The organism is Allobacillus salarius (assembly GCF_007559425.1).
In the GTDB taxonomy this organism is placed as follows: Bacteria; Bacillota; Bacilli; order Bacillales; family Alkalibacillaceae; genus Allobacillus; species Allobacillus salarius.
Window position 1 is genome coordinate 1 of sequence record NZ_VMHE01000012.1, and the last position, 57,671, is coordinate 57,671.

The 57,671-nt window shown below is 39.4% G+C and carries 59 protein-coding genes and 1 pseudogene (1 of these 60 running past the window's edge); 37 read left to right on the top strand and 23 right to left on the bottom strand.

The features are described 5' to 3' along the window. Window positions 1–181, bottom strand: a 181-nt coding sequence (locus FPQ13_RS13650) for a hypothetical protein (protein WP_222103149.1), incomplete at its 3' end; no start/stop codon positions are given. 129 nt (window positions 182–310) lie between these two features. On the opposite strand from FPQ13_RS13650, the gene FPQ13_RS07910 reads away from it, so the two are divergent. The 7 genes from FPQ13_RS07910 to FPQ13_RS07940 all read left to right on the top strand — a co-directional run bounded on the left by FPQ13_RS07910 (window position 311) and on the right by FPQ13_RS07940 (window position 5,825). Beyond that, window positions 311–1,006 carry a GntR family transcriptional regulator gene (locus FPQ13_RS07910; protein ID WP_144088807.1) on the top strand — a complete coding sequence of 232 codons (696 nt, stop codon included), beginning with the start codon at window positions 311–313 and terminating at the stop codon, window positions 1,004–1,006. Window position 1,007: 1 nt separating this feature from the next. Further along, complete coding sequence (locus FPQ13_RS07915) at window positions 1,008–1,691, top strand: DUF2848 family protein (RefSeq protein WP_144088808.1); 684 nt, start codon at window positions 1,008–1,010, stop codon at window positions 1,689–1,691. 6 nt (window positions 1,692–1,697) lie between these two features. Further along, window positions 1,698–2,483 (top strand): carbon-nitrogen family hydrolase, encoded by a 786-nt coding sequence (locus FPQ13_RS07920; RefSeq protein WP_144088809.1) that lies wholly within the window; start codon window positions 1,698–1,700, stop codon window positions 2,481–2,483. 33 nt (window positions 2,484–2,516) lie between these two features. Next, window positions 2,517–2,861 (top strand): cupin domain-containing protein, encoded by a 345-nt coding sequence (locus FPQ13_RS07925; protein ID WP_144088810.1) that lies wholly within the window; start codon window positions 2,517–2,519, stop codon window positions 2,859–2,861. Window positions 2,862–3,022: 161 nt separating this feature from the next. After that, window positions 3,023–4,027 carry a TRAP transporter substrate-binding protein gene (locus FPQ13_RS07930; protein WP_144088811.1) on the top strand — a complete coding sequence of 335 codons (1,005 nt, stop codon included), beginning with the start codon at window positions 3,023–3,025 and terminating at the stop codon, window positions 4,025–4,027. 62 nt (window positions 4,028–4,089) lie between these two features. Further along, complete coding sequence (locus FPQ13_RS07935; protein ID WP_144088812.1) at window positions 4,090–4,551, top strand: TRAP transporter small permease; 462 nt, start codon at window positions 4,090–4,092, stop codon at window positions 4,549–4,551. Further along, on the top strand, window positions 4,548–5,825 hold the full coding sequence (locus FPQ13_RS07940; RefSeq protein WP_144088813.1) for a TRAP transporter large permease: 1,278 nt from the start codon (window positions 4,548–4,550) through the stop codon (window positions 5,823–5,825). The genes FPQ13_RS07935 and FPQ13_RS07940 overlap by 4 nt, the downstream gene beginning before the upstream one ends. 57 nt (window positions 5,826–5,882) lie before the next feature. On the opposite strand, the gene FPQ13_RS07945 is transcribed toward FPQ13_RS07940, so the two are convergent. Beyond that, window positions 5,883–6,125 (bottom strand): hypothetical protein, encoded by a 243-nt coding sequence (locus FPQ13_RS07945; RefSeq protein ID WP_144088814.1) that lies wholly within the window; start codon window positions 6,123–6,125, stop codon window positions 5,883–5,885. Window positions 6,126–6,235: 110 nt separating this feature from the next. On the opposite strand from FPQ13_RS07945, the gene FPQ13_RS07950 reads away from it, so the two are divergent. The 5 genes from FPQ13_RS07950 (at window position 6,236) to FPQ13_RS07970 (ending at window position 11,845) form a co-directional block, all read left to right on the top strand. Next, window positions 6,236–7,834, top strand: a complete 1,599-nt coding sequence (locus FPQ13_RS07950) for an ATP-binding protein (RefSeq protein ID WP_144088815.1) — start codon at window positions 6,236–6,238, stop codon at window positions 7,832–7,834. 1 nt (window position 7,835) lies between these two features. Then, on the top strand, window positions 7,836–8,507 hold the full coding sequence (locus FPQ13_RS07955) for a response regulator (RefSeq protein WP_144088816.1): 672 nt from the start codon (window positions 7,836–7,838) through the stop codon (window positions 8,505–8,507). Between the two features lie 201 nt (window positions 8,508–8,708). Then, a complete protein-coding gene (locus tag FPQ13_RS07960) occupies window positions 8,709–9,770 on the top strand; it encodes a tripartite tricarboxylate transporter substrate binding protein (RefSeq protein WP_144088817.1) in 1,062 nt (353 codons plus the stop codon). A gap of 110 nt (window positions 9,771–9,880) precedes the next feature. Then, window positions 9,881–10,339 (top strand): tripartite tricarboxylate transporter TctB family protein, encoded by a 459-nt coding sequence (locus tag FPQ13_RS07965; protein WP_144088818.1) that lies wholly within the window; start codon window positions 9,881–9,883, stop codon window positions 10,337–10,339. Window positions 10,340–10,351: 12 nt separating this feature from the next. Next, entirely contained in the window at window positions 10,352–11,845 is a 1,494-nt protein-coding gene (locus tag FPQ13_RS07970) for a tripartite tricarboxylate transporter permease (protein WP_144088819.1), read from the top strand. 303 nt (window positions 11,846–12,148) lie between these two features. Here FPQ13_RS07970 and FPQ13_RS07975 read toward each other — a convergent pair whose 3' ends face one another. Further along, window positions 12,149–12,631 (bottom strand): GNAT family N-acetyltransferase, encoded by a 483-nt coding sequence (locus FPQ13_RS07975; RefSeq protein ID WP_144088820.1) that lies wholly within the window; start codon window positions 12,629–12,631, stop codon window positions 12,149–12,151. Between the two features lie 133 nt (window positions 12,632–12,764). Between FPQ13_RS07975 and FPQ13_RS07980 the strand changes: the two genes are divergently transcribed. The 3 genes from FPQ13_RS07980 to FPQ13_RS13455 all read left to right on the top strand — a co-directional run bounded on the left by FPQ13_RS07980 (window position 12,765) and on the right by FPQ13_RS13455 (window position 15,963). Then, on the top strand, window positions 12,765–14,426 hold the full coding sequence (locus FPQ13_RS07980; protein ID WP_144088821.1) for a M20/M25/M40 family metallo-hydrolase: 1,662 nt from the start codon (window positions 12,765–12,767) through the stop codon (window positions 14,424–14,426). Window positions 14,427–14,517: 91 nt separating this feature from the next. Beyond that, window positions 14,518–15,765: a hypothetical protein gene (locus FPQ13_RS07985; protein WP_144088822.1), complete on the top strand. Its 1,248-nt coding sequence runs from the start codon at window positions 14,518–14,520 to the stop codon at window positions 15,763–15,765. Window positions 15,766–15,807: 42 nt separating this feature from the next. Further along, the gene (locus FPQ13_RS13455) at window positions 15,808–15,963 is read left to right on the top strand and encodes a hypothetical protein (RefSeq protein ID WP_186279599.1); all 156 of its coding nucleotides are present in this window, start codon (window positions 15,808–15,810) and stop codon (window positions 15,961–15,963) included. A gap of 373 nt (window positions 15,964–16,336) precedes the next feature. On the opposite strand, the gene FPQ13_RS07990 is transcribed toward FPQ13_RS13455, so the two are convergent. The 3 genes from FPQ13_RS07990 to cshA form a co-directional block, all read right to left on the bottom strand. Further along, the gene (locus FPQ13_RS07990) at window positions 16,337–17,260 is read right to left on the bottom strand and encodes a hypothetical protein (RefSeq protein WP_144088823.1); all 924 of its coding nucleotides are present in this window, start codon (window positions 17,258–17,260) and stop codon (window positions 16,337–16,339) included. Next, window positions 17,250–17,801, bottom strand: coding sequence for an RNA polymerase sigma factor (locus FPQ13_RS07995; RefSeq protein ID WP_144088824.1), 552 nt, complete (start codon window positions 17,799–17,801; stop codon window positions 17,250–17,252). Before FPQ13_RS07995 ends, FPQ13_RS07990 begins: the two co-directional genes overlap by 11 nt. A 122-nt stretch (window positions 17,802–17,923) precedes the next feature. Next, on the bottom strand, window positions 17,924–19,420 hold the full coding sequence (gene cshA, locus FPQ13_RS08000; RefSeq protein ID WP_144088825.1) for a degradosome RNA helicase CshA: 1,497 nt from the start codon (window positions 19,418–19,420) through the stop codon (window positions 17,924–17,926). 417 nt (window positions 19,421–19,837) lie between these two features. Here cshA and FPQ13_RS08005 point away from each other — a divergent pair, with 417 nt between their 5' ends. From FPQ13_RS08005 to rlmN, 6 genes and pseudogenes are all read left to right on the top strand, one after another. Further along, entirely contained in the window at window positions 19,838–20,194 is a 357-nt protein-coding gene (locus tag FPQ13_RS08005) for a YuzC family spore coat inner layer protein (protein ID WP_144088826.1), read from the top strand. A 113-nt stretch (window positions 20,195–20,307) separates the two neighbouring features. Beyond that, a pseudogene (locus tag FPQ13_RS08010) lies at window positions 20,308–21,491 on the top strand (acetyl-CoA C-acetyltransferase). A 30-nt stretch (window positions 21,492–21,521) separates the two neighbouring features. After that, window positions 21,522–22,748 carry a TraB/GumN family protein gene (locus tag FPQ13_RS08015; protein WP_186279600.1) on the top strand — a complete coding sequence of 409 codons (1,227 nt, stop codon included), beginning with the start codon at window positions 21,522–21,524 and terminating at the stop codon, window positions 22,746–22,748. Between the two features lie 239 nt (window positions 22,749–22,987). Then, window positions 22,988–24,265 carry a glucose-6-phosphate isomerase gene (locus tag FPQ13_RS08020; protein ID WP_144088828.1) on the top strand — a complete coding sequence of 426 codons (1,278 nt, stop codon included), beginning with the start codon at window positions 22,988–22,990 and terminating at the stop codon, window positions 24,263–24,265. A 114-nt stretch (window positions 24,266–24,379) separates the two neighbouring features. Continuing rightward, complete coding sequence (locus FPQ13_RS08025) at window positions 24,380–25,552, top strand: TraB/GumN family protein (protein WP_144088829.1); 1,173 nt, start codon at window positions 24,380–24,382, stop codon at window positions 25,550–25,552. A 123-nt stretch (window positions 25,553–25,675) separates the two neighbouring features. Next, on the top strand, window positions 25,676–26,761 hold the full coding sequence (gene rlmN, locus FPQ13_RS08030) for a dual-specificity RNA methyltransferase RlmN (protein ID WP_144088830.1): 1,086 nt from the start codon (window positions 25,676–25,678) through the stop codon (window positions 26,759–26,761). 377 nt (window positions 26,762–27,138) lie between these two features. On the opposite strand, the gene FPQ13_RS08035 is transcribed toward rlmN, so the two are convergent. After that, window positions 27,139–27,324, bottom strand: coding sequence for an H-type small acid-soluble spore protein (locus FPQ13_RS08035; RefSeq protein WP_144088831.1), 186 nt, complete (start codon window positions 27,322–27,324; stop codon window positions 27,139–27,141). A gap of 267 nt (window positions 27,325–27,591) precedes the next feature. On the opposite strand from FPQ13_RS08035, the gene FPQ13_RS13460 reads away from it, so the two are divergent. Continuing rightward, complete coding sequence (locus FPQ13_RS13460) at window positions 27,592–27,762, top strand: hypothetical protein (protein WP_186279601.1); 171 nt, start codon at window positions 27,592–27,594, stop codon at window positions 27,760–27,762. 117 nt (window positions 27,763–27,879) lie between these two features. Here the strand turns inward: FPQ13_RS13460 and FPQ13_RS08040 are convergent, their stop codons facing one another. The 5 genes from FPQ13_RS08040 to nadE all read right to left on the bottom strand — a co-directional run bounded on the left by FPQ13_RS08040 (window position 27,880) and on the right by nadE (window position 32,232). Then, on the bottom strand, window positions 27,880–28,329 hold the full coding sequence (locus FPQ13_RS08040; protein WP_144088832.1) for an SRPBCC family protein: 450 nt from the start codon (window positions 28,327–28,329) through the stop codon (window positions 27,880–27,882). A 184-nt stretch (window positions 28,330–28,513) separates the two neighbouring features. Continuing rightward, window positions 28,514–29,767: an ABC transporter permease gene (locus FPQ13_RS08045; protein WP_144088833.1), complete on the bottom strand. Its 1,254-nt coding sequence runs from the start codon at window positions 29,765–29,767 to the stop codon at window positions 28,514–28,516. Further along, complete coding sequence (locus tag FPQ13_RS08050; RefSeq protein WP_144088834.1) at window positions 29,757–30,692, bottom strand: ABC transporter ATP-binding protein; 936 nt, start codon at window positions 30,690–30,692, stop codon at window positions 29,757–29,759. Before FPQ13_RS08050 ends, FPQ13_RS08045 begins: the two co-directional genes overlap by 11 nt. A 208-nt stretch (window positions 30,693–30,900) precedes the next feature. Further along, on the bottom strand, window positions 30,901–31,467 hold the full coding sequence (locus FPQ13_RS08055) for a cysteine hydrolase family protein (RefSeq protein WP_144088835.1): 567 nt from the start codon (window positions 31,465–31,467) through the stop codon (window positions 30,901–30,903). Between the two features lie 18 nt (window positions 31,468–31,485). Next, a complete protein-coding gene (gene nadE, locus FPQ13_RS08060; protein ID WP_144088836.1) occupies window positions 31,486–32,232 on the bottom strand; it encodes an NAD(+) synthase in 747 nt (248 codons plus the stop codon). A 260-nt stretch (window positions 32,233–32,492) separates the two neighbouring features. On the opposite strand from nadE, the gene FPQ13_RS08065 reads away from it, so the two are divergent. Continuing rightward, window positions 32,493–33,197 (top strand): DsbA family oxidoreductase, encoded by a 705-nt coding sequence (locus FPQ13_RS08065; protein WP_144088837.1) that lies wholly within the window; start codon window positions 32,493–32,495, stop codon window positions 33,195–33,197. A gap of 44 nt (window positions 33,198–33,241) precedes the next feature. On the opposite strand, the gene FPQ13_RS08070 is transcribed toward FPQ13_RS08065, so the two are convergent. Then, complete coding sequence (locus FPQ13_RS08070; RefSeq protein ID WP_144088838.1) at window positions 33,242–33,817, bottom strand: hypothetical protein; 576 nt, start codon at window positions 33,815–33,817, stop codon at window positions 33,242–33,244. Window positions 33,818–34,015: 198 nt separating this feature from the next. Here FPQ13_RS08070 and FPQ13_RS08075 point away from each other — a divergent pair, with 198 nt between their 5' ends. The 7 genes from FPQ13_RS08075 (at window position 34,016) to FPQ13_RS08100 (ending at window position 40,384) form a co-directional block, all read left to right on the top strand. After that, the gene (locus tag FPQ13_RS08075; RefSeq protein WP_144088839.1) at window positions 34,016–34,978 is read left to right on the top strand and encodes an MBL fold metallo-hydrolase; all 963 of its coding nucleotides are present in this window, start codon (window positions 34,016–34,018) and stop codon (window positions 34,976–34,978) included. Between the two features lie 148 nt (window positions 34,979–35,126). Then, the gene (locus FPQ13_RS08080; protein ID WP_144088840.1) at window positions 35,127–36,380 is read left to right on the top strand and encodes a YeeE/YedE family protein; all 1,254 of its coding nucleotides are present in this window, start codon (window positions 35,127–35,129) and stop codon (window positions 36,378–36,380) included. A 303-nt stretch (window positions 36,381–36,683) separates the two neighbouring features. After that, window positions 36,684–37,469, top strand: a complete 786-nt coding sequence (locus tag FPQ13_RS08085; RefSeq protein ID WP_144088841.1) for an ABC transporter ATP-binding protein — start codon at window positions 36,684–36,686, stop codon at window positions 37,467–37,469. Continuing rightward, window positions 37,453–38,211 (top strand): ABC transporter permease, encoded by a 759-nt coding sequence (locus FPQ13_RS08090; RefSeq protein WP_144088842.1) that lies wholly within the window; start codon window positions 37,453–37,455, stop codon window positions 38,209–38,211. The genes FPQ13_RS08085 and FPQ13_RS08090 overlap by 17 nt, the downstream gene beginning before the upstream one ends. Window positions 38,212–38,227: 16 nt before the next feature. Beyond that, on the top strand, window positions 38,228–39,223 hold the full coding sequence (locus tag FPQ13_RS08095; protein ID WP_144088843.1) for an ABC transporter substrate-binding protein: 996 nt from the start codon (window positions 38,228–38,230) through the stop codon (window positions 39,221–39,223). A 296-nt stretch (window positions 39,224–39,519) separates the two neighbouring features. Next, the gene (locus FPQ13_RS13465) at window positions 39,520–39,690 is read left to right on the top strand and encodes a hypothetical protein (RefSeq protein WP_186279602.1); all 171 of its coding nucleotides are present in this window, start codon (window positions 39,520–39,522) and stop codon (window positions 39,688–39,690) included. Between the two features lie 208 nt (window positions 39,691–39,898). Further along, window positions 39,899–40,384: a PaaI family thioesterase gene (locus FPQ13_RS08100; RefSeq protein WP_144088844.1), complete on the top strand. Its 486-nt coding sequence runs from the start codon at window positions 39,899–39,901 to the stop codon at window positions 40,382–40,384. 127 nt (window positions 40,385–40,511) lie between these two features. Here the strand turns inward: FPQ13_RS08100 and FPQ13_RS08105 are convergent, their stop codons facing one another. Further along, window positions 40,512–41,408: a helix-turn-helix domain-containing protein gene (locus FPQ13_RS08105; RefSeq protein WP_144088845.1), complete on the bottom strand. Its 897-nt coding sequence runs from the start codon at window positions 41,406–41,408 to the stop codon at window positions 40,512–40,514. A 183-nt stretch (window positions 41,409–41,591) separates the two neighbouring features. Between FPQ13_RS08105 and FPQ13_RS13470 the strand changes: the two genes are divergently transcribed. The 6 genes from FPQ13_RS13470 (at window position 41,592) to FPQ13_RS08130 (ending at window position 46,477) form a co-directional block, all read left to right on the top strand. Further along, window positions 41,592–41,741, top strand: coding sequence for a hypothetical protein (locus FPQ13_RS13470; protein ID WP_186279603.1), 150 nt, complete (start codon window positions 41,592–41,594; stop codon window positions 41,739–41,741). A gap of 179 nt (window positions 41,742–41,920) precedes the next feature. After that, on the top strand, window positions 41,921–43,297 hold the full coding sequence (locus FPQ13_RS08110; protein ID WP_144088846.1) for a sensor domain-containing phosphodiesterase: 1,377 nt from the start codon (window positions 41,921–41,923) through the stop codon (window positions 43,295–43,297). A 167-nt stretch (window positions 43,298–43,464) separates the two neighbouring features. Further along, a complete protein-coding gene (locus tag FPQ13_RS08115; protein ID WP_144088847.1) occupies window positions 43,465–43,902 on the top strand; it encodes an SRPBCC family protein in 438 nt (145 codons plus the stop codon). 78 nt (window positions 43,903–43,980) lie between these two features. Further along, a complete protein-coding gene (locus FPQ13_RS08120) occupies window positions 43,981–44,277 on the top strand; it encodes a 4a-hydroxytetrahydrobiopterin dehydratase (protein ID WP_144088848.1) in 297 nt (98 codons plus the stop codon). Window positions 44,278–44,373: 96 nt separating this feature from the next. Continuing rightward, window positions 44,374–44,709: a thioredoxin family protein gene (locus tag FPQ13_RS08125; protein ID WP_144088849.1), complete on the top strand. Its 336-nt coding sequence runs from the start codon at window positions 44,374–44,376 to the stop codon at window positions 44,707–44,709. Between the two features lie 313 nt (window positions 44,710–45,022). Further along, the gene (locus FPQ13_RS08130; RefSeq protein ID WP_144088850.1) at window positions 45,023–46,477 is read left to right on the top strand and encodes a UDP-N-acetylmuramoyl-L-alanyl-D-glutamate--2,6-diaminopimelate ligase; all 1,455 of its coding nucleotides are present in this window, start codon (window positions 45,023–45,025) and stop codon (window positions 46,475–46,477) included. Between the two features lie 52 nt (window positions 46,478–46,529). Here FPQ13_RS08130 and FPQ13_RS08135 read toward each other — a convergent pair whose 3' ends face one another. Continuing rightward, window positions 46,530–47,723: an MDR family MFS transporter gene (locus FPQ13_RS08135; protein ID WP_144088851.1), complete on the bottom strand. Its 1,194-nt coding sequence runs from the start codon at window positions 47,721–47,723 to the stop codon at window positions 46,530–46,532. Between the two features lie 271 nt (window positions 47,724–47,994). Between FPQ13_RS08135 and FPQ13_RS08140 the strand changes: the two genes are divergently transcribed. Next, complete coding sequence (locus FPQ13_RS08140) at window positions 47,995–48,795, top strand: ion transporter (RefSeq protein ID WP_342778582.1); 801 nt, start codon at window positions 47,995–47,997, stop codon at window positions 48,793–48,795. A 274-nt stretch (window positions 48,796–49,069) separates the two neighbouring features. On the opposite strand, the gene FPQ13_RS08145 is transcribed toward FPQ13_RS08140, so the two are convergent. The 8 genes from FPQ13_RS08145 to cysK all read right to left on the bottom strand — a co-directional run. Further along, complete coding sequence (locus FPQ13_RS08145) at window positions 49,070–49,687, bottom strand: spore coat protein (protein WP_144088853.1); 618 nt, start codon at window positions 49,685–49,687, stop codon at window positions 49,070–49,072. A gap of 110 nt (window positions 49,688–49,797) precedes the next feature. Next, window positions 49,798–50,592, bottom strand: a complete 795-nt coding sequence (gene thiD / locus FPQ13_RS08150) for a bifunctional hydroxymethylpyrimidine kinase/phosphomethylpyrimidine kinase (protein WP_144088854.1) — start codon at window positions 50,590–50,592, stop codon at window positions 49,798–49,800. A gap of 257 nt (window positions 50,593–50,849) precedes the next feature. Beyond that, on the bottom strand, window positions 50,850–51,680 hold the full coding sequence (pstB, locus tag FPQ13_RS08155; RefSeq protein ID WP_144088855.1) for a phosphate ABC transporter ATP-binding protein PstB: 831 nt from the start codon (window positions 51,678–51,680) through the stop codon (window positions 50,850–50,852). A 15-nt stretch (window positions 51,681–51,695) separates the two neighbouring features. After that, window positions 51,696–52,580, bottom strand: coding sequence for a phosphate ABC transporter permease PstA (pstA, locus tag FPQ13_RS08160; RefSeq protein WP_186279604.1), 885 nt, complete (start codon window positions 52,578–52,580; stop codon window positions 51,696–51,698). A 1-nt stretch (window position 52,581) separates the two neighbouring features. Further along, window positions 52,582–53,484 carry a phosphate ABC transporter permease subunit PstC gene (pstC, locus tag FPQ13_RS08165; RefSeq protein WP_377863176.1) on the bottom strand — a complete coding sequence of 301 codons (903 nt, stop codon included), beginning with the start codon at window positions 53,482–53,484 and terminating at the stop codon, window positions 52,582–52,584. Between the two features lie 164 nt (window positions 53,485–53,648). Next, window positions 53,649–54,650 carry a PstS family phosphate ABC transporter substrate-binding protein gene (locus FPQ13_RS08170; RefSeq protein WP_144088858.1) on the bottom strand — a complete coding sequence of 334 codons (1,002 nt, stop codon included), beginning with the start codon at window positions 54,648–54,650 and terminating at the stop codon, window positions 53,649–53,651. Between the two features lie 713 nt (window positions 54,651–55,363). Further along, a complete protein-coding gene (locus FPQ13_RS08175; RefSeq protein ID WP_281281200.1) occupies window positions 55,364–56,617 on the bottom strand; it encodes an MFS transporter in 1,254 nt (417 codons plus the stop codon). Window positions 56,618–56,784: 167 nt separating this feature from the next. Next, window positions 56,785–57,671, bottom strand: the 3' portion of a protein-coding gene (cysK, locus tag FPQ13_RS08180) for a cysteine synthase A (protein WP_144088859.1). The gene runs 43 nt beyond the window's last position; 887 of the gene's 930 nt are visible here — the last part of the coding sequence; its start codon lies beyond the right edge, outside the window — the gene reads right to left on this strand; the stop codon is at window positions 56,785–56,787.

Sequence of the window (57,671 nt, forward strand, 5' to 3'; positions counted from 1 at the left end):
AAGCGCTCTCAACAACGGAAGCATGAGAAAAAGAATCTCTTCCGTATTCGACAAGCCCTCTCAACGACGGAAGCACGAGAAATGGACCGTCTTCCGTACTCGATAGAGGTCCCCCCAACAAAATCACTAAAAATAATCCAAAATCCATCCCTAAAAAATTTTGACCAAATAAGTTTGACAATTTAGAAGTCTCTCACTTATACTGTATACATAATACAGTGCACACAAAAAGTTATTTTTAGTCTCATCATGAAAGCGTTTTAACAACAAGAAGTTATTCTTATTTAACTATTAACTCGGAGTGAAACTATTGGAACCCATCGCCAGAAGGAAAACGACAAAAGAAATTGTATATGACCAGCTCAAACGATCTATTCTCAGTGGGGAGTTAGAGCCAAATGAAACGATGACAGAAACTTCTTTGGCTGAATCATTACATATCTCCCGTACACCTGTTAGGGAAGCGGTAGGTGATTTGACGAAAGAAGGGCTACTCATCCAAATCCCAAGAAAAGGTTTTAAAGTTCGACGGATCGATGAGGATGATATGGAACAAATTCTTTATTTGAGAATATCGATCGAAATGAGAAGCGTGAAAATGCTGGTCGACCATATTACCGATGAAGAATTAGAGAAGCTAGATGCATTGGTTGATGAACAAAAAGTAGCGATTCAAAATAATGATCGAATTCGTTATATCGAACTGGACCAAATGCTACATCGCCATTTGCTTAAACTTTCGAATCAAAATATATTGGAGCAAATTTTGCAGGAGCTCTATAATCTAACCCGGCTTATTGGACATGCGGCCATTTCTAAAGAAGGACGGATGGAAGAGGTCATCCAAGAGCATCGAGACATAATTAATGCATTGCGTGAAAGAGATGAAGAAAAAGCTGCAGATTTAATGAGACATCACTTATTGACAACAGCATCTTCTGTCAAAAAACAACGCGAACAATTGAAAAACAACAATGGAAATAGCGATTCAATAGGAGGTCTTTAAGATGTCTAAAGCAATTTACCAACTCGAGGTAGCAGGAGAAACGAAACAGTTAGCCATTCATAAAGCTTTCTGTATCGGTTACACAGGACGAAGCAAAGAAAACACTTATGCTCATATTAAAGAGCTTGCTGAAATTGGTATTCCTGAACCGAAGGAAGTACCAATGCTTTACCCAGTTAGCGGCAATACTATTTTTCAAAATGAAACAATGGAAGTCGTTGGTAAGGAAACAAGCGGAGAAGCAGAAGTCGTTCTTATTTTCGGTGATTCTTCGGATGAAGTTTACGTAACCGTTGGAAGTGACCACACTGACCGAGGGTTAGAAACAGTTGATATCAATAAATCAAAGCAAGTCTGTGGGAAACCATTTGCAACAAAAGCATGGAAGCTTCAAGATGTTCTCGATCATTGGGATGAACTGGAATTGACTTCACAAGTATACTTGGATGGCGAATGGGTTGATTACCAAAAAGATTCCTTGAAAGCCATTATGCCTTATGAAGAGATCGTTCAATATATTGATAAAGTAGAAGCGCCAAAGAAAAACAGTATCTTCTTTTCAGGAACTGTGCAATTAAAAGATGGCTTTAAATACGGAACAGCTTTCCGGATGACATTTAGAGACCCTGTCAAAAATGACGAAATCTCATCAGAATACGACATCATCAATATTGAAAGGGAGTAAATAACAATGAAATTCGCGATTTATCAAATGGAAGTTGTTGCGGGTAACCCGGAGAAAAATAGAGAAAAGGTCCAGCAGTGGGTGAAAGAGTTAGCGCTAGGCGAAAAGCCTGATACAATCGTTCTACCGGAATTGTGGACGACCTCTTACACGTTGGAACAGCTTCAAGATGTTGCCGACGATGCAGGAGAGCCAACTCGTTCCTTCTTAAGTGAACTGGCAAAAGAGTATGACGTCAATATTGTCGGAGGCTCTGTAGCCAATAAAGTTGATGGAAAAGTGTACAACACAAGCTTCGTTTTCAACCGTGAAGGTAAGCTTGTGCACGAATATAGCAAAATTCACTTAGTGCCAATGTTAAACGAACCACTTTATCTAAGTGGGGGCCAAGAAAAGGTCAAAACCTTTGAGCTAGAAGGAGTCAAAATGGGCGTCATCATTTGTTACGATCTTCGCTTTCCTGAATTAGCTCGCCAACTAGCTTTGGACGGTGCCCAAGTGTTGTTCGTCGTCGCAGAGTGGCCGACACCAAGAAGAAGACATTGGACGAGCTTGCAAGTTGCAAGAGCCATTGAAAATCAGATGTATGTTGTTTCATCTAATAATATCGGATCATTGAATGGTGTTGAATACGCCGGAGCATCAATGATTATTGATCCATGGGGAGATGTATTGGCACAAGGATCTGATAATGAGGAAGAAATACTTACAGGATCGTTGAATCCAGATAGAGTATTGGAAGTCAGAAAAGAAGTACCGATTTTCGATAGTCGAGTGCCACATCTTTACTGAGTTAAAAGAAATAATTTTTGGGGAGGTGATGGAATGAGCCGGCCATCAGTGGAGTTCACAGATTACCACCAATTTAAAAGAGAAAAAATTGATGGCAAGGTCGATGGACTATACCAACGAATGATTGCTCAAGATGACCAAGGTAGAGATTTAGTGAGAATCATGGAATTTGAACCTGGTACGGATACTACGCCAAATGGAGTACAGTCGCACGATTACTGGGAGGAAGTCTTCATTATAGACGGTTCATTCATTGATTTGACATTGAACAAAGAATTCACCGCAGGGATGGTAGCATCAAGGCCTCCAGGGATGAAACACGGACCTTGGAAATCACCGAGCGGCTGTACAATGTATGAAGTCAGATACTATAAATAATTTCTAGAAGATTTTTAACAAAATAGTAAGAAAAATGAGTTTATTTAAAAAGATAGTGTTAAATAATGCCCTAAATAAAATAGATAGCGCCTCGGAAAGATATCAAAATCCTTGAAGGACAGGGTGGTTGTAAATTAAATATAGAGAAAAGGAGTTTTAAAATGAAGAAGAAATTTTTATTCAGTGCATCACTCATTTTATTAATGGTAACGCTTGCAGCATGTGGAGGTTCTGACTCAGAAGGATCTGGTGATTCAGGAGATTCACAAAGTTTAAAATTAGCACATACAGGATCTGAATCTCACCAATATCATTTAGCTGCAGAAAAGTTCAAGGAGTTAGTTGAAGAAAAAACAGATGGTGAAATTACAGTTGAAATTCACCCGAACGCGACGTTAGGTAGTGAAGGGGAAGCAGTCGAGCAAGTTATGGATGGTTCCATCGATATGACTACGGTTGCGCCAGATAGTAACTTTTCAAACACGGTACCTGAAATGAACGTTTTCGGTATTCCGTACTTATTCGAAGATCGTGACCATGCATACAGCACATTAGATGGCGAAATCGGTGACGAATTACTCGCTTTATCTGAAGAACACAACATGAAAGGTCTTGGCTGGTGGGAAATCGGCTTTAGACATTTGACGAACAATAAAAATGAAGTCGTAACACCAGAAGATGCTGAAGGATTACAAATTCGTGTACAGCCTTCTCCAGTTTGGGAAGAGCACATGAAAGCAATCGGTGCGAGCCCAACTCCAGTTGATTTTAATGAATTATACTCTGCACTTGACCAAGGAGTTGTTGATGGACAAGAAAACCCATTGCCAACTATTGATTCAATGAAGTTTTATGAAGTGCAAAAATATGTTTCTTTGACAGGACATACGTATAACCCAGCAATTACTGTAATGAACTTGGATCTATGGAATGAATTAAGTGAAGAACATCAGCAAGCGATTCAAGAAGCAACAGATGAAACAACGGATTATCACAGAGACTTGCTAGCTAGCAAAGAAGAAGAGATTCTTCAAATGCTTGAAGACGAAGGTGTAACGATTACTGAGCCAGACCGTGAAGCGTTCAAAGAAGCAACAAGTGATGTGAAAAATACGGTTGAAGAAGTTCCTCAAGACTTAATCGAAAAGATTGAAAACAATAAGTAATTGGATTACCCGGGAGCGATACTCTCTCCTGGGTATTCTACTTTGAAGTGAAGGTGATACGTATGACTGCTTTAAAAAGCCTAGATAACTTTATCGGAAAATTACTTGAGGTAGTGATTACACTTTGCTTAGGGTCAGTGGTCATCATTACCTTCTTACAAGTAATCTTTCGATATGTTTTAGGTCAACCTTTAACATGGTCGCAGGAAGCTTTAATGATTGCGTTCGTCTACAGCATTCTTTTTGGAGCGGCTTTGGCCATTCGCAATGGAGAACATTTAAAGGTTGATTTATTCGAGAAAGTTCCGAAAAGCATCAATATTGTTTTGAAAAGCATTGAATTTATCATTGTCGGGGTATTAATTGTCGTTCTGTTTCTTTATGGTACTGAATTGGTGCAAAATAATTTGAAATCAGGGCAGACGATGAGCATGCTGCCAGTGAAAATGGCGTATGTCTATATGGCACTGCCGATCAGCTCAGTATTCATGGCATACTATCATGTTAGGAAGGTGTTCACATGATATGGTTAATTGGAGTACTATTCGTACTCATACTACTTGGAACACCAATTGCCTTTGCGCTAGGTTCGGTCACCATTCTTGGTATCGTATTATCTGACGCAGATCTATTAATTAATGTTCCAAGACAAATATTCGGAGGCATTAATAATTTCACTTTAGTTGCTGTACCGCTCTTTATTTTAGCGGGAGAGCTGATGACACAAGGTGGGATTTCGAAACGTCTCATTAATTTTTCGAAAACATTGGTCGGTCCACTACCAGGTGGTTTGGCGATGGTCGTTATCTTGGCGAGTATGTTCTTTTCGGCCTTAACAGGTACAGCGATTGCTGCAGCAGCGGCAATTGGTGGTATGATGATTCCTGCGATGGACAGAGAAGGCTATGACAAACGATTTTCTGCCAGTATTGTTGCGACATCTTCAACAATTGGTCCAATTATTCCGCCGAGTATCGTATTGATTCTGTACGGAGTCATTGCCAGTGTATCCATTGGTGACCTATTTATTGCTGGGGTACTTCCTGGTATTTTAATGGGACTTGGATTAATGATTTACAGCTATTTCGTCGGTAAAAAAGAAGGGTATCGTGCGAGTGATCGTCGTGCGACATTTAAAGAAATCATCGTCGGCGCGAAAGATGCTGTTTTGGCATTAGTTATGCCAATCATCATTATTGGTGGTATCGTTAGTGGAGTCTTTACAGCAACTGAATCAGGTGTAATTGCCGTTGTCTATGCCATCCTGATTGGTATGTTTGTTTATAAAGAAATCACAATCAAAGACTTTTGGCCAATTTTACTCCAAACGGCTAAAACGACAGCGACGATTATTTTCTTAATCGGAACAGCTTCTTTATTTATCTGGTTCTTATCATTTAATTCGATTCCGAACCAGTTGTTGGATATGCTCGGACCGGTAGCAGATAATCCGATTCTGTTGCTCTTATTGATTAACGTTATTCTGTTGATTGCGGGTACATTTATCGATACGATTAGTGCCGTTTCTATTTTTACGCCATTATTTTTGCCATTGGCATTAGCGGCGGGCGTTGATCCAATCCATTTCGGAATTATTTTATCCGTGAACTTAACGATTGGAATGGTGACACCACCACTTGGCGTTTGCTTGTTTGTTACATCTTCCATTGCGAAAATTACAGTACCGAAGATGTTCAAATATTTATTCCCTCAAGTCGGTGTACTCATTTTAGTATTGATTATTGTCACGTATATCCCAGAATTGATTTTATTCCCTGTTGAATTGTTTGTAGATTAAGAGAAGACCCTTGAATGATATACGGATGTCCGTGTGTTGTTCGAGGGTTTTTTGAATCTAATTAACGACTTGAATACTCTCAAAAGCTGCAACGAATCCTGTCATTATAGCTATAATCAAAACTAATAGACTTAACCCGACTCGTTGATCTTTCCAATAAGTAAAGGAAACGATCAACAGGAAGAACATACCTACTATGTAATAAAGGAAAGAAGGGATCTGTAACTGGTCATTAAACAAACGAATTAAAAATAACACTAAAAGAATACCCGCGAAAAGTTTCGTTAAGTTTTGTGTCATTTGTCGTCACCTCTTCCGAAAAAATCAATTTCAAAATATTAAAAGCTTACTAACATTTGCAGGCTCACCATGTTAATCTATTGATAATAGATTAAGGAAGGAACAAGACTATGGCAAGTAAATTTTCATTGCAAACAAAAATTATGACGATGCTCATTACCCTTTTGTTTATCGTTACTTTTTCATTAACGGCTATCAATTCATACATAGAATACAATCAGATTAAAGATCATATGGGGCAACGGGCGCTTGATGTAGCTACTTCCATCTCATTAATGCCGGAAGTAATCAAAGCTTTTGATGATCAAAATCCGACAGAAACAATCCAACCAATTGTGGAAGATATCCGGAAGCGAATTGGCTCTGAGTTTATTGTTGTCGGTGATGCTGAAAGTACTCGAATTGCTCACCCTGAAACACATAAAATCGGTAAAAAGATGGTCGGTGGGGATAACGACAAAGCGCTAGTTCATGGTGAATACTATAAATCAGAAGCAGTCGGTTCACTAGGTCCTTCTTTAAGAGGAAAAGCGCCAATCATCAATCAAGACGGACAAATTATCGGAATCGTCTCAGTCGGTTTTATGATCGAAGATATTAAAGGAAAGATTTTCGACCGATTGAATGACTTGTTTTTATTTTCCTTGCTCGTACTATTAATCGGAGCAATTGGCGGGATATTCCTTGCTAGGAGCATTCGAAAAGATATATTAGGGCTTGAGCCGCGTGAAATCGTCAGTCTATATCGAGACCGAAAAGCCGTTTTACGCTCGGTGAAAGAAGGGATTATCGCAGTTGATCAAAATGGAATGATTACGCTTTTGAATCATTCAGCGAGAAAGATGCTCGGCCTCGATGAACGTGCCAAATATAAACATATTGAAGAAGTCTTACCGAATACAAAAATGCAAGAAGTCTTACGAAGTGGAGAACCACACATTGATGAAGAAATTATTTTGAGAGACCGGCATGTAATCGTCAACCGGATTCCGTTACATGATAATGGCGAGACGGTAGGTGTTGTAGCTAGTTTCCGAGATAAAACGGAGATGCAGCAAATGATCAATGCACTATCTGAAGTGAAAAGTTACTCGGAAGATCTACGTGCACAAACACATGAATTTACGAATAAACTGTATGTTTTGTCGGGGTTATTACAACTCGGTCATTATCAAGAAGCAATTGATTTAATTCAAGAGGAATCTTATTTCTACCAACAACAAACAAAAAGCTTATTTGAACACATTAAAGATGAACCTGTACAAGCGATTTTACTCGGGAAACTTGGAAAAGCTTCAGAGAAAAAGATTGAATTCACTGTGGACGAGAATAGTCAGCTTGATCAATTGCCCGAGCATTTGACGACATCGAAGCTAACGACCATTTTAGGTAACTTATTTGATAATGCGATGGATGCTGTTCAAGCGCAAGAAGATCGTCAGGTTACGTTTTTTGCGACAGACCTTGGGAAGGATATCATTTTCGAAGTCAGTGACAACGGTCCAGGTATTCCAGAAGATAAGCAAACGGATATCTTTTCAAGAGGATTCTCGACAAAAGAGAAAAACAGAGGTTTTGGGTTGCCAATTGTCGAAGAAGTAGTCGCGGATTTACAAGGTACGATTAGTTTTGATACCGATTCACACGGAACTGTGTTTACTGTTTATTTACCGAAAATTTTAAGTGATCAACAAAGCGAGGTGGGTTAATGTGTTACGGATTGGAATAGCTGAAGATGATTTCCGGGTCGCTTCGATTCATGAAGGATTTTTATCTAAAATGAACGACGTGAAGATCATATTCAAAGAATTAAATGCAGAAGATACGATGAAGAAAATCAAATCCGTAGAGATTGACTTATTGTTATTGGATATTTATATGCCTGATCGCCTCGGGACGGAATTGATTAATGACATTCGGAAGATTAAACCAGAGCTTGGCATTATCATGATTAGTGCAGCCACTGAAAAAGAAGTCGTGAAGCAAGCACTTCAATTAGGTGTGTTTGATTATATTATAAAGCCTGTTACAATGGATCGGTTTATTGAAACGATTGAAAAGTATCGAAAGTTTCAATTGGAATTAGGGAAAAAGGAAGAAGTCGATCAAACGTTTCTCGATCAGTATTTTGGCTTCCAATCAAAAAGCGAACTGAAAGAAGATACACCAAAAGGAATCGATCCCTTGAGCCTGCAAAAGGTGAACAAAATTCTAAAAGAAGAAAAAGGGATTACAGCAGAAGAAATGGGGAAGCGAATGGGAGCGTCGAGAACGACTGCAAGAAGATATTTGGAGTATTTGATTTCGATTGGTGAATGCTACGCAGAATTGGAATACGGAATTGTCGGTCGACCAGAAAGACGTTATTACTCAAATAACTAATTATTAGATATATGAAACTTACCTCAACCAGTTGTTCGGGTTGGGGATTTTTTATGTCTTCCGTGAACAAAATGAACAAAAACAACTTAATAGATTTAATTTTACTTATAATGAAAACGGTTACAACCAGAAAACTCAGTGCTAATATAACCAATAGTGAACATTTTGTGAATTTAACAAAAATTATTAGGGGGTAAAAGCATGAAGAAGTTTTTAGCAATTTTATTATTTGTATTCTTGCTTGGTTTTCTAGCTGCTTGTGGCGGCGAGGATAATGAAGAATCTCAAAATGATTCAGATAGTAATGAGGAAAATACGGAAGAAAGCTCGGAAGGTAGTGCAGAAGGTGGCGAATGGACACCTGAGCAAAACATTGAAATGGTTGCACCAGCAGGAGCAGGCGGTGGATGGGATACGACTGCACGTATGGCTGCAAAGGTATTGAATGAAGAAGGAATTATTGAAGAAAGCATTGGGGTTGTGAACAAAGAAGGTGCTGGAGGAGCTATTGGTTGGTCATACATTGCAAACCAAGAAGGAAATCCACATAGCTTATTCGTATCATCGTCTCCAATCTTATTAGTACCATTAAGCGGTCAATCCGATCATGGGCACGAAGACTTCACACCAATTGCAAACGTCATTGCTGACTATGGTGCATTCGCTGTACGTGAAGATGCTGAATGGGAAAATTTAAGTGAGTTATTTGAACAAATGAAAGAAGATCCTTCTAGCGTAACGGTTGTAGGAACGTCATCACCAGGAAGTATGGACCATATCCAGTTTGTTCGCTTTGCAAAAGCAGCGGGTGTTGATATTACGAAAATTAAGTACGTATCTGCTCCAGACGCGGGAGGAATCACTCAAGTTCTTAACGGAAGTGCTGACGTCTTCTCAACGGGTGTCGGGGAAGTAGTTGAACAAGCGAGAGCTGGCGAAATTCGCGTACTTGCCGTAACTTCTGAAGAGAGACTTGAAGGAGAAACTCTATCTGAGTTCCCGACGGCGAAAGAGCAAGGAATTGATGAGAAGTTCATTAACTGGCGTGGCTTCTTTGGACCTGCAGGTATGACGGAAGAGCAAGTAGCATACTATGAGCAGAAGTTCAAAGAGTTAAGTGAATCCGACGCATTCGCTGAAATTCGTACGAACTACGGCTGGAATGAAATGTTCATGGGCAGCGAAGAATACAAAAACTTCTTAGATGAAGAAAAAGAGAACTTAAAAGGATTATTGGAAGAGCTAGATTTATTGAATGAATAATAGATTTCAATAACAATTATTTATGATCCTATGAAGTCAGCAGGGGGTTCCCTGTTGACTTCTGATTGTTTATTTATGTGAAGTTTAATGTGTGAGGGGAGGCGAATCCTATGTTGAAAAACGTGAACCAACGGGTAGCGATCGTATTGGCAGTCCTATCAGCTTTTTATCTCGTCTTGAGTTATCAATTACCGACGTATCCATATATTCCTGTGGATGCCGATGGTGTCCCAAAAGCACTTGGCTGGTTATTGCTAGCTTTATCTGTAGGTTTATTTTTCTCTAAAGATCGGGATTCCGAAGAACAAAAAGCAAAAAGACACATTCCGAAAAAAGATGTGATTAGTTTGTTGGTCGTTTTCTTATTGGTCTTTTTGTATATTACGTTTTTTGAATCACTCGGATTTATTTTAGCGACGGTATTATTTGTATTTAGTAGTACATGGTATTTAGGCTATAAAAAACATATGGTAAATGCGATTGTTTCTATATTATTTCCAATTATTTTATATAGTATTTTCGTTTATATGCTTCAAATCCGATTGCCAGCAGGAATCTTACCATTTTAAAGGAGGGATATAATGGGAGCGCTTGAGGGAATTGCGACTGGTTTTCAAGTCGCATTGAGTTTAGAAGGAATTATGTTTGTTTTAATTGGTGTGTTTGTCGGTACGTTCATTGGAATGTTGCCAGGCTTAGGGCCAATTAGTGCGATAGCCATTATGATCCCGATTACTTATGGGATGGATCCGACGATGGCATTAGTCATGATGGCAGGTGTCTACTATGGTGCTGTTTTTGGTGGTTCAACATCATCTATTCTATTAAATGCACCAGGTATTTCCGGGACAGTGGCATCAGCATTTGATGGTTATCCGATGGCCCAACAAGGAAAAGCAGGGAAGGCATTAGCCATTGCTGCGTTATCTTCTTTCGTTGGTGGAACGATCAGTGTTGTTTTATTAATGATCTTTGCACCAATGCTTGCAAGTGTGGCGATTTCATTTGGTCCTCCGGCTTATTTTGCTTTGATGCTATTAGGTTTATCAGCGATCGCAAGTTTATCAGAAGGTTCAACGATTAAAGCGATGATTTCAGCTGTTGTCGGGTTTATGATTGCAACGATTGGAATCGACCCACAAACAGGAACAGCGCGATTTAATTTTGGTAGTGCAAATTTATTGGATGGAATCGACTTTCTCGTCATCGCATTAGGTTTATTTGCGATCGCCGAAGTTTGTTACTTGATTATGAATCGAGCTAAGAAATCTGTTGGTACAGCAAAAGAAATTGGAAGCCTTCGTTTGAGTAAAAATGATATGAAAGAGATGAGTGGTCCAGTAGGCAGACAATCCTTTTTAGGGTTCATCCTAGGTATTTTACCAGGTGCTGGAGCAACGATTGCATCATTCATCAGTTATATCACTGAGAAGAAAATTGCGAAAAACCCAGATGAATTCGGAAAAGGCTCTGTTAAAGGACTGGCTGCACCTGAAGCATCAAATAACGCAGCGACGAGCGGGGCATTCGTTCCATTACTTAGTTTAGGTATTCCAGGCTCAGGAACGACGGCAGTCATGCTCGGTGCTTTTCTCGTGCTTGGTCTACAACCAGGACCGATGATGATGACGGATCGCCCGGAAGTATTTTGGGGCATTATCGCGAGTATGTATATCGGTAATATTTTTCTATTAATCTTAAACTTACCGTTAATTCCGTATATCGCAAGGCTGTTGACGATCCCACGACCGATGTTGATTTCATTGGTTATCATGTTTAGCTTTATCGGTGTCTATGCAATCAGCTTTAGTGTCTTCGACTTGTATCTATTATTAGCTTTCGGTGTACTTGGGCTGTTAATGCGGATGTTTGCATTCCCTGCACCACCATTTATTCTTGCATTTATCCTTGGTGGCATGATGGAACAATCATTCAGACAGTCGATGACTATTTCTGGTGGAAATATTTCCATCTTTTTTGAGAATAACATCTCACTCGTATTGATTATCCTGTCCGTACTATCTTTCATATTCCCAATCATTAAAACGATTCGGACGAAGAAGAAAGAAGCTTAAACGGATTCGACGAGTGGGAGTGATTAATCGACGGCTCGCGTTCAAAATTCGATGTCTAGCAGTGTTAATTCGACGGCTTCTGCACAAAAATCGATGTCTCGCACGCAAAATCCAATGGCTAGTCTCGAGTAATCAGTGTCTATTGATGAGGAATCCGGTAAGTTCGGAACATCATAACTAAACATATGAGAAAAATGAATACGTACAATAATGATCCCGGTAATATATAGAATTTCGCGCCGAAATTAGAGTATATTACCGGGGTTATTTATATGCATTATAATGCCAACGAACGAATTTTACCTATAAATACTTCCTCATCCGAATCGTGTGCAAGTCATAGTCGAAAAATTGTTCAACATACCTTTCGACTTCAATAAATTCTTTTCTTTTATAAAATCGTTTTGCAGCTTCATTTTCTTCTTCGACTTCAAGCGTAATCGTTCGTATCCCATCGAGTTGTTTTATCCCCTTTTCCAATAGCTTACTTCCTACTCCTTTATTTTGAACAGTAGGGAGAAGGTAGATTGCTGCCAGTAATGAATCCCCGTTTTCATCTACAGGGGTAAAGTGAGCGTATCCAATGACATTCTCCTCGTCAGTAGCAACGAAAATGATACTATTCTCTAACTTTTTCTTTAGCATCGGTTTGCTGTAAGCCTTTTCTAAAAAAACATTCCGAACCTTTTTTGGAATGATTCCTTCATATGTATCATGCCAACTCATATGTGCAACATGCTGGACATCTTGTATATCCTTTTTTTCCATTAAACGAATTGTAGTCATCACGGTCCCTCCAGGTTAAATCATGGTTAATCGTTAGTATACAAAAATACAACCAAAAAAGAAACGAACTGTTCTTTCTTTTCAGAACAATCTTTCATATACTAAAGAAAATCAATGATTGTGGGGGATTTACATGCTAAATACACGGGAGGACGTTTTGTCGTTGACAAAGCGGTTAGTACAGATGGATAGCATCGTCAATACACCAGGTGAAAGGGCGATTGCTCGCTCCCTTTATGAGCTGATTTCTACTTTTGACTACTTTACGAAAAATCCTGACCAGGTCATGTTGGAACAAACGGTGAATGACGATCAAGAAAGATATAATGTACTTTGTTTTGTTAGAGGGACGAAAAAGAAGAGTAATCGGACAGTTATTTTGTTTGGTCATATGGATACTGTCGGTGTCGACGATTTTAATCAACTGAAGGAGCTTGCGTTTTCTCCCGATGAATTAATGGAAGCATTCGGTGATCAAGAGTTACCGTCGCCAGCCCAAGAACATCTGGCGTCCGGTGAATGGTTGTTCGGTCGAGGAGCACTTGATATGAAAAGTGGATTAGCCAGTCACATTTATCTATTGCATTATTATTCGATGCACCCAGATCAATTGGAAGGGAATTTAGTTTTTGTATCGGAATGTGATGAGGAAGATGGTTCAAACGGAATTTTATCAAGTTTGAAAACGTTAAAGCGTTGGAAAGAGGAGCAAGAATTTGAATACGTCGCTGCCATAAATGCTGATTTTGTCTCTCCGTTATATGAAGGAGATGAAAATCGTTATATATATAAAGGAACTGTCGGAAAGCTACTGCCTTCATTTTTTATTACGGGGCATGAAAGTCATGTTGGTGCTGCTTTTGAAGGGTTGGACCCGAATTTCCTGGCAGCTGAATTGACGAGACAAATCCATTATAATCCAAAGCTTAGCAACGAAGCGCTAGGGGAGATGACAATACCACCGGTCTCCCTAAAACAGACCGATTTAAAGCCAAGTTACACAGTTCAGACGGCTCTGTCTGCTTATGTTTATTACAATTTCTTCATTCATTCATGGTCACCGAAAGACGTTTTAGAGAAATTAAACGATCATGCAACGATTGCTTTCGAAAATGCACTCGAATTATATGAACAACGGTACCAACTTTTCTGTGAGATCAGTGGCCATCCTTATCGAGAGCTACCTTGGAAAACGCGTGTGATGACTTTTGAAGAAATGGAACATGAGCTAATTAAGTCACATGGGGATGAGTTTACCGACCATATGAATAATTTCCATAAAGAGCTTGTAAATGATTCAGACTTGGATACGCGCATGTATGCAGCTCGTATTGTTGAAGAAGCATGGAAGTGGATGGATGATAAATCGCCAGCCATGATTTTATTCTATTCGTCTCTTTATTCACCGCGCATTGAATTGAGCGGGAAAACGGAAGAAGAGCGAGTCCTTTTGTCTGCTTTAGATGAAGCCGTTGAAAAAATTCAGCCGCATTATAAACATCCAATCGTCACAAAAAACTTCTTTCCATATATTTCGGATATGAGTTTTTTGGCAATGAGTGATGATTTGGCAGGGATTGAAGCGGTTCAAAACAATAATCCAAGTTGGGGTAAAAAGCATTTTGTCGACTATCAAGATATTCGTGATTTGAATGTCCCGGTCATCAATATCGGGCCTTACGGAATGGATGCGCATGCTAAGTTGGAACGACTCGAAATAAAATATTCTTTAGAGATTGTTCCAAATTTAACGAATGAAGTAATCTTGAATGTATTAAATCGGTCTAAAGAGTGATCTATAACGGTTACAATTGACGCAAGTTTGGTTTGAATTGTCGCCACAAGTGATAGACATAATAGTAATACGTAATAAAGGTGGGACAATCATGACAGCCGAAGTATCGATTATGAATAAGCATGGAATGTCCATGGCTGCTGACAGTGCCATTACAAGTGGCTTTGACGGTGTGCCAAAGGTATATAATTCTGCAAATAAGTTATTCCCGTTATCAAAGGAGCATCCGATTGGCTTTATGGTATACGGTTCTGCCTCTTTTATGGAAATTCCATGGGAGGTCATTATTAAATCGTATCGGGACTATTTAGGCAATAAACGATTTAATAATGTACAAGACTACTTCGATGATTTCATGGATTTTTTACGCCAAGATCCACGGTTTAAAAATGAAGAACTTGAAGATATTATTGTATATCGAACCTTTTCGGATTTACTGAAGCAAATGATTCGACGCGTCGAGACAGAGATTGAAGAAAAAAACGATGAAACAGACGATGAACGCGAAGTGAGAAAGCTGCTCGAACAAGAAGTTGAACGGCAGACAAAAGACTTCTTAACAGAAGAAGCATTTCTCGATATTGAATATAAGGCATTTGAAGCTACCTTTTTTGATACGATTCAAGAGATTAAAGACGAATATATTGAATTTGAAACGTCCAAAACATTTTCCAAAAAACTATGTCGGCTTGCATTTGAAAGTGTAAAAAACGATTTTTTCAGCCGAGGTAGTACAGGATTTGTGATCGCTGGCTACGGTGAAGAAGAAATTTTTCCTCATTTATTGAATTATCGACTGGAAGGATTTGTTTTAGGCAAGTTGAAATATAAATTACTGAAAGAACGAAAAATCGATTACCGACAAAATAAGAATGATGGTACCGCAGTCATAGAGGCGTTTGCACAACGCGAAATGGTCGATTCTTTCATGGTAGGCATTGAACCACATATGGAAGAGACGATGTTTGGAATTATTGACCGCGTATTATCAGAATACCCTGAACAGATTCAACGTCATATAGGCATTGATTTGGATGAAAAACAGGTTAGCAATTTGAAAGAAATGGGTAATGAACTATATCAGTCGATCAAAGACACGCTAGATGATTACCAAAGGAGAAACTACTTACAACCACTTTTAGGGATTGTACGATCTTTGCCAAAAGATGAACTCGCCAATATGGCAGAAACGTTGATGAATTTGACGTCATTCAAGCGGAAACTAACGCGTGCAACGGAGTCAGTTGGGCCGCCGATTGATGTTGCGGTCATATCTAAAGGTGACGGATTCGTTTGGGTGAAAAGGAAAAGCTATTTTAATAAGGAGCTGAATGAGTAGTCGTGTAGGGGTGAGTAAATTCTTCAGAGAGGAAGAAGACAAATGCCAAACGAGCAACAGAGCAATGAGAAAAAGTTCTTTTCACTTTCACCAGAAGAACGACAAGAGTTAGAAGCGGAAGCGGTGAAAAGTAAAGAGAAAAAAGACGTGGCGAATCAAGTGTTCGATAACTTAGATAAGAAAATGACGAAAAAATAAATGTTGTATCAATGAAAAATAGGCTGAGACAATCAAAGTTATAAACTCAGAATCACAATTTACAATCTAGCTGAGCGTAGGAAATATACGGAGACTTCTGCGGTCAACTAAATGCGGCCACGTCCTGTGGCCAACGTTGACACTAGCCCGTCCTGGGCGTCGGGAGCTGAAGCCTAGGTGAGACCCCGCAGTGCAAAGCACGAGGAGGCTCAACAGCTGCCCGCGATAAAGAAGACACTGCGATTTATCGCAGATGTCGCCTTATGCCCTGTGGGTAAAAGCGCAGTATATTTCCGAAGCGAGTATTTCTGTCACGCTAAATTAGAATGTTCGTTTCTGTGTCAACTTTGAAATTTTGTCTCAGCCTGCTTAATTATTCACTGAACTGCATTTGCTGAACAAACTGATCAATAATCCACGGGAAAGAACCATCACCCATGGCGCCAAAAAGCTGGGAGTCAATTGCATATAGATTGTTTCCGTCTTCAACAATCGTTACATATCTCGTTAAATCTTCGTTTATATACATCGCGTGATAAGAAGACATGCCGATTTGTTCGTGTATATTTTGTTCTTCGAATCCATGATTCAAAATGATCTGTTCGCGCTCTTCAACTACTTGATCAACCGTCATACCTTCAAACTTTTCTACACGGATAAACGCATTTTCAAATTGGATTTCCCCTGTTTCTGCAAAATCAGGGTAGAAGTAATCAATCGATTTTGCGTCTTCTTCTTTATTTTGATGAATCATCGGTTGATGAACATAAGAAGAATAACCTAACTCTTCATTGACAATCAATCGCATAGTAATTTGCTCTTCCATACCTTCTGGATATACCGTTTCTGTAATCGTATTTTCTCTTTCTTGGTAAGGCTGAATCTCGCCAGTTTCTTCTGCGTTATCTTCGGTATTTTGTTCTTCTTTTGCAGTATCCGTTTCTTCAGATTCATTTGGTGTATCATCGTTTGATTGCTCTTCTTCATTCGGTTTAGACGTTTCGTTATCGCCTTCATTTGCGGTTTCCTTATCTTCGTCCTGATCACCTGGCGTACTTGTTTGTTGAGGTTCATTGTCACTCGCTTCATCGGAGAAAAACAAAGAGCTAAAAAAGATGCCTCCAGCAAGTAAAGCGACAATTGAAGCGGCGATGACAGGAAGAAGTGTTCGGTTTTTTCGGCGGTCGTTTTCTTGCATAACCGCTTGGAAAATCTCGTTTGTAGAAGTTTTACTTTCTGCTTGTTTATATTTATCGTCCAACCGCTCCATACGTTTTTCAAAGAAATCATCCTTCATAAATGAAACCTCCTTCCTTTAACGCATTTTTGAGCCTTTCCTTACCTCTTTTTAAGTGCGTTTTGATTGTTGCTTCCTTTGTTTTTGTTATCGCTGCTATTTCGGTAATCGACTGATCGTGAAAATAAAACAAGACGATTGGAATACGGTATTTATCTTCCATTTGTAAAATTGTGCTGTGTAAAATTCGTTCATCCTCAGTGAGGCTATGGTTTTCTAAATATGATTCAGTCAATGGTTCATGCGTTAATTTTTTGTGTTTCTCCAATTCGCGCTTTTGTTTTTTAAAGAGGTCTTTCGAGACATTCAGTGTGATGCTATATAGCCACGTCGTAAACTTTCCGCGAGAGTATTTGTTTAAAAATCGATATACTTTAATGAAAACATCTTGAGTAACATCCGCCAGGTCGTTCTCTTGCACGCCAATTTGCCTAGCGAATCGTTCTACTGTTTTGTAATAAGCTTCGATTAACTCGCGGAATGCTAGTTCGTTTCCTTCTAATGCCTGGCGAATCAATCTTTTCTCCTGAGTCTCAGTCACGTTCTGTCCCCCTCTCGCTTATAAGACTGTCATCATGAATCATAAGTTTCACTTTCAATTCAGAATGGTCATTTACCTAACAATAAAAAAAAGTGCCGACAGCTGTCAGCACTTTAAGATGTTTAGCGAGTGAATTTTCGTTGATTTTTAGAAGTTCTGCCGCGACCTTGTCCGCCGCCACTGCCGCCACGGTTACTACCACCGCGTCGGTCATTGCGCCCTTGGTTTCCTTTACCACGGCCGCCACTACGATTACCTCGGTAGCTATTTTTGCGATTACCACCGTAAGACTTCTTCGCACGGATTGGTTCTACTGCGGTTAATTTAACCGGTGCTTGATTTGGTTCTTTCGTTAGTAGTTTAATCGCTGCTGCAACGACGTCCACTGCATCTTCTTTAGATAAGATTTCTTCAGCGGAACGATGATATTTTTTGCTTTCATCTGTCCAAATCGTTTGCAGAAGATCTTCTACTGCTGTTTCTTGAAGTCCTTCTACGACGTCAGAATAAGATGGAACTGCTTTTTCTTCAATTTTACGCTTAATCAATTTTTCGATGGAACGTAAATGATCAATCTCTCTCGGTGTTGCAAAAGAGTAGGCTTGACCTTTCTTACCTGCACGGCCAGTACGACCGATTCGGTGTACATAGCTTTCTGGGTCTTGAGGTAAGTCGAAGTTATACACATGGGTAACTCCAGTTATATCAAGACCACGCGCTGCAACGTCGGTAGCGACAAGAATTTCAGTCGTTTGTTCTTTAAAACGAGAAATGACTTTCTCACGTTTCGATTGTTGAATGTCCCCGTGAATTCCTTCTGCAGAATAACCACGCTTCAGTAAACCACTTGTCAATTCATCGACACGTTTTTTCGTCCGACCAAAGATAATCGCTAAATCCGGTGACTCCGTATCTAATAATCTACATAGCGCATCGAATTTGGCGTTCTCTTTTACGACGAAGTAAAACTGATCGATATGATCGACTGTAAGCTGTTTTGCTTTTACACGGATCATCTCTGGTTCATTCATGAATCTTTCTGCAAGATTCTGAATCCGTTTCGGCATCGTTGCCGAGAAAAGCAATGTTTGGTGTTCCTGTTTAATTTCCGCTAAAATTGCTTCGATATCTTCAATGAAACCCATATTCAACATTTCATCTGCTTCATCCAATACGGCTGTACGGATGCTATCCAAACGAATGGTTTTGCGACGAATGTGATCCAATAAGCGGCCAGGTGTTGCTGCGACTAATTGTGGACGTCGTTTCAACGCACGAATTTGTCGTTGAATATCTTGACCTCCGTAAACTGGAACGGTATGCACATTTTTATGCTGTCCAATCCGGTTTAATTCCTCAGCCACTTGAATCGCTAACTCACGTGTTGGTGCAATGACAATTCCTTGAATAGAACGGTTGCTTGGGTCAATATTTTGAATCATCGGCACCCCGAAAGCAGTCGTTTTACCCGTACCCGTTTGCGCTTGTCCGATCATGTCTTTACCGGCTAATGCAGTTGGGATTGCTTGCTCCTGAATTGGCGTAGCTGACTCAAATCCCATTTCCGCAAGCGACTTCAAAACACTTGCTTCAATGTTTAATTCGTTAAATGTTTTCAAACTTTTTCCTCCTATAATGTAAAATGCCTAATATCTATTATCTCCATAAAAAAATAGCACATGCTGAATTAGGCGAAAAAGTGTTACTCCCATTTTCAGCTGTAACTATCCAATCGTTGTTGTTAAAAACCTATCAGACGTCTAAGTATAACCTGGCAAGTGATGGAAAGTCAATTAAAAGGATTTGTTCGTACTTCACTGCAATGCTTAATTTCGAATCAGATCGGGCACAATTTTAATAAGAAGAATGGAGGGATTCAGTGAAAAGGAAGTTGAATTGTATCATCAATCAGAATACGCTACTTATTCTTTTAACCGTTATTCATCATTTCTTTGTATGGAGTCACCTGCGTAAAAATAAGTAACACGGATAAGCTGTTCGCATAAGATAGTATAAGAAAAGGGAGGTCGATAAGAGTGGTTATCCATGGGAATCCTACGTATTGGACACCTGTTTTCCGGCAACAAAATTCTAATCATCAATACCCTGAAGTTCAGCCACAAGCATTTCAGACTTCGGCCTCCCAAATGGCTCGATTGATTGAGGAAGCTGGTCGTCTGACAACGTCCATTTTTGATTCAGAATCTCATGCTCGTGCAATTATGGGAGCTGCTCAGAAAAATGACCATAAAACAGTGGTTTCTTTATTGGATCAATCACTCGACTTTTCTGTTAGCTCGGTGACTTACACGCCGACTGGCTTAAAAGTACAGCTCAATGCCAAAGAAGAAATGGAACGAGGAAGCCTAACGCTACAGTATATATGGGAATAGCAATAGAAAATCTCGCTGTGAATGTCACAGGGGGATTTTTTTATGAGCAGAAATTCACTCATAAATAAGGTATGATAGAAGATAGGATAGTTTTACATACTAAGGGGGATATTATGAAACAAATTTATTTGGTTGATGGTGCACGTACGGCTTTTGGAACATTTGGTGGTTCATTGAAATCCGAACAGGCGGACGACTTAGGCGCTGTTACGGCAAAGGAAGCGTTGAAGCGGTCGAAAGTAAAAGAAGAGCACATTGATCATATTGTTTATGGAAACGTTATTCATTCCCACACGAATGCGGCTTATTTGGCAAGACATATTGGTCTGAAAGCAGGAATCCCACAAGAGGTGCCAGCATTAACATTAAACCGCTTGTGCGGATCTGGTGCTCAGTCGATTATTTCAGCAGCTCAATCGTTAATGGTCGGTGACGGTGAGATCGCCTTAGCTGGCGGAGCGGAAAATATGTCGATGGCACCTTTTTCGAATTTCGAACAACGATTCGGTGGTAAAAAATGGGTGCGCTCAAGTTCGAAGACATGTTGTTGAGTACGTTAACAGATGAATATGCTGGAAGCGGCATGGGTTTGACTGCTGAAAAGCTTGCGGAGCAGTATGAAATTTCGCGTGAAGAACAAGACGCTTTTGCGCTTGAGAGCCAGCAAAAAGCCGATGACGCGAGAGACTCTGGACGCTTCTCTGAAGAGATTGTTCCTTTTGAAGTGAAAACGAGAAAAGGCTCGATCATTTTTGAACAAGATGAACATATTAAAGCGGATGCGACGACAGAAAAAATAGCTCAGCTTAAACCATCCTTTAAAAAAGACGGAACGGTAACAGCAGGTAATGCAAGCGGCATCAATGATGGGGCAGCTTCTGTCATCATTGCTTCTGAGTCAGCTGTAGAAAACCATCAATTACAACCGATGTCAAAAATCGTGTCGTGGGGGATTACAGGAGTAGACCCAACGATTATGGGAATCGGACCAGTACCTGCCATCAAACAAGCGTTGAAGCGTGCTGATATGAGCTTGGAAGATATGGATTTAATTGAGGTGAACGAAGCGTTTGCTGCTCAATATTTAGCTGTTGAGAAAGAACTTGGATTGGATCGTGCAAAAACAAATGTGAATGGTGGAGCGATCGCTCTCGGACATCCGGTAGGTGTGAGTGGAACAAGATTAGTATTGAGTTTGGCATATGAATTAAAGAGACAGAGCAAGCGATATGGCGTTGCTAGCTTGTGTATCGGTGGCGGCCAAGGAATTGCGGTAGTTATCGAAAATATTCAATAGTGACTTAAGATTATTTAAAGGAGAATTCACGTGAAAATTTTAAAGCCTATTTTCTTCCTGTTCATATCCTTAACGCTTGTTGCTTGCCAATCGGAAACGGAAGTAGATTTCCCTGATCAACAGTTGGAAGAAGCAATCCGAGCCGAGCTGGATCAAACGGAAGATGAACTATATTTATCGGACGTACGTGATTTAAAATCGTTAAATCTGTCTGGAGAAGCAATTGAAAATTTAGAAGGCATTGAAGCTCTCGAATCAATCGAAGAAATCAATTTAACCGATAATGAAATTACCAATATTGACCCGTTAACAACACTACCAGAATTGAGAGAAGTTAAACTGACTGGTAATCCACTGGAAGATGAAGCGATCACGACATTGGAAGAGAGCGGTGTTGCAGTAGTATTCGAAGCAGAGCAAGTCGGTCTGCCAGATGGACCGGGCGGATTTTTGTGGAAAGTTGAGAATGGCGATACAACAGTTTATCTTCAAGGGACAGTCCATTTAGGCGAACCGGATCTTTTCCCAATGCATGAAAAAATCGAACAAGCTTACGTGGAATCAGATGTCGTCGTTCCCGAAATTGATTTATTCAATTTGGACATGGCTGAAATGAACCAGTTACAGATGGAGTTGGGGACATTTCAAGATGGCACAACGCTCGAAGACCATCTTCCTGAAGACACCTACGGGGAAGTAAAAGCATTTTTCGAAGGCAAAGGTTTTCCAATGGCTGTTATCGATACGTACAAACCATGGCTTGTCTCTACCATGGTCTCTCAATTGATGGTGCAAGAACTCGGGTTTACAGAGGGAGTCGATATGTACTTCCTATCAAAAGCGAAGGCAGACGACAAAGAAGTGATTGCCTTGGAAACGGCGAGAGATCAATTAGGCATTTTTGCAGACTTGTCGATGGATTACCAAGTGCAACTGTTAGAAGAGTCATTGATTGATATTGACACATATGAAAAAGACTTGCGACAGTTAATCGACATATACAAAACTGGGAACGTCGATGAATTATTGGATGTTTTATTTGAAACAGACGCTGCTATGAGTGTAGAAGAAGAAGCTTATATGGAAGCATTGAACGATAACCGAAACTACGGAATGGCAGAAGAGATTACGAAGTTCCTTGAATCTGGAGAAGAAAAAACGTACTTTGTCATTGTCGGAAGCTTACATTTGATACTAGAGCCTCATGTCGTCTCCATTTTGGAAGATGAAGGTTATGAGGTAGAACATATTCATTAAGCTTTGTTAAAGTATAATGTTGATTTTTAAACATATAAAGCAATAAGTTGTTGAAATTTGTGAGAAGCGAAGGTGGCGACTCCTGCGGGAAAAGCACGAGTCTCGAGACCCCACAGGCCCTGGTCTTGGGCCGAGGAGGCTCGAGCCGTGCCCGCGGAAAGCGTCCACCGATAGCGGATCGCAATATCAACAACGAACTTTAACTTTACAATTCGTTAAGAGTAACCGGAGGGAATAAGATGATTCAACTGACTTATTCAGGTGATGAACAACAAATATTGAATGAACGCAAAGATGCACTACAACAAATTCATGCTAATTTATATGATAAAAAAGGTGAGGGATCAGAGTTTCTCGGTTGGCTCGATTGGCCAAGCCAGCTGAGTGAATCATTTTTAAATCAAATCAACGAAACAGCCGAAACAATCCGCAAGCAAGCGGACGTGTTAGTGGTCATCGGAATCGGTGGGTCTTATTTAGGGGCGAAGGCAGTGATCGAAGCCTTGTCTCCCCATTTTTCCAATAACAATGATTTCGAAGTTCTTTTTGCGGGGCATCAAGTAAGCGGTGCATATTTGAAAGAGCTGTTAGCATACCTTAATGATAAAGAAGTTGCTGTTAATGTCATCTCGAAATCAGGCACAACGACAGAACCAGCGATTGCCTTTCGTTTTCTTCAGCAGTATATGGAAGAACGATATGGTGATGAAGCGGCTTCTCGAATTTATGTCACGACGGATGAGAAGAAGGGCGCTTTGCTCGAAGTAGCGAAAGAAAAGGGCTACGATCGCTTTGTCGTTCCAGACGATATCGGTGGACGGTATTCTGTATTTACAGCGGTCGGCTTATTACCAATCGCCAGTGCTGGCTTTTCAATCGACGAGCTGATTGCGGGTGCGAAGGAAGCGGAACAAGCATACAAGTCGTTCGATTTGGAACAAAATCCAGCAATTCGCTATGCGGCAATCCGTCATGCGCTTTACCAGGAAGGATACAAGACGGAAGTACAAGCAACATTTGAACCGAAGATGAATTATGTCCAAGAATGGTGGAAGCAATTATTCGGCGAAAGTGAAGGTAAGCAAGGAAAGGGTATTTTTCCTGCTTCGGTTTCTTATACGACAGATTTGCATTCGCTTGGGCAATATATTCAAGATGGGGAAAGAACATTGTTTGAGTCTTTTATCGTATTTGATGAAGTCGATAAAGATATGACTATTGTTGAAAAAGACAATGACGCAGATCAGCTTAACTACTTGGCAGGACGCAGCTTACAAGAGTTTAATGAAAAGGCTTATCAAGGTGTCACTGAAGCCCATTTAGCTGGAGACGTTCCGCAAATTGGCTTACGAATGAAAAAATTAGACGCCCACCACATCGGCCATTTGCTTTATTTTTATATGCTTGCTTGTGCATATTCCGGTTACTTACTGAATGTAAATCCGTTTGATCAACCGGGTGTTGAAGATTATAAAACGAAAATTTTTGAATTGCTTGGAAAGCCAGGGTACGCGTAAACAACTTGGTAAATGAGAAGATTTTTTAAAAAAGAGCCCATTCCATTCTAGGGACGGGCTCTTTTGTGGTAAAATGAAGAAGTTATTTGAAATTTTATTTAAAGGAAGTCACTTATGTCAGAAGAAAATATAACGCGAATCGATTTGGACGGAAAAGAGATTATCCTCATCGGTACAGCACACGTATCGAAACAAAGTGCTTTACAAGTGAAAGAGGTAATCGAAGCAGAGCAGCCGGATTCTGTTTGTGTCGAGTTAGACGAACAACGCTATGAATCTGTGAAAGATAAAAACAAGTGGGAAAACATGGACATTTTTAAAGTCGTCAAAGAAAAGAAAGCGACGTTACTATTAATGAACATGATGATTTCATCATTTCAAAATCGAGTTGCCAAGCAATTTGGGATTCAACCAGGTCAGGAAATGATTCAAGGGATAGAATCGGCCGATGAAATCGGTGCCGAGCTTGTACTTGCCGATCGAAATATCCAAACGACTTTTTCACGGATTTGGCGCAATATCGGTCTGTCAGGACGCGCGAAGTTAATGATGAGTATCTTTTACAGTATTTTTAATAAAGAAGAGATTTCCGAAGAAGAGTTAGAAAAAATGAAATCTCAAGACATGTTGAATTCCGTCATGGAAGAGTTTACGAGAGAATTTCCACGATTGAAAAAGCCATTAATCGATGAACGGGATCAATATTTGGCTCAAAAAATTAAAAAAGCACCCGGAAACAAAGTGGTTGCAGTATTAGGTGCAGCGCACGTTCCTGGGATTAAGAAAGAAATCTATCAAGAAAATGATCTTGAAAAACTTTCTACTGTTCCGAAAAAATCGAAAGTGCCTAAAATTATCGGTTGGTCAATTCCGATTGTTATTTTATCAGTGATTGCTTACACGTTTTACATGAATCCTTCAGCGGGATGGCAACAAACCATCAGCTGGGTATTATGGAACGGTGGATTATCTGCTCTAGGTGCAACGATCGCTTTAGGCCATCCGCTAACGGTATTAACCGCGTTTTTAGCTGCGCCGTTCAGTTCATTGAACCCATTACTCGCAGCTGGGTGGTTTGCAGGGATTGTCCAGGCACTCATTCGGAAACCGCATGTATCAGATTTTGAAAGTCTCCCAGATGATGTGCTTTCTGTAAAAGGCTTCTGGGACAATAAAGTGACGCGTATTCTATTGATTGTCGTACTTACGAACATTGGAAGCTCGTTAGGCACGTTCATTGGCGGTGCTGACGTCTTACGTGTTTTCTTCGATAATTTACTTTCATAATGGAAAAATTCCTGGTGATCCATGTTGGTTTCCAGGGATTTTTTGTTTACTATCAGTTGATTATTCACGTAACTTTCAGTAGTATTGACAAAGGAAATACGCAAATTTGAAAAGAGGGTAAGCATGCAAAAACCATCAATTTATGGTTTGACATATAATGATCTGCAAGATTGGTTAGTTGAAAACGGAGAAAAACGCTTTCGTGCATCCCAAGTGTGGGATTGGTTGTATAAAAAACGAATTAAGCGTTTTGAAGATATGAAAAATGTGAATAAAGAATGCATTGAACTGCTTGAAGAAAACTTTGAAGTGCAAGCATTGGAACAAGTCATCAAGCAGGAGTCTAAGGATGGCACAATCAAATTCCTATTCGAACTCCCGGATGGTAATCATATCGAAACGGTTTTAATGCGTTTCAGCTATGGACTGTCTGTATGTGTCACGACACAAGTCGGATGTAATATTGGATGTTCCTTCTGTGCGAGTGGATTGCTTCGCAAAAACCGTGATCTAACGAGCGGTGAAATCGTTGAGCAAATTATGAATGTGCAACACCATCTCGATCAACAACAAAAAGATGAGCGCGTCAGCCATATTGTTGTCATGGGAATCGGTGAGCCATTTGATAACTATGACAACACGATGAAATTCCTGAATATCGTGAACGATCAAAAAGGTTTATCAATTGGAGCGCGTCACATTACTGTTTCAACGAGTGGTTTGGCTGATAAGATCTATCGATTCGCTGATGAACAATCGCAAGTGAACTTGGCATTGTCCATTCACGCGCCAAACAATGAACTTCGCACACGGATCATGAAGATTAATAAAGCGTATCCGCTAGAAAAGTTGATGCCAGCCATCGATTACTATTTAGAAAAAACGAATCGACGCATCACGTTTGAATATATTTTGCTGCATGATGTGAACGATCATCCTGAAGAAGCAAGACAACTGGTTAAATTGCTGAAGGATAAAAAGCATTTGTCGTATGTTAACTTAATTCCATACAATCCAGTCGAAGAGCACAACCAGTATGAACGAAGCCGCAAAGAAAACATTCTTAAGTTTTATGAAATCTTACTTGAAAATGGCATTCAATGTGGTGTGCGGGTTGAACAAGGAACAGACATCGACGCTGCATGTGGACAATTACGAAGCAAGCAAATTAAAAAAGAAAAGGCACGGAAGAAAAAAGAAACCGTGTAAACAAAGAAAACAGCCGAATGCTCGGCTGTTTTTTTATATTTACTAGTCGTTGATGCAAAATACGGCTTGAACTTGAAATTGTCTATTTCTCGACACACGAATGGGTTAAGAAGAGGTGGGAAATGTCATCGAGAGCACGTCTCGACACGCAAATGAGTTAAGCAGAGGTGGGAAATGTCATCGAGAGCGCGTCTCGATACGCAAATGAGTTGAAAATAGAAAGGAAATGTTATTGAGAGTGCACTTCAACACCTATATTAGATAGAAAACGAATGAATTTGTCATCGAGAAGGCGTCTCACCAAAAGAACAATAAAAATCTGGGCCCATTTAGGCCCAGATTTTTTTATATGAACTCAAGGGGGAGAGATCATAACATTATGATTTTTTTTCTTCTAAGTCTTGTACTTTTACCTCGACATCTTTATCAACATCTTCTAAATAGTTGATGACGGCTGTTTGGTTTTCTTCATCGACGTGTTTGATATAGACACGTTCTCCGTTATATTCCACATGCTTCATATCCGGTAGATCGGAAATTTCTTGTGCGCGAATTACATTCATGCATTAGCCTCCTATAAAAGGTGTTAATCGCTATATTTATAAATTACCCATTATTAACTTTTTTAAACGGCAATATAGATAATTTTACAATGCATTACTTTTAAACATTAAAGCAAAAGTGAGTTCGGAGTATATGGCAGAATGTTGACGAAAATGGAACAAATGATACGTATGTGAGCAATAAGGTTGTAATAATGCCCAAATTTGGTATGATATAAATAGAAACAAAAATATATAAAGTTTAAGGGAGAAAGGGGTTTGATGATAATGACGACATCATTAATCATTGTATCGCTCTCAGTATTTTCCACATTATTCGTGTTGTACGCGGTGGACAGCTTGGTGACACAAGTGAGAAATCGCAGAAATGATACCGATGCAACACTTCCAATAGATCAAGCACCTCAAAATCTAGATATGAAATTAGGGCATCGATAAATATAAAGAAAAACTGAGCTGATTGTATTCAGCTCAGTTTTTTTATGATTACTACCAGTGAACATAGATACTGTTAAAATGTCTCGACAGGCTATAGATAATAATTATGCCCGCTCTTTAGTTCTTTTTAACTTTTACAATTTCATTAGCGACAGCATCTGTCAGATCCACTGCAGTTGCTGGAACAAAGTTTCTCAAAACACGGTTGATCATCGGCCCTCTGACACCGCCGGCTGTTATATTTAACATCCCGGTCACTTGTGTAGACGCATCACTTGTTTTTGTCGCTTCGAAATAACCATGTCCCTTAAAGTTATCTGATATCCCTGTTAAGTTGAAAGTAACGAGGGTTGGCTCTCTCCACTCAGTGATATCAACCTTCAATTTTACTGTCTTTTTCATGAAACCAAGATCACCTTTAAATTCCCATGTAGACTCGGTATCGCTAATGATTTCGTGATGAATGTAACCAGGTACAAGTGGTGCCCAATTATTTATAGAACTGACAAAATCCCAAACCTCTTCGATGGAAACATTTATGTCAACATTATGTTTTCCTTGCGGCATTTATAATCGCTCCTTTACGCTAAAGTGATTATATTGGTTTTCCCACCAAGTTATTCCACGTTATATCTAGATTAATCGTAGCACCTACAAAAGGCTAAAGAAAGAAATTTGAAGCTCTCGTTTATCGAAAAATAAAAACGAGCAGCTCATTTTCAGCTGCTCGAAAAATGAATGAATTATTAAGTTATGAACGTAGCCATTTCCAAATTTCAGGTAAGGTTGCGTTTTTACCGTAAATTAAGATACCAATTCTAAAGATCTTACCAGCTAACTTCATCAGTAACCAAATTGATACGATTAAGATGGCAAGGCTGATAAAGATTTGCACCCATGGCCATTCGTCCAAGATGGATAATCGAAGGATCATGATTCCTGGTGATGTAAAGGGTACATAAGATAAAACTTGAGATAATGTACTCTCTGGATTTGAAATGACTGGTCCCAAGAAAATGAATGGCAGCCAAGGAATCATGAAAACAAATCCTTGGAAGTTGCTTCCACTGGATGAGTCTTCTAATGTTGCGCCCAAACCTACAAATATCGATGCAAACATCAAGTAACCTAATACAGCGATAAGTAGGAATAACAATGTTTCAGGAACAAGTAAGTACTTGATAATCGGATAATCGACTAAAGCGAGCGCAACTGGCAGCGCCATGCCGATCCAAACCGTCACTTGTAAAATTCCTAAAACGAAATAACCGATAATTTTACCTTGCATCAACTCGCCAGCTGTTACCGAAGATAAAATAATTTCCGCAACTTTCTCTTTCTTTTCCTCTGAAGCGCTTTGGAAAACCATCATACCGGTAATGGCGATGGAGAAGAGGACAAGTCCAGCAAAGACACCTGGAATAAATTTTTCTAAAAAGGCTTCCACCCCTTGTGCTTGTTCATCCTCAACGTCATTCTCCGCTTCCATTTTTACCTCATTTTGATTGAAAGATATGGGAGTCATGGCTGATTGGATCTCTGATTCGTCTAGACCTGTTCGTTCAAGCTGAACATAACGAAGAGGTTGCTCAAATAGCTGCACTTCATATTGAAAGCTGTCTGGAACTTCTTCAGATGTATAATAATCCACTGTTCCACTCTCTAAAGCAGACTCACCAAGGTGTATATAAACAGCCCGTGTTTCTTCTTCAAGAGTAGTAGTCATTTCATCGGATGATTGATCAGTTAATTCGACATCCCAATGAAGGTCATCGCTTTTACTGACCATCGGTTCCAATTGGTCCCATATGCCAACCTCGTCATTCAAATAGACGGTTGTCTGTGCCGGTTGACTATCTTGATCTTCGCCTGAGTCACTGAGCAATGTTGGCACGGTTGCGAAAATCGCAAAAATGATTGGTGTTAAAAATAATGATATTAAAAAAGATTTACTTTTAAGGTTTCTTTTGATTTCCCACTTGGCGACTTTCCAACTATTTCGCATCAACGACACCTGCTTCCTGTGCTAAACTTCGATCTGTCGCGATGTCAACAAATATCTCATGAAGCGAAATACGGTCGACAGATAACTCTTGAATATCTAAATTGCTCGGTAATTGTTTAATCCAATCGCTAACTACAACATCAGAAGATAAGTATAAGATGGAAATATCATCTTTCTGTTCAACTCGCTCAACTTGATCGATTTTTTCTAGCATAGAGCGATCATTATCTCCATGAATTGTACATTTGAAGTTGGCATACTGTTCCTTCACTTCGTCCATAGAACCGTAAACGACCTTTTGACCGCGGTGAATTAAAAACAGACGATCGCACATTTCTTCTACTAAGTTCATTTGATGAGAACTTAGTAAAATGGCGGTTCCTTTTTTGGCAAGGTCTTTAATTTCTTGCTTAAATACTTCTTGGCTAACAGGATCCAACCCGGAGAACGGTTCATCTAAAATTAATAGCTCCGGTTCATGAATAACAGATCCAATGAACTGAACTTTTTGTCCCATCCCTTTGGAAAGTTCATCGACAGAAACATTCTCTTTCCCTTCAAGATCAAATTTTTTCAAATACTCAAGTGCACGTTCTTTGGCCCGGTCCAGCGGATAGTCCTTCAACTCCGCAAAATAAAGAAGGATATCCATGACTTTCACCTTCTTGTAAAGACCACGTTCTTCGGGTAAATAGCCGATTTTATGCCTCGGCACCCCATCTTGATCATGATTATGGAAGGTAACGCTTCCTTCATCAGGCAATAGAATTCCCATAATACTACGAATTGTGGTGGATTTCCCGGCTCCGTTTGGTCCAAGAACCGCCATGATTTCGCCTTTATGTACGTCAAAGTCGATATTCTTCACGACACGAGTGTTCTTAAACGACTTGCCAAGCCCTTTTACACTTAATACTTCATTCATATGCTTTCCCTCCCTCAATAACATTTCTAATTCACTTCATGTAATGAATGATATGTCTATATATATATATTGTATCAAAGATAATAAATATTTAGGGAATTTCCAACGAATAAATTAATGTTATTATAAGAGTAATTTAATCAAATCCTACTGAATTCGTTTTTTCATATGAAAAAACCTCCTCTGAACGTTCAGAGGAGGCCTTAGATTATTGTTTTGTTTGCTGAAAGGCATTTTCAATATTCGTTTCCGAAGTCGGTTGTATATTCGCGAACATTGATCGTTTCATCAACCGGAGAGCGTTATCGTTGTTTTTTTCGGTTTCTGAAGCTGTACAATCACTTGGTACCCATAAATTATATTCGCGCATGTAAGCATCATCTGCTGTAAACAGTACGCAAATATCTCCAGCAATCCCTGTCAAAATTAAGTTCTTAACGCCTAAATGGCTGAGCAAAATATCGAGTTGGGTACTATAAAAGCCGCTGTGTTTCGGTTTGATGATGAAAAAGTCATCTTTATCGGGAAGAACTTGCTCAACGACTTCTCGTCCACGTTCATTTCTGCATACTTCAATGACATTTTCAACGCTTTCTTGCCATAAACCAAAATTATCATTTACATAAATGACAGGTAAACCTGACTCTTTAGCCTGCCTTTTTAAATTGATGATGGAATCTACAATCGGTTTCGTGTTTTCAAGTAGATCCTCACCACCTTCAAAATCCATTTTATTGATCATATCAATTAAAATCAATGCTGTGTTGTCTTTCATAGGAACTCTCCTTCAAGCTTACGCGTCTAGTTTAGGTGGCCCAGGTGGCAGATAGCGTTTATGCTCTGAAGATTTGTGTAGCCTCATAAGTGTTTTTTCATCTTCGGGTGGAATTTCCTCACCACGAAGATATTTATCAATGGCAGCATAGGAAATGCCCATTTCCTTTTCATCCGTCTGTCCTTCCCATAAATCTGCGCTTGGAGCTTTATCTAGGATACGATCAGGTACACCCAAGTATTTTGCCATTTCTTTCACTTGTTCTTTTCTGTAATTAACGAGTGGATTGACATCGACACCTTCGTCACCATATTTCGTGAAATAACCGGTAAAGAGCTCAGAAGAGTTTCCGGTACCGATGACTAGATATTGATTATTTTGAGCAATGGCATATAAAGTTGACATACGTAATCTCGCTTGGAAATTTGCGCCGACCAATTGAGCGGAATCTTTATTCCACTGGTCACCAAGTGCTTTTTCAATTTGACCGAAACCTTCTTTAAAAGTATCCGTCAGTTCAATACCAATATGATTAATTTGTGATTCCCTCGCGACGAGTAGTGCGTCTTTTTCTGCCTCAACAGAATTGTGAATCGGTAATAACACACCTAGAGCGTTGTCGCCGAAAGCACGTTTCATGAGGTAAGCGACAACAGTGGAGTCCAGTCCTCCACTTAGGCCAACGACACCACCTTTTGCACCAGCTTGGTCTTTATATTCTTGTAACCAATGAACAATATGCTGCACATGTTTTTCTGTATCCATAAAAAATCACCTCTTGAAAAACATTATATACATAAGCATTCCTTCATTGGAAGTAAACTAAACGCGAGAGGATCAGGTATTTTCTCATACCTTTCGTTAAAGTCGTTTACGTGAGAAATAGGTGCGTGTCTCATTACAGAATGTTGTTTTTCGAATGAAATGCATGTGGCCCGATAAGTTCAAATGGTTGATTTTTAAAGGGATTTCTTAAATAATGTTTAGAGAAATGATTGAATGTAAGTGAAGACGGAGGTATAAATATGAGAGTTGATATTTATTCAGATATGGTCTGTCCTTTTTGTTATATAGGAAAAGTGCGTTTTGAAACAGCGTTGGAAAAGTTTTCTGGTCAATCGGATGTAAAAGTATCTTATCGAAGCTTTCAATTAGATCCGAACAGCCCGAAAGAAACCGATTTGAGCCTTGATGAAGCATTGGCTAAAAAATACCAAATGTCGGTTGATAAAGCGAGAGAGATGAATGCCTCGATTAGCGAACAAGCAAAAGAAGTAGGTTTGGAGTTCAATTTAGATCGAGCTCGTCCAGCTAATACGGAAAATGCTCATCGTTTGAGCCATTATGCAAAAGAGCAAGGGAAGATGGAAGCATTCGTTAATCGTACGCTAAAAGCTTACTTTACTGAGGGAAAGAATATTAATGATCAAGATGTTTTACTGGAGCTCGCAGGAGATGTGGATCTTGATAAAGAAGAATCGTTACAAGTTTTGGAAAGCAATCGGTTTAAAGATACAGTGATTGCAGAACAACAGACCGCCTCACAAATCGGGGCACAAGGAGTTCCGTTTTTCGTATTTAACGACAAGTATGGTGTGTCTGGAGCACAACCAAGTGAGACATTCTTGGAAGTATTACAAAAGGTACATGAGGAAGAAAACCAAGAATCAAAAATTCAAGTACTCGGTTCCAAAACCGAATTTTGTGATGACGACTCTTGTAATATGTAGAATGAACCGCATGGCTATCATAGCTATGCGGTTTTTGCTTGTAATTAATAGAAAAATGGAGTGAACAATCGGAAAATATTAATGAATGGATATCGACGACGACGGAATCGGCGGAATCTTCTTGGATAATAGCCTCCATATCCACCGTGTCCGTAACCAGGTCCATAACCACCGTAACCGCCATGACCGTAACCAGGTCCATAGCCTCCATATCCACCGTGTCCATAATTCTGTCGAGTAGCATCAAACGGCTCTTCGGCTGAACCTCTCATTTCATCACCACAAGGAATAATTAGCGTGACACCATCTTCATCATATTCATCTAAAATACCTTCGACCATTGAACCATCTTTTAATTGTGCGTGCATGAAATGGAGTTTGTGCTTGTTGCAGTGGTCATACATATATTTCTTATGTTGTTTTTCATCCATTTGTTTCGGCATACTACCATGTTGCGCAGGCATCATTTGTTGATTGCAATCCATTCCAGGGCCCATATATTGCTGTCCTTGAACCATACTTGGATTACCTTGATGTCCATACATCATCCCTTGATTATTATAATTTCCATACATCCCTTCTGGCTGTTTCTTTGGCTGATAAGCATCTTTATGACTCATCATAAATCCCTCCTTTAGTCTTCACCCATAAGGTATTCATTCAATAGGCAAATGTGCTTGTTAGTTTTTTAGTCTGATTATAAAAAAGTGGGTAGGCTGTAGCATTATTCAATGAAAAGTCATTTTAAAGGGTTTTTGCAGTTTTTGTTGAATATAGTCATTAGGGTGTGAAAATCATTTAAAAAAAGGAGCGATAAAATGTCGATCATCACAGACTTGGGTGACAAGATTTCAATGGTTGATTTACATGACTTGTTTGTTCCAGAAAGAACGGGGAGTTATATTCTGCATGAAGAGCAACCGTCGATTATCGAAACGAGTGCAAGTCCATCGATCCCTCACTTATTAAACGGTTTGGAACAGTTGGAAATTCAGCCAGAAGAAATCCAATATATTATTGTGACACATATTCATTTGGACCATGCTGGAGGAGTCGGTGTTTTACTTGAGCACTGTCCGAATGCAACGGTCGTCGTTCATCCACGTGGTGCTAGGCATATCGCTAATCCGACGAAATTGATTCAAGGAGCACGAGCGGTTTACGGTGACCAATTCGATCGATTATTTGATCCCATTAAACCTGTTCCAGAAGATCGAATCATTACAATGAAAGACAGTGAACAACTTCGACTAAGTGAAGATCGAGTGTTAACTTTTTACGATACACCAGGCCATGCAAAGCATCACTTTTCTATACATGATTCCGTTAGTAACGGTATGTTTACAGGAGATACGATCGGTGTCCGTTATGCCCAAATAGCGGATGAACACGAGTTTATTTTGCCATCTACTTCGCCAAATCAATTTAACCCTGACTCAATGATTCAGTCGATGCAACGGATCAAAGGTTTAGGTGTTTCAAGAATCTTTTTTGGCCATTATGGCGTGTCAGAAGACCCCGAAAATGTTTATCGCCAAATCAATTATTTTTTACCTATTTTTATGGACCGGGGAAGAAAGGTCGAGCAAGAAGATGAAGAACAATCATCGTCAGAAAAAGCCGAGCGGCTCTATGAATTACTGATCGAATCTGCTGCTTCCCATTTAGTTGATCGTAAAGTGAGTGATGATCACCCTGTTTATCAATTGTTAGAAGTTGATTTGAAAGTTTGTGCGCAAGGAATTATAGATTATTTAGAGAAGAATAAGTCTAAACAATAATTTATAAAAAATATAGATCCGTTTTAAAACCGAGATAAATGCTCGGTTTTTTTGTTTTGGTAAATTTTCATTGACAAAAAGTCGTCAGGAGAATATGATAGATATTATGTTAAACCCGATTAAATCAATCGGAAATGGAGGGATTAAAATGGAAACAAAAGTACAGCCCGTTAACGAGGCTTTAGATCCAATAAAAAGAGAAGATAAGCAGTTGAATCGGCCACAAACTCCTTTGATTGTAGCTGGTTTGGTTGTAACAGCAATACTGATGGTGTATTTACTGTTCACACAAGTTGCGATGCAACCAATTTTATTAATTCTCGGTTTATTACTCGGATATACGCTGTTTCATGCACGTTTTGGTTTTACATCAGCTTTTCGCCGCTTAGCATCAGTAGGGAACGGGCAAGCCGTTCGAGCTCATATGGTTATGCTTGCGGTCGCTGTCACGTTATTTGCACCAATTCTCGCGTTTGGCGTCTCTTTCTTTGGAACAGGAGCATCTGGCTATGTGGCCCCTGTTGGTGTCAGTGTCATTTTAGGGGCATTTTTATTTGGGATTGGCATGCAGTTAGGAGGAGGTTGTGCCTCTGGTACGCTCTATGCGGTTGGTGGAGGACGCACAGTCATGTTGTTTACTTTGCTTTTTTTCATCGTAGGATCAACAATCGGTGCGTATCATTTGCCGTTTTGGACGGATGAAACACCATCTTTTGAGCCAATCTCACTGGCGACTTCGACAGGTTTAGGCTATGGTGGTGCATGGATTGTTTCATTAGCGCTATTTGGATTCATTGCATGGATTACGTTAGTCATTGAAAGAAAAAAACAACCACCACGTATGGCTCCATTGCCAAAGACTGCTGGTTGGAAACGGATCTTCCGTGGTTCTTGGCCGCTATTCGCAGCTGCAATCGGCTTAGCGGTTTTAAATGCTCTAACATTAATGACAAGAGGCCAACCATGGGGAATCACATCAGCATTTGCATTATGGGGATCTAAAACTGCACAAATTTTTGGCTTTGACGTTGCTAGCTGGGGATATTGGCAAGGAGCAAATGCGGAAGTTTTACAGTCCAGCATTTTTACAGATTCAACGACCGTTTTGAATCTTGGTGTCATTTTAGGTGCTTTTCTCGCATCAGCCGCGGGTGGATTATTTAAGTTTTCCAAGCTGACGAAAGGAAATGTTGCAGCATCAATCATCGGTGGACTATTAATGGGATATGGTGCACGTCTTGCATTTGGATGTAATATCGGTGCTTATTTCGGTGGCATCGCATCGTTCAGTGTGCATGGTTATGTTTGGGGATTACTTGCACTTGCAGGAACCTTTGTCGCGCTATATTTACGGCCATTGTTCGGGCTATCCGTTCCAAAACCGAAAGATTCATTCTGTTGACGACCATAAAATAGCTACTCTTAAAAACAAGTAGTTCAGTTCTGGAATACAAAATTGGAATTTGTACCTTTAATTGAACTACTTATCTTAAAAAGAGTGCTTTTTATTTTGCCAAAAATCGTATTTTTCTCGATTAAACAGTCAGGCAATGAGTGTCCTGATAAATCAACTATTATCTTAGGTAAAAGAATATTTTCATGAAACCTAAACAAATAATTGACACACTTTCAGTTACCACTGTATAATCTATTATTGCAATAAAAACATAGTAAGTTTATCGGATTAATAAGGAATGGTGGATATATGTTTTTGGAATTAAAGCAAGTAGGTAAAAGTTATGAAGATCAACAAGGACGTTTTGAAGTCTTTTCCGATATTGATTTATCTATCGAGGAGAATCAGTTTGTTTCCATTCTAGGTCCTTCGGGTTGTGGAAAGTCCACCTTGCTTTCGATGATCGCAGGCTTAGAGAAAATCACGGATGGCACCATCTTGTTGGAAGGGGAAGAAATCAGCAAACCAGGTTCCGACAGAGGGATGGTTTTTCAGGAACCTTCATTGTTTCCTTGGTTGAATGTGAAGAATAATGTCCTTTATCCGATTAAGAAACAATTGCCAAAGAACGAAGCGGAAGATCGCGTCAAGCACTTTTTGAAGATGGTTCATTTAAGTAAGTTCACGGATCATTATACCTATGAATTGTCGGGTGGAATGCAACAGCGCGTTGCGATTGCCAGAGCATTGTCAATGGATCCAAAAGTGTTGCTGATGGATGAACCATTTGGCGCGTTGGATGAACAAACGCGAGATTTGATGCAAGATGAATTGACAAAGATCTGGCAAGAAACGAATAAAACGATTCTGTTCGTGACCCATAGTATACATGAAGCCATTAAGCTTTCCGATCGCGTTATTGTCATGGGCATCCGGCCAGGTCGCATCATTGCCGATATCAACGTCGATTTGCCTAGACCAAGGAAGCGGAATAACCCGGATGTCGTTGAGTTAGAAACCCAAGTCATGGACTTACTGAAAGTAGAAATCGATAAAGTATTAAAGGAAGAAATAGACTATGAAGCTAGCAATTAAACGGACACTGTTTCTCGTTGTCGTTGTTGGGATTTGGCAGTTGGTTGTATCAATGAATATTTTCCCGGAAGTTGTTTTGCCTGGTCCGGTGAAAGTAATGCAAGCTTTATTTGACGGTTTTGCAAGTGGGAGTTTACTCGTAGCACTCGGAGCAAGTTTTAAACATCTGCTGATTGGTTTGTCGCTCGCCTTGCTTTTCGGGACAATTCTAGGAGTTATTCTCGGAAAATCTCGTCAAGCGGATGAAACGGCTGGAATGTACTTAATTGCTCTTCAAAGTATTCCAAGTATCGTTTGGGTACCTTTGTCCCTGATGTTATTTGGCTTTACAGAGTTCGCCGTCATCTTTGTTGTCGTACTAGGTGGTACATTCGTTATGGCTTTGAATGTCCGGTCGGCGATTCAAAACGTTCCACCGCAATTGGTGAAAGCTGCCCGAACAATGGGCACGAGTGGAGCAGAGTTGTTTTATCGGGTTGAGATTCCTGCGAGTATCCCGTATTACATGACCGGTGTCCGACTTGCTTGGGCCTTCAGCTGGAGAGCGTTGATGGCAGGGGAATTATTGAGCAATGGTCCAGGACTGGGGTATTCCCTACAATTTGCCTCGGATTTTGCCCGGATGGATCAAGTCATTGGCATCATCATTATCATCGGTACGATTGGGGCCGTCGTCGATCAGTTAGTATTTTCGAAATTAGAGAAAAATGTTCTCAAACGTTGGGGCTTATTAAAATCATAAAAAGGAGAGTCATCTTATGAAAAAAATAATCTTATTCGCAATGGTCGTATTGTTAGGTGCGTTCATGGCAGCTTGCGGTAGTTCCAATGCGGAAGAAGGTTCAAATAGTGAAGAAGTAACTATCGGTTACTTTCCAAATATTAATCACGTTGCAGGCATGGTTGCAGAGGAAAAAGAACTATATTCAGAGTCATTACCAGACGGCACAACTGTTAACTATCAGTATTTCCCGGATGGTTCAGCGTTCATGACAGCGCTTGAAACCGGAGATATTGAAGCAGGTATTGTCGGACCCGGTCCTGCAATGAACCACTACACAAGTGGTGCTGAAGTAAGTGTTGTCGCAGCAGGTTCGGCTGGTGGAACGGTCATTATGGCAAGAAAAGATGCAGGCATTGAGTCACCTGAAGATCTTGCCGGAAAAAACTTCATTTCACCACGTGTAGGTTGCACACATGATGTTCAATTCGAAACGCAAATGAAAGAAGACTTTGGCATGACAACCGATCGTGTGAATGGTGAAATCAAACACGTTACAGGTAAACCAGCGACTTACTCCAATATGTTTGCGACAGGAAATGTCGATGTCGCGACGGTTCCAGAGCCATGGGCATCCTTTATTGAAGAAGAAGGAACAGGGGAAGTGTTGATTGATACACCGGAAGTTGCTTATGGGGAAACGCTACCGGCTGCTGTATTTGTTACTTCTAATGAGTTGATTGAAAATGATCCCGAGCTGGTTCAAAATATCGTTGACGCACACAAGAACGCAACAGAATTTATTCAAAACAATCCAGATGAGGCCAAGACAATCGCGATTGAAAAAATCAAAGACATTACCGATCAAGAACTTTCCTCAGAGGTCATCGATCGAGCTTGGGAAAGAATTGATTTCACCTATGAAGTTGACGCAGAAGTGTTGCAGGAGTTCGCAAACTCTTCTTACGACTTAGGTTTCTTGGATGAACAGCCTGATTTATCAGGATTAGTCGATAAACAATTTATTGAATAAGATGATTGATAGCCACTCGGTTCATCGGGTGGCTTTTCGTTTTCAATAAACGTATAAAGTTTTCAAGAAAGTTATGGTAATATAAAAAATTCGTTGCATCTGAATAGAAAGAAGAATCTGCTAATGAAGTAACTGATTAAATTAGTACAGATTCTTCAGCACAAGAGTTAAAAAAGTTAGTCGAGAAAACCCTAATGGAAAATTTTCGTTATGCTGAAGAAGAAAATTTCGAAGCCTAAACGGCTACTCTCGTAGAGTCAGTTCGAACGGACGAAGGTCAGACGAATGTATAAGGCTTGCTTAATAACTACGACATGGATTATGAGATTTTGGATCTGTCTGTTCAATCGATTTCCCACGAAGAAGCAGAAATTGAAATCATACAACAAAGTATTGCAACAGAATTGGCTGAAGTATATGAATACAATAACAATCAAGTAAAGGCTATTCATCAATTAGTGGTTTAAGAAAGTGAGTATATGATCAGCGTGACAGAAACATTGACCGACACAATCGTACAGGTTGAACAAATTGGCAATCCAATTCAATAGAAATTTGGTGGGCATTTGAAGTTCATTTATTGAATGTCCTTTTTTCATTTAATATAAAGAAGGAATTCTTCACACCAACCGAGAAACCTATTCATTGTAGAAGAGAATACAATTTAGAGGTGAGATGATGGAAGAAGTAAAGTATGCGATTCAAGATGACTATCCAAATGATTTTGCTCATTGCTATGGTTGTGGTCATCAAAATAAGGATGGGCATTTATTTCGAACAGGATGGAAAGGTGATCAGTCAATAACAATTTATCAGCCTGAACCAAAACATACAGCGATTCCTGGGTTTGTCTATGGTGGATTAATTGCTTCCTTGGTCGATTGCCATGGAACTGGGTCAGCAGCTCTTTTTTTACATAGGAAGAATGGTCATGAGCCAGGCGATGGCGAACCAGCACCACGCTTTGTGACTGCCTCATTGCATGTAGACTATTTAAAACCTACACCTCAAGGCGTTCCGTTGAAAGCGGTTGGCGACATTGAAGAGATTCATCCGAAAAAATTCAAAGTGACGACGAACGTATATGCAAATGATGAAGTAGTTGTAAAAGGAGAAGTTGTAGCTGCGGTTATGCCTGATACGTTTGCGAATAAGGGATAAAACCTACCATAATAAACAATAGAACCCTGACTCTTATACGAGCCAGGGTTCGATTTCTATTTATACAGCTAAAAAGTTTTAGAAAAAGTAAAAATAATTATAAACAACAACAACGATTTGTGGTATATTAAACTTGTTTATGTAAATTTTGCAACTCGTTCAAATTGAATAAAGCTTTTTGATAATAATGGTTTTCTTCAGTTAGCTCAAAAACTTGCTTTGCTTTTCGAAAGAATTCAAGTGCTTGAACGGTTTGCTCAATTTCTTCATATGCTCTTCCAATAATAAAATATAAATGGCCCATTCCATATAAAGATCGATTATTTCTACAAGAAGTTAGCCCTTTTTTCGCGTGATCGATCGTTTTTTCGTAATTTGAGATCATTAGGTTACAACGAGCCAGATTATATCGAATCATAATTTCAATATTATGATTACGAATGATTGGTAGTTTTTTAACAGAGAAAAGCAGATCTTCATAAAGGTCAATTGCTTGCTTATATTGTTTAAAGTCTACTAATATATTTGCTTTATTGATTAAAATTTCAATTTCTCGTTCGGACTTGACCTTTTGGTTCGTGTTGAATAGAAATAAAGCTTCATTAAGTAAATCTAGCGATGCTTCCAAGTCTTTATCAACATACCTTTTACACAGAGCTTTATGCCATAAGATGAATTGTTTAAATCGTCTATTTTCATATAAAGGAGTTTTTTCTTCTTTTTCAATTAATGCTTTCAGTCCAATATAATTATCTTGTATGACCATTTCCCTTGCTTGGATTTCTACTTCAAGCGAGTAATCCATACGTTCCGGAAAAGTTGTATCATAAAAGTAATTCACATCCACACCGAGCCGTTCGGCAATCTTGAATAAAATATCCGCTGCAATAGCAAGAGAACCGTTTTCAATTTTACTAATATATGCTTGTGTACATATACCGTCACATAACTCCTTCTGTGTCATATGAAAGTATCTTCGTAAATCATAGATTTTGGATCCGATATCCTCTCGATTATCTATCAAAATTCCCGCACTCCCTTACAAAATTTTCCTGAAAATATTCCGATGTTTATACTTTTTGAGAAAAACGTAGAAAATGAAAGAAAATCACCTCTTATTCGGCTCAAATCGGGTTAAATCGCAAATCCACCTAATTTGATAGTATGATAGATTTAATTTAAATCAACTAACAAAGGAGGGTCTCGATTGAAAAAGTTTTTGAGCCTTGTTGCTGTTGTTCTTATTGTCTCTAGTCTTTATGGCTTTGACGTCAGCCAAGAAAATACGTCTGAAGAAGCATTTGTTTCCATTCAAGGAATTGGAAATGGGAACAAAGATCTCGGTTCGCTTGACTAATTGTTAGTTGCAGATCTACAAAAGATACAACCATCCATATCGGGCTACCCCGCAATTTTGGTAGCCCTCTTTTTTAAAAAAACTGAATTTTCATTTTTACATAAATATATTATACACTGTTTAACTAAAAACGAAAAATGGTCATCTACTACTAATTCATAGCGAGGGAGGATTCTTTTATGGTTCACCAACAAGTGAAGAATCGATTAAAGATTTCACCAGAAGAATTCTTGGAAGGATATCGTTATATTGAAGAAGCGATGAATCAATCAGACTCCTACGAAGACGCCCTACATCACATATTAAAATACTTTGACCGTAAACTGACTGGCACATACAGTGCAATCATGATTGTCGATGAAAAGAAAGAATTTATTCAAGAATGTATCTCCAATGGATTAACTGAAGAATTCAAGAAGGCATTTTTCGGAATGTTAATTGATAAAGGAATAGGCTCCAGTGCTACGTCCATTCGGACAGGCAAAGTCACATTTACAGAAAACATTTCGAATGACTTACGTGGGGATGTTTTCAGTGATATTCCTGATTTACTTAAGTTGAGCTCTTGTAGATCTATACCGATCTTCGACTACCGCGATAATGAAGTGCTTGCTGTATTTACTATTTTTTCGAAGCAATCTCATTCACCTACCAATCGTGAAGTAGAAATCGTCAAATCCTTCCGTTCGCTATTAACATTGTTAATTACAAATTATATACAGTCCGAACTAATGCGAGTTGACTTTCCGTGGATCGATAAAATTAAAGAGCCAGTATCGCAAGCTGATGAAGAATTTAAGTGTGAGCTTCTGAAAGCTATTGAAAATAAAGAAATCAAGCCATTCTATCAACCTCTATATCAGATGGATACGAACCAAATCTATGGTTTTGAAGCATTAGCTCGATGGGATCATCCACAAAAAGGGATCCTTCCACCAAATGAATTTATCGAGTTTGCAGAAGACCATCATATCATCGATTTAATCGATGACCTCGTCGTTGAGCAAGCTTGTATGGATATTCAACAGTTAAAGGAGAGATATAACCAAGATTTCGTCTTGTCTGTAAATATTTCAGCCATTCATATTACACAATTAGACTTTTCAAAAAAGCTAAAGAACATTTTAATGAAAACAAATTTTCCTGGTGAACTTTTGGCATTGGAGATTACTGAAACGGCTTTAATGCAACAAATTGGTCATGTATCCAAAACAATCGATCAAATTAAACAGCTAGGTGTACAAATATCGATTGATGATTTTGGAACATCATACTCTTCATTGAATTATTTGAAGTATCTATCCGTTGATATGATTAAGCTTGATCGTTCCTTTGTGCGAGATGTCATCGACAATCCAGTCGATCAACGAATTTGTAAAACAATTATACAGCTCGCAGAAGACTTAAACTTAAAGCTATTGGCTGAAGGGATCGAAACGAAGGAACACTATGAAATCATCCGAAATTACGGGTGTAAGATATTTCAAGGCTTTTACTTCAGCCACCCAGTTAAATTGGAGGAAATTAAGCAACAGGTTGCTAAACAGCTCGTATGAATAACGCTAATTACCTAAATATTGGTTTGTATATTACTCCCTTTTTCGATTTGTCCTAACCTTACTAGAGGTTGGGACGTTTTTTTGAAGATTGCTTTTAAGCTGAGTCATCATTTGGTAAATGATATAATGATGTAAAGTAGACATGGGGATGGGGAGGAGCTTAAATGGCGATTCAATTAGAAACAGTTATTGAAGCACCAATCGAGCAAGTTTTTGATGTAGCATTAAACTATCGATATACGGAAAAAATGAGTCACATTGAAGATATCGAAGTCATAACAGACGGACCGGTTGCATTGAATACTGGAATTAAAGAAACAAGAAATATTCGTGGATTCAAAGTGGAAAATATTTTGAAAGTGACTGAATTTGAACCAAACAAAAGATTTACGGTTGAAAGTCAGCAGCATCAATTATTCGTGAAATACACGTACCTTTTCTCAGAAGTGGATAACGGAACGAAGGTAGAATTTATCGGTAAGCTGAAGCCGTCCGGAATTAAAAACAAGTTATATAAACCGTTAATCACGAGGATGATCAAAAAAGAGGATGGAGAACAATTACAAGCGATGAAACAATATATTGAAGAAAACGATCAATAATCCTTTATTGATGAACATTTCATTTTCGTTATTAACTTCCTTGATCGAAGGGTAAACAAAAATCAGGAGGGAAAATTTATGGAATTATTGTCAGAAGAAAAGATTGAACAAGAACTCGAGAAGCTATCGAAGTGGAAACGTATCGATGAAAAATGGATTCGTCGCCGCTACAAATTTGATAACTATTTATTGGGTGTCGAGTTTGTCAGCAAAGTAGCGGCTTATGCAGAGGGGAAGCAACATCATCCGAATATTGCAATTGATTATAAAGTGGTGACGCTTAAGATTTCATCTTGGGAAATGCAGGGCATTACTGATTTGGATATTGAAATGGCACATTATTTTGATGAATTATATGAGCAGTCAGATAAATAATAATATGAGTGATTTATGCTGCCCGGTAAGCAAGTCTTGCTGGGCAGTTGCTAATTGGAGCGTAAAATTATGGTTATGTAAATTGGAGTGATTATGATGGAATATTTCGAGCGATTGGCAACCGTTGAAGAAGCAGAACAGTTCATAGAAGAAAGCGATGTGGCTTTTTTGTACATTTCACAAGAAAACTGTAGCGTATGTCATGGTCTGAAGCCTCAAGTCAAAAAAGTAATGGATCAGTATCCAAAAATCCAAACGGCTGAGATTCGTACAGATGATGCTCCCGAAGTGGCAAGTAAATTTCATATTTTTACGGTGCCTGTTCTTTTACTATTTGTAGACGGTAAGGAATATCATCGGGAAGCTCGTTCGGTGTTTATGCAAAAGTTTGATGAGAAAATCAAAGAGCTTTACGAAAATTATTTTGATTAATTTATATTAGTCATTGCCCATGTTCACCTACTTATGCGGTAATCTTTTTTAGGATAACAATTAGATGGAATTTATCTGGGTTCAAAAATAAGATTTTTGAGGCTTCTACCTTCACCATGTATCTTGTGATTTCTTCTATGTATAAATAATTACTATCTTTAATTACTGTTGATAAAACGACACGAATTCTTTAGAATAGGACATTCGACTAACAAGCGAACAAGGTCTTTTTACTTAATCGTTAAGAATAGTTTTTAAAACGAACCATTGAGGGTAAACTATACAAAATTACCGTGTCATTTTGGAGGCAGTCATGAACATCGAAAAGATCCTTAATGGAATATCATATAAAAATCCATACAATGAGTCGATTGATCACATAGATATCCTAGGGATTACCGATGATTCACGTGAAGTACAAGAAGGATTTATGTTTATCGCTGTCAATGGTGAGAAAATTGATGGGCATCAATATATTGACGAAGCGATCGAAAATGGAGCGTCAGTGATTGTTGGTGAACGGCCTGAACCGTTGGAGAAAAGTGTCTATTTATCTGTAGAACAGTCTAAATCAGTTTTAGGAATTATAGCGAAAAACTTTTACGATACGGCTAATAAAAAACAGCAGATCATTGGAATTACAGGAACAAATGGAAAAACGACGACAAGTTATATGTTGAAGGCAGCATTGGAGGCTCAAGGTTATCAGTGTGGCGTAGTAGGGACAATTCAAAACATTGTTAACGGACAAGCCTTTAAAACGATTAATACAACTCCGAACCCACTTAAGCTACACCAACTACTTCATAAAAGTGAAGATGATGTGATGATCGTTGAAGTATCATCGCACGCGTTAAAGCAAGACCGTGTCAAAGGCGTCATCTTTGATGTGGCTATATTTACGAACTTGGAAAAAGAGCACTTAGATTATCACGCAACGATGGAAGACTACTTTGAAACAAAATATCAGCTTTTTAAACAGTTAAAGAAAAACGGTCTGGCAATCGTGAATCGAGACAATTCATGGGGTGAAATCGTATATCGGAGATTAAAGGAACAATCTTATGATTTAAAAACGATAAGCACTGAAGCGGATGCATCCATTCTGTTGGATTTCGAGCAGTCGACCATTCAATTTTCAAACGAAAAAGCTATTCCGTTTGAGTTGAAGATGCCTGGTGAACACAATCGATTAAATGCCGCTATGACTTTGCTCGTTTGTGAGTACTTCGGCTTGAATCGTGAAAAGTCGATGGATGTATTGCGTCATTTTGCTTCATTACCAGGTCGATTTGAGTCGATTCATTTCCCGGGAAATAAACGAATCGTCATCGATTACGCTCATACGACAAAAGGTATTATTTATTGTCTGAAAGCCGCTCGTGAATGTGTCGCCAAGCGAGTCATTCATGTTTTTGGATTTCGAGGGAATCGTGACGAATCGAAACGAGCTGATATGTTAATTAATTCTGCGATGTACAGTGACCAATATATCTTGACTTTAGATGACCTCAATGAACAAACTGAGGAAGAAATGATACAAGTGTTGTATGATTACCATGAAAAGTATGGCCATTCACAAGGTAAGATCATACCAGACCGAACGCTTGCGATCAAAGAAGCCATCGAAGCTGCAGGTGAAGGAGATATTGTCCTAGTAACAGGAAAAGGCCACGAGTCATACAAGCAACCGTTTCAATTAGGGACGAGTTCTGACAGAGAGACCGCTGAGAAATTAAAGCAAGCTGTGAAAGATATGACCGTATAAAAAGCATTCCAACGTCGATTATATCGATGTCGGAATGCTTTCTTTGTGTTATTCAATTTGTCCTACTGGATCGCTGTCTGTTTCGATTTTTTTCAGCTAATGACAATAAAAAGATAGAAAGGAACGGTATCAGAAGTAGTAGTGCCAAAATGATAAACAGAACATGAATGGAGTAATGGTCGACAATTAAACCGCCAAATGCGGGACCAGTCATCCGGCCTGCTGTGGCAACACTATTGATAATTCCTTGGTAAAAACCTGTTCTGCCTTTCGGCGCTAAGCTTCCTGCGATTGTCGGGACGGCAGGCCAAACAAACATTTCACCAAATGTAAGAATAACCATGCCTGTTGCGAATTCAGCAAAAGACTCCGCTTTAAGAATATAAATAAAGGAACTAAGGAAGATGGCATTTCCTACGACGATTTGCGTTTTTGGACTTGTAATCCAACGCGTGAGTATCTTCATCAATGGCTGGCCAGCGATAATCATGGCACCATTAATTGTCCACAAAATACTATACCGATCAATTGGGATTCCTAAGTCTTGAGTATATGAAGCAATCGTTGTTTGCCATTGTGTATAGGCAACCCAAGCGATGAAAAATCCGATACTTAAAAAACCAAGAGCCAAGAAAGACTTTTTGTTTTTAATCGTCATCCCTGAACTAAAGACTGTCGAATAAGCATTCGCATCGACCTTTTTTTCCATTGGCTTAAAGGTAAAATACACAAGCAAATAAAACAAAATGAAAAGGGAAGCATTTGCCCAAAAAATATACGAAAAGGAATAGTAGGCAACAAAACCTCCAAGTGAAGCTCCGAGTGCGACACCGACATTTTGTGCCACATAGATTGCATTAAATGACCTTCTTCCACCTTCAGGCCATACCGAAGTTGCCATAGCGTACATCGCAGGAACGATTACACCTGAACCTAATCCCATCGTAATTAATAAAATCGAGTAAGGTACAAGAGAATGGAATTGAGTTAACACAATTGCGGAAATTAGCGTTAAAGCTCCGCCACTCAATATTGTTCGATATCCTCCTATTTTATCAAAAAGCGTTCCGCCGATTAAATTACCAACAATCGCAGCTCCTTGATTAAACATCAAAATAAGCCCAGCAAAAGTCAGCGACTCGCCAAGCTCGTTATGCATATAGATTGTATTTAACGGCCAGATGAATGATGCGCCTGTGACGTTAATAGATGTTGCGATAATTAAAATCCATACCTGTTTTGGCATATGCTGTTACCCCTAATTAGAAAGAATCCGTTACTTTATTCCACGTATTTTATCATGATTAGTCGAAAAAAACTATATGAGGATTTTAATTAGTTGTTACTATATGAAAGTGTGTTAGTGAGCGTTGAGAGGGCGCGTGACTGTTCAAACGATTCCGCTTACCGTTTAACCGCCATTACAAATGTACATATTTAACACAAATATTTTCTCCAAAATGACAAGCTGTTTATGATAAAATAAAGCAGGCATAATTAAAGGTGGGGGATTGGAATTGTTGCAAACATTTAGTAGAAAAATTGTGGGACATTCGTTGTTTCAACCAATTGTAATCGGCATTATTTTATTGAATGCTATCTTTGTCGGCGTTGAAACGTACGGAAGTTTATATGAAAAATATAGAGAGTTGTTTTTGACTTTTGATATCATCGTTTTAGTTTTATTTACGATTGAAATCATTTTGAAGATGATTGCAGAAGAGAAGACCTTAAATTTCTTTAAAGATAATTGGAACGTCTTTGATTTTTTGATTGTTGCTGCAAGTTATATTTTTATCGGGTCACCATTTATTACGGTGTTACGAGTTTTACGTGTACTGCGGGTTTTCCGTACGATATCCGTCATACCGTCATTACGAAAATTAGTGAATGCTTTATTGATGACCTTACCTTCTTTAGGAACAATCATGTTACTGTTATTCATCGTATTTTACATTTTTAGTGTAATCGGTACAATGCTCTTCCAAGATGTCAGTGCAGAGTACTTTGGAAATCTGCAACTGACAGCATTGACATTATTTCAGATGATTACATTGGAGTCATGGGCAAGTGGAGTTATGCGTCCAGTTATGGAGATAACGCCGTGGGCATGGATCTATTTTGTTGTCTTTATTCTTGTCGGCGCTTTTGTCGTCCTTAATCTATTTGTCGGTGTCATCGTCAATAATTTTGAAAAGATTGATGCATGGGAGAAAGAAGAAGAGGATGAAGCAGACCAAGAGCATGTTCGTAATGAAATAGCTGAATTGAAACAAGAAATTCGGGAATTAAAAGAATTAATTAAAGAGAAAAACTAGAGAAAAGCTGGGAAAAGTTTATAAGTAAAAATAAAAACCCGAACAATTTAGATATAAGTAAATCGTTCGGGTTTTCTATTTGGATAACGCTCCATCAAAACACTTCGCTTGCCGCGGGCACGACTCGAGCCTCCTCGGCTCAAAACCATGGCCTGCGGGGTCTCGAGTAACGTGCTGTTCCCGCAGGCGTCTACGTGTTTTGATTCCGCTCCTATACATTAACTTTATTGTTATTTAGATATTCGTCTTTTACATTAAAATTTTTCTTATAAAATTAATGCTGCTGCGGATTCGGGATAGCTGTGAAACTGTTCAGTAATTGAGTCATCGATTGATCATCAAACTGCGGTACTTGGTAAAAGCTTCGATCGTTTTGATACAAAAATAGCTCATAAGCCATTTCACATAAGTTCGGTACACTATCTTGCAAAACGCGACGCATAACTGGATTTGTTGCTTCCAATGCAGATGTCGTACAAGCTGTCGCACATGCTTTAATATGACCCATCATATAACTTGAGTAGTTTTGTTCATTCAATGATTGTGGGGATTGTTGCGGTTGTGTCGGTTGACTAGGACTTAATCCGTACGTGACGTCATTTGAAAGTTCAAAGTTATATGTCGTTGTTGGTTGCTGTGGACGAGTTCCAGATTGATACGTATTAACCATCGTGTTATACAGTTGGTTCAAATACTGAGTTTGTCTAGATAAAATACTTTGCAGTTGTTCACATTGAATATTTGGTTGGTACATTTTATAATGCTCAAGCGTGCCAGTTAACGTAGATAATGTTTCGTGAACATCCATGATTTCATGGGCGCCATGACTTTTGTTTGCAGCTAAATTGCTCGAATTCTGCATTTGGCTGTTCGGGTTTTGTTGCTGTTGCATGAAAGAATCCTCCTTTGTGTAAAGTACATTTATAAGGTGGTTCTTTCTGATTGGAATTATTCATAAAAAAACTGCCCTCGAATGCTTCCATTCAAGAGCAGTTTGTCGTGTTATTTGCGGTTTGCATATTGTTTAACGGAGCCGACATACTCATTCAGCTTTTCTGCACCTTTGATGGCATTGAAAACAAATTCTTTTGCAAATTCAACAGCTTCTCGTGGAGATTTACCGTTAACGTAAGAACCGGCGATAGCTGAGGCGAATGTACAGCCAGCGCCATGTGTATAAGCTGACTGAATAACCTCACCCTCTAAAACAGTGAGTTCACTACCGTCGTAGAAAACATCAACAGCTTTGTTCTCATCGATATCTGATCCACCCTTAATGACGACGTTTTTCGCGCCGAGATCATGGATTTTCTTAGCTGCTTCTTTCATTTCGTCAACCGTTCTCAATAAAGGCATTTCTGTCAACTGACTAGCTTCGAAAAGGTTCGGTGTTGTAATAACAGCTTTCGGTACAAGAATTTTTCGTAATGCAATCGCGTTCTCTGGATGAACGGGCTCATCAACACCTTTACAAGCTAAAACGGGATCGACTACAGCTTCAAGGTTATATTTGTCAATCGTCTCTGCAGCTAATTGGATGGATTCAGTTGTTGGGATCATCCCTGTTTTCATTAAGTCCACACCAATGCCGTCTAAAATCGTACGAAGCTGTGCTTTGACGGTGTCAATTTCAATTGGATAGACATCGTGTGCCCAATTGCTCTCTGGATTTTGCGCAACCATTGTAGTCAGTGCGGTCATCCCATACACACCTAACTCTTCCATTGTTTTAAGGTCTGCTTGAATACCTGCGCCACCACTTGTATCAGATCCTGCCATAATAAGAACTTTTTTCATTTCGTTCTTCCCCCTTCGTATGTGTAGCTAAATTCCACAGACGGGAAAAATGATGAATGGATAGATAAATGTATCATTTTTGAAGTCTGATCAAACGTTAAAGTTTGTTACATAAGTAAAGAATAATTTTATTTTACACGTTTCGATTTATGTTGACAATTAGATGATACTGAAAAAACGTCCTTTCATTTCGGCAAATCGTTGAAATGCAAAAATGCCCATAAAGCAAATGCTTCATGAGCGAATGAAAGACATATTTATCCAAAACGGCCGTTGATATAATCCATTGTTCGGGAATCTTTAGGTTCGGTAAATAGCTCTTCGGTTTTACCGAACTCGACGACTTCACCATTTAAAAAGAAGGCCGTTTGATCGGAAATTCGAGCTGCTTGCTGCATATTATGTGTGACAATGACGATGCTATATTGTTTTTTTAATGATTGGATGAGTTCTTCTACCTTTGTTGTGGAAATTGGGTCTAGTGCAGATGTAGGTTCATCCATTAAAATGACTTCAGGTTCAATGGCAAGACAGCGAGCGATACATAATCGTTGTTGCTGTCCTCCAGATAAACCGAATGCATTTTCCTTTAAACGATCTTTTACTTCATCCCAAATGAATGCGTCTTTAAGGCTTTTTTCGACGATGTCATCGAGGATACTTTTCTTCTTGATTCCATGAATACGTGGTCCATAGGCAACATTATCATAAATGGATTTCGGGAAAGGGTTTGGTTTCTGGAATACCATGCCAACATCCGTACGCAAAGCTTCAGCTGAATAATCCTTACTTAAAATATTGCTTCCTTTATAATGGATATCGCCTTTCGTTTGAACAGAGGGGATGAGTTCAACCATTCGATTTAATGTTTTAATAAACGTTGACTTTCCGCAGCCCGACGGACCGATAATCGCTGTAATGCTCTTTTCAGGTATCTTAAGATCAATATTTTTTAAAGCTTGCGTTTCTCCGTACCATAAGTTTAAAGACTTTGTTTCAAAAATCGATTCCTTTTCGACTTCATTTTTATTCTTAGATTCTTTCTTTTCAATCGCTGGAACAGCATATAATTGCGTTTGAACAGCCATACATTGATCTCCTTTCTAAAAACGATGTTGGAATTTATTGCGAATGTAAATCGCTATTGAATTTAGAATGAATAACATCAACAACAAAATGATAATCGAAGCAGCAGCTAGATTCGCGTATTCTTCAACGAGCGCTGCATCCAATGTCCAGTAATAAATTTGCATCGGCAGTGCTGTGAACCGGTCCATAAATCCACCTGGAAATGGAATCAGTAATGCCGGAATACCTAATACGACGAGTGGTGCTGTTTCTCCGATTGCACGAGATAAAGCGAGAATCGAACCTGTTAAAATACTCGGCAACGCTGTTGGTAAAATAATGCTTTTAATGGTTTGCCATTTGCTTGCCCCTAATCCATACGATGCTTCACCAAGTGTTTGAGGGACCGCACGCAATGCTTCTTGAGAAGAGACGATGACAATTGGTAAAACGAGCAAAGATAAGGTTAAGCCACCAGCCAATACCGTACTGCCGAAATCCATTAAGCGAACAAATACAGTTAGCCCAAGAATCCCGTAAACAATGGATGGGACACCTGCAAGGTTGGCAATGTTTGTTTGAATCAAGGAATGAATTCGTCCTTTCTTCGCATACAGCTCAAGGTAAATGGCAGCACCCATACCGAGAAACAGTGTGAAAAATACAACGACAAGCATCAACCAGAACGTTCCGAGAATTGCACCCATAATTCCTGCTTTTTCAGGGTCCATGGATAAATGCCCTGTTATAAAGTTCCAATCAATCCAAGCGAAGCCTTGTGAAACAGTGCGTATTAATAGAATTGCCAATACGACTAAGCCGGAGAGAGTAGCTCCAAGAAAAACATATTTGAGAATACTGTTAAGCCTTAGGCGAAAATTAATTCTCTTCCTTACTTGTAAACGATCGATATATTGCATTTTAATATTCCTCCCTGAAACGGCGGGCTATTTTTTTGGCGAGTAAATTCATTAAAAATGTCATCGTAAATAGCGTCAGAGCAACAGCATAAATACTGTAATAAACAGTCGTTCCGGCTGCGGCATCACCACTGGAGACTTCAACAATATACGCAGTCATCGTTTGCATCGATTCTGTAACATCGAAAGAGAAATTTTTCGTACTACCACTCGCAATCGTGACAATCATCGTTTCACCAATCGCTCTTGAGATTGCCAAGACAAATGACGCAACAATTCCGGAAATGGCTGCAGGGATGACGACTTTGATTGCCGTTTCTAACTTCGTTGCGCCTAATCCATAAGCGCCTTCTCGCATTGTATTCGGAACAGAGTTCATTGCGTCTTCCGATAACGAAGCAACCATTGGAATAATCATGATTCCCATGACGAGACCAGGGCTTAGAATATTCGTCAATTCGATTTCTGGCCAAATGGATCGTAGTAATGGAGTGACGAAAGTAAAAGCAAAGAAACCATAAACAATTGTCGGAATTCCAGCCAACAGTTCAAGCATCGGTTTTAACAATTTACGGACGCGATCACTAGCATATTCACTTAAATAGATAGCAGCCATCAAGCCGATGGGACCTGCAACAACCATGGCAATAATCGTGGACAAGAGCGTTCCGCTTAATAATGGTAGCAACCCAAAAGATGGGTTTTGACTTAACGGTTTAAGATTTGTACTCGTAAAAAACTCCGTGAACGATACACGTTGGAAGAAATGGACAGCTTCTGTGATGAGTGTATACAGAATGGCAATTGTCGTTAGCACGGAAACAGCTGCGAATAAAAATAAAACGGCAGGAACCATTTTTTCAAAAACATTTTTAATTGAGGCCGCTGATTTCTTTTCATTCATTAACTGTTTCGTTGAAAGATTCGCAGTGCTAACGGACACATTTTTTGTCGTCATGATGATGAACCTCCAATCGAAAAAAAAGATGGGAACGATGAGAGGGAACATTTGCCTCTCATCGTTCAATCAATGGGGGTAAAACTATTTATTAATCAGTTAAGATTCTTCTACTTTAGCTCTTCCAATTCAGATTTTAGTTGTTCGGCTTCCTCTTCCGGAATTGGAGCAAAACCAGCTTCACCTGCCACATCGTTTACTGTATTCATTACGTAAATCGCATAGTCTAGTACTTGTGGTTTCTCTTTTGCATGGTTCATATTCAAATAAGTGAACACTGGACGGGTAAATCCTGCATACTCACCATTCTCATCAATCGTGTTTAATGAAGGTTCAACAGGGCCGTCACCGAAGTCAATGCTGACAGCTTGTACTTGATCTTTATTGTTGTCGTAGTAACCGAAGCCGAAAAACCCAATGCCGTTTTTGTCTTCTGAGATTAAGTTAACTAACTGAGAATATTCTTGTTGTAAGTTGACATCATCTCTTAAATCTTGCTCATCCATGATCTCTTCATAGAAAAATTCATAGGTTCCATGGTTTTCATTTGGACCATACGTTTGGATTTTCTCATCCGGCCAATCAGCGTTAACATCAGACCAAGTTTCAATGCCGCCATCGGCTAAGAAAATGTCGATGACTTGTTGTTCTGTAAGTTCCGTTGCCCAATCGTTTTCTGGATGTGTGACGATGGTTAAACCGTCTAGGGCGACTTTCAGTTCTTTCACTTCAATATTCAATTCGTCAGCTTTCTCTTTTTCTTCCGGTTTGATTTGTCGAGAAGCATCGTTGAAATCTGTTCCATCTTCAATTAAAAATTTCTCAAAACCTGCGCTCGTTCCTGCGCGTCCTACTTCGACAGAGACGCCTTGCTGCTCGTTCGTCATGTAGTTTTCAGCAAGTAATGCCATTAAGGGATAAACCGTACCTGAACCGTCAACGACAACGCTACCTTCAATGTTTTCATTTGTAGCTGATTCTTCTTCTGAAGATCCTGACGTGTCAGCTTCTTCAGCGGCACTTTCTTTTTCTGAATCACTTCCGCAAGCTGCTAATACAGCAAGCAATAAAATCAATCCTGACAAAATAATAAACTTGAGTGATTTCTTCATTTGTAAAACTCCCCCTCTGGATATGTTTTATTCGTCTTACAAATTCATCATAGTTCGTATTCTTAGAAATGTCTGTAAAGTTCATGTAAAGAAATCGTTAAGAGTTTGTAAATTGCTTTCGTGACGGGGGTTGGAGCATGTCCTCTGTGGTTGAATCTTTGGTTTTTTCTGCTTTTTTGGTAGAAGATTCGTAGAAATTTTTTAGAGCTCGTATCCTATTGTGATTGTCGATAGCGCTTCTCAAACGGGGAAGATCACAAGAATTGGGTTTTCGTGTTTGATAGCGTGTCTCAAAAAATGTGTTCCTCCGTGTTTGATAGGCTGTCTCGAGAACGGAAGACCGCGAAAAATGTTTTCTTCCGTGTTTGATAGCGTGTCTCAAGAACGGAAGCTCGTAGAAAATGTGTTCTTCCGTGTTTGATAGCGTGTCTCAAGAACGAAAGGTCGCGAAAAATGTGTTCCTCCGTGTTTGATAGGCTGTCTCGAGAACGGAAGACCGCGAAAAATGTGTTCCTCCGTGTTTGATAGGCTGTCTCAAGTACGGAAGGTCACGAAAAATATGTTCTTCCGTGTTTGATAGGCTTTCTCAGGAACGGAAGACCGCAAAAAATGGAATCTTCCGTGTATGATAGCGCGACTCAACTCAGAAAGAGGAATATCAAACGCAAAAAAGCTCCACCCGCGAATAGCGAATGGAGTCATTAAAATATCTATTAATTATTTTGGTTCCGAAGTCTCGTGCTCGTTCGAATTGTACGTCTTGTTTTTGCTTCACTTTCTTTCCATTTTGTGAATAGCAAAGCAAATCCGCTAAGGATAAGAAGCGTACTTGTAATAATAAATACAAAACTAATGCCATAGAAACCGGCGACGACGCCACCGAGCACTGGACCGATGACGTTTCCGAGGAAGCGGAGGCTCGTGCTATAACCAAGAACCTCACCTTGAATCGCCACTGGTGCAGCTTGTCGAATATAAGCCATACGAACAGGCATAATTCCACCTAGCGTGACACCAAGCAAGAAGCGGATAATGACAAGTTGCCAAACTTCTGTAACGAAGGCGCCTGGTAAATAAACGATTCCAGCTAGCATGAGCAAAAGAATAATAATTTTTTCATAGCCGACTTTGTCAGCGATCATTCCCCACTTTCTAGTCATCAGCAAGTTACCGAGTCCGGTGATGGAAAAGGCGATACCCGAGATAAAGGCCAAATTCGCAGGTCCATTCAATTCACTCACATACAGTGCTAAAATTGGCTGGACAGAAAAATGGGCGATTTGAATGAACATGGAAATGACGATGACCATAATCAACATCGGTTTACTGAAGATGTGCTGGAGTACTTCTTTTTTTGTATAGGATGTTTTTGTGGATTCCTCATCCTTCACACGCTGCTCTTTCACACCGAACGTTACGAGAAATCCGGAAATTAACATGATGAGAGCAGTAATCATGAAGGCCTGTGAGAAGCCGACTGTATCGGCAAGCATGCCACCAAGTAGTGGTCCCATCAATGTTCCTGTGACGTTACCAGTTTGAAGCGTACCTAATACTCGACCAGAGATGTTCTTCGGAGTTTGTGTAGCAATTAATGCTTGAGATGTAGATATAAATCCAGCGAAAACACCCATGAAAAATCGTAGAATGAACAGTTGGAGAACTGAATCAACGATCCCCATTAAAAATATACTACCGGCGAGTCCGAATCCCATAATGGCTAAGATTGGCTTTCTGCCAAACTTGTCGCCGAATCTTCCCCAAAAAGGGGAGAAGGCAAATGCTGTTAAGAATGTAATGGCAAATACCCAACCAGACCAATTACGTACATAGGTTTCTGAGAAGTTACCGAAAGTTTCTATATAAAGAGATAGAAACGGCATTACCATCGTCATGCTACCAGCAATAAAAAAATTGGCGAACCACATGATCGCCAAATTCCGTTTTGCTTGTTTGTCTTGATCCAATGTACATCCTTCTTTCATTTTATTTCGATACCCGTTTCTTTCGACTACCTAAATAATAGCAAACAATGCAAACCGAGTCGATTGATTTGCTCACTGTCCGCCCGGGGAACGAAAAAACCCCCAGCAAACAGTTTGCTGAGAGGTTTAGCCTATGTCATAAGCTTGTATTAGAAATCGAATAAATCACCAGAAAGATAACGTTCTCCCGTATCAGGAGCTATGCAGACAACGATCTCACCAGGATTTTTCCGTTTAGCAACTTCAATCGCGGTATACACAGAGGCGCCGGAAGATGGACCGACCAAAATTCCCTCTTCGCTCGCTAAGCGACGTGTCGTATCATAAGCTTCATCGTCTTCAATTAACATAATTTCATCATAAACTTCTTGGTTCAAAATTGGTGGAATGAAGCCTGGGCTTGTTCCAACTAATTTATGCTTTCCTGGCTTTCCACCCGTTAATACAGGGGAGCCAGCCGGTTCAGCGATATGAACGGTCACATCAGAGAACATCTTTTTCAACTCTTCACCAGTGCCAGTGACTGTACCACCAGTTCCAGATGTACAAACGAAAGCGGAAAGAGGCTTATCTAGCTGTTCCATCGCTTCTTGAATTTCTACAGCTGTTGTTGTTCGGTGAGCATCTGAGTTTGCTTCGTTTTCAAATTGCATTGGCATAAAGCTGTTCGGTGTTTCTTCAACGAGCTGCTTCGCTTTTTCAATAGCTCCAGGCATTTTTTCATCACCCGGGGTCAAAACAACTTCAGCACCATAGGCCTTCAATAAGTTGATACGCTCTTTTGTCATCGTATCTGGCATTGTCAAAATTGCTTTATAACCACGCGCTGCGGCATTCATCGCAAGTCCGATGCCGGTGTTACCACTCGTCGGCTCGATGATTGTTGAACCTTCTTTTAAATGCCCGGCTTTTTCTGCTTCAAGAATCATATTAAAAGCAGCCCGGTCTTTTACACTTCCACTCGGATTAAACAATTCCAACTTCACGTAAACATCTGCACCATCGGCAGGACTTAATTTATTCAACTTAACTAACG

Bases quoted from the DNA above. Each gene is read 5' to 3' on its own strand.
- FPQ13_RS07915 (WP_144088808.1), top strand. From the start codon at position 1,008: ATGTCTAAAGCAATTTACCAACTCGAGGTAGCAGGAGAAACGAAACAG.
- FPQ13_RS07920 (WP_144088809.1), top strand. From the start codon at position 1,698: ATGAAATTCGCGATTTATCAAATGGAAGTTGTTGCGGGTAACCCGGAG.
- FPQ13_RS07925 (WP_144088810.1), top strand. From the start codon at position 2,517: ATGAGCCGGCCATCAGTGGAGTTCACAGATTACCACCAATTTAAAAGA.
- FPQ13_RS07930 (WP_144088811.1), top strand. From the start codon at position 3,023: ATGAAGAAGAAATTTTTATTCAGTGCATCACTCATTTTATTAATGGTA.
- FPQ13_RS07935 (WP_144088812.1), top strand. From the start codon at position 4,090: ATGACTGCTTTAAAAAGCCTAGATAACTTTATCGGAAAATTACTTGAG.
- FPQ13_RS07940 (WP_144088813.1), top strand. From the start codon at position 4,548: ATGATATGGTTAATTGGAGTACTATTCGTACTCATACTACTTGGAACA.
- FPQ13_RS07945 (WP_144088814.1), bottom strand. From the start codon at position 6,125: ATGACACAAAACTTAACGAAACTTTTCGCGGGTATTCTTTTAGTGTTA.
- FPQ13_RS07950 (WP_144088815.1), top strand. From the start codon at position 6,236: ATGGCAAGTAAATTTTCATTGCAAACAAAAATTATGACGATGCTCATT.
- FPQ13_RS07960 (WP_144088817.1), top strand. From the start codon at position 8,709: ATGAAGAAGTTTTTAGCAATTTTATTATTTGTATTCTTGCTTGGTTTT.
- FPQ13_RS07965 (WP_144088818.1), top strand. From the start codon at position 9,881: ATGTTGAAAAACGTGAACCAACGGGTAGCGATCGTATTGGCAGTCCTA.
- FPQ13_RS07970 (WP_144088819.1), top strand. From the start codon at position 10,352: ATGGGAGCGCTTGAGGGAATTGCGACTGGTTTTCAAGTCGCATTGAGT.
- FPQ13_RS07975 (WP_144088820.1), bottom strand. From the start codon at position 12,631: ATGACTACAATTCGTTTAATGGAAAAAAAGGATATACAAGATGTCCAG.
- FPQ13_RS07980 (WP_144088821.1), top strand. From the start codon at position 12,765: ATGCTAAATACACGGGAGGACGTTTTGTCGTTGACAAAGCGGTTAGTA.
- FPQ13_RS07985 (WP_144088822.1), top strand. From the start codon at position 14,518: ATGACAGCCGAAGTATCGATTATGAATAAGCATGGAATGTCCATGGCT.
- FPQ13_RS13455 (WP_186279599.1), top strand. From the start codon at position 15,808: ATGCCAAACGAGCAACAGAGCAATGAGAAAAAGTTCTTTTCACTTTCA.
- FPQ13_RS07990 (WP_144088823.1), bottom strand. From the start codon at position 17,260: ATGAAGGATGATTTCTTTGAAAAACGTATGGAGCGGTTGGACGATAAA.
- FPQ13_RS08020 (WP_144088828.1), top strand. From the start codon at position 22,988: ATGATTCAACTGACTTATTCAGGTGATGAACAACAAATATTGAATGAA.
- FPQ13_RS08025 (WP_144088829.1), top strand. From the start codon at position 24,380: ATGTCAGAAGAAAATATAACGCGAATCGATTTGGACGGAAAAGAGATT.
- rlmN (WP_144088830.1), top strand. From the start codon at position 25,676: ATGCAAAAACCATCAATTTATGGTTTGACATATAATGATCTGCAAGAT.
- FPQ13_RS08035 (WP_144088831.1), bottom strand. From the start codon at position 27,324: ATGAATGTAATTCGCGCACAAGAAATTTCCGATCTACCGGATATGAAG.
- FPQ13_RS13460 (WP_186279601.1), top strand. From the start codon at position 27,592: ATGACGACATCATTAATCATTGTATCGCTCTCAGTATTTTCCACATTA.
- FPQ13_RS08040 (WP_144088832.1), bottom strand. From the start codon at position 28,329: ATGCCGCAAGGAAAACATAATGTTGACATAAATGTTTCCATCGAAGAG.
- FPQ13_RS08045 (WP_144088833.1), bottom strand. From the start codon at position 29,767: ATGCGAAATAGTTGGAAAGTCGCCAAGTGGGAAATCAAAAGAAACCTT.
- FPQ13_RS08050 (WP_144088834.1), bottom strand. From the start codon at position 30,692: ATGAATGAAGTATTAAGTGTAAAAGGGCTTGGCAAGTCGTTTAAGAAC.
- FPQ13_RS08055 (WP_144088835.1), bottom strand. From the start codon at position 31,467: ATGAAAGACAACACAGCATTGATTTTAATTGATATGATCAATAAAATG.
- nadE (WP_144088836.1), bottom strand. From the start codon at position 32,232: ATGGATACAGAAAAACATGTGCAGCATATTGTTCATTGGTTACAAGAA.
- FPQ13_RS08065 (WP_144088837.1), top strand. From the start codon at position 32,493: ATGAGAGTTGATATTTATTCAGATATGGTCTGTCCTTTTTGTTATATA.
- FPQ13_RS08070 (WP_144088838.1), bottom strand. From the start codon at position 33,817: ATGAGTCATAAAGATGCTTATCAGCCAAAGAAACAGCCAGAAGGGATG.
- FPQ13_RS08075 (WP_144088839.1), top strand. From the start codon at position 34,016: ATGTCGATCATCACAGACTTGGGTGACAAGATTTCAATGGTTGATTTA.
- FPQ13_RS08080 (WP_144088840.1), top strand. From the start codon at position 35,127: ATGGAAACAAAAGTACAGCCCGTTAACGAGGCTTTAGATCCAATAAAA.
- FPQ13_RS08085 (WP_144088841.1), top strand. From the start codon at position 36,684: ATGTTTTTGGAATTAAAGCAAGTAGGTAAAAGTTATGAAGATCAACAA.
- FPQ13_RS08090 (WP_144088842.1), top strand. From the start codon at position 37,453: ATGAAGCTAGCAATTAAACGGACACTGTTTCTCGTTGTCGTTGTTGGG.
- FPQ13_RS08095 (WP_144088843.1), top strand. From the start codon at position 38,228: ATGAAAAAAATAATCTTATTCGCAATGGTCGTATTGTTAGGTGCGTTC.
- FPQ13_RS08100 (WP_144088844.1), top strand. From the start codon at position 39,899: ATGATGGAAGAAGTAAAGTATGCGATTCAAGATGACTATCCAAATGAT.
- FPQ13_RS08110 (WP_144088846.1), top strand. From the start codon at position 41,921: ATGGTTCACCAACAAGTGAAGAATCGATTAAAGATTTCACCAGAAGAA.
- FPQ13_RS08115 (WP_144088847.1), top strand. From the start codon at position 43,465: ATGGCGATTCAATTAGAAACAGTTATTGAAGCACCAATCGAGCAAGTT.
- FPQ13_RS08120 (WP_144088848.1), top strand. From the start codon at position 43,981: ATGGAATTATTGTCAGAAGAAAAGATTGAACAAGAACTCGAGAAGCTA.
- FPQ13_RS08125 (WP_144088849.1), top strand. From the start codon at position 44,374: ATGGAATATTTCGAGCGATTGGCAACCGTTGAAGAAGCAGAACAGTTC.
- FPQ13_RS08130 (WP_144088850.1), top strand. From the start codon at position 45,023: ATGAACATCGAAAAGATCCTTAATGGAATATCATATAAAAATCCATAC.
- FPQ13_RS08135 (WP_144088851.1), bottom strand. From the start codon at position 47,723: ATGCCAAAACAGGTATGGATTTTAATTATCGCAACATCTATTAACGTC.
- FPQ13_RS08145 (WP_144088853.1), bottom strand. From the start codon at position 49,687: ATGCAACAGCAACAAAACCCGAACAGCCAAATGCAGAATTCGAGCAAT.
- thiD (WP_144088854.1), bottom strand. From the start codon at position 50,592: ATGAAAAAAGTTCTTATTATGGCAGGATCTGATACAAGTGGTGGCGCA.
- pstB (WP_144088855.1), bottom strand. From the start codon at position 51,680: ATGGCTGTTCAAACGCAATTATATGCTGTTCCAGCGATTGAAAAGAAA.
- pstA (WP_186279604.1), bottom strand. From the start codon at position 52,580: ATGCAATATATCGATCGTTTACAAGTAAGGAAGAGAATTAATTTTCGC.
- pstC (WP_377863176.1), bottom strand. From the start codon at position 53,484: ATGAATGAAAAGAAATCAGCGGCCTCAATTAAAAATGTTTTTGAAAAA.
- FPQ13_RS08170 (WP_144088858.1), bottom strand. From the start codon at position 54,650: ATGAAGAAATCACTCAAGTTTATTATTTTGTCAGGATTGATTTTATTG.